50 protein-coding genes and 1 tRNA gene (1 of these 51 only partly in view) are annotated in these 56,769 nt (G+C 68.8%); 23 read left to right on the forward strand and 28 right to left on the reverse strand.

The features are described 5' to 3' along the window. Positions 1–192: 192 nt before the first annotated feature. The 4 genes from rsmA to lptD all read right to left on the reverse strand — a co-directional run bounded on the left by rsmA (position 193) and on the right by lptD (position 5,485). Positions 193–972, reverse strand: coding sequence for a 16S rRNA (adenine(1518)-N(6)/adenine(1519)-N(6))-dimethyltransferase RsmA (gene rsmA, locus AAG565_RS04715; RefSeq protein ID WP_348818403.1), 780 nt, complete (start codon positions 970–972; stop codon positions 193–195). Beyond that, positions 969–1,967, reverse strand: a complete 999-nt coding sequence (pdxA, locus tag AAG565_RS04720) for a 4-hydroxythreonine-4-phosphate dehydrogenase PdxA (RefSeq protein ID WP_348818404.1) — start codon at positions 1,965–1,967, stop codon at positions 969–971. The genes rsmA and pdxA overlap by 4 nt, the downstream gene beginning before the upstream one ends. Further along, positions 1,964–3,289, reverse strand: a complete 1,326-nt coding sequence (locus AAG565_RS04725) for a peptidylprolyl isomerase (RefSeq protein WP_348818405.1) — start codon at positions 3,287–3,289, stop codon at positions 1,964–1,966. The genes pdxA and AAG565_RS04725 overlap by 4 nt, the downstream gene beginning before the upstream one ends. A gap of 66 nt (positions 3,290–3,355) precedes the next feature. Beyond that, positions 3,356–5,485 carry an LPS assembly protein LptD gene (gene lptD, locus AAG565_RS04730; protein ID WP_348818406.1) on the reverse strand — a complete coding sequence of 710 codons (2,130 nt, stop codon included), beginning with the start codon at positions 5,483–5,485 and terminating at the stop codon, positions 3,356–3,358. Between the two features lie 28 nt (positions 5,486–5,513). On the opposite strand from lptD, the gene AAG565_RS04735 reads away from it, so the two are divergent. Then, positions 5,514–6,572, forward strand: a complete 1,059-nt coding sequence (locus AAG565_RS04735; protein ID WP_348818407.1) for a phosphotransferase — start codon at positions 5,514–5,516, stop codon at positions 6,570–6,572. Beyond that, positions 6,569–7,252, forward strand: a complete 684-nt coding sequence (gene murU / locus AAG565_RS04740) for an N-acetylmuramate alpha-1-phosphate uridylyltransferase MurU (RefSeq protein WP_348818408.1) — start codon at positions 6,569–6,571, stop codon at positions 7,250–7,252. The genes AAG565_RS04735 and murU overlap by 4 nt, the downstream gene beginning before the upstream one ends. 45 nt (positions 7,253–7,297) lie before the next feature. Here murU and ruvX read toward each other — a convergent pair whose 3' ends face one another. Genes ruvX through gshA form a run of 7 tightly spaced genes read right to left on the reverse strand, consistent with a single transcriptional unit; the run spans position 7,298 to position 12,648 of the window. After that, entirely contained in the window at positions 7,298–7,711 is a 414-nt protein-coding gene (ruvX, locus tag AAG565_RS04745) for a Holliday junction resolvase RuvX (RefSeq protein ID WP_348818409.1), read from the reverse strand. 18 nt (positions 7,712–7,729) lie between these two features. Further along, positions 7,730–8,293 (reverse strand): YqgE/AlgH family protein, encoded by a 564-nt coding sequence (locus AAG565_RS04750; protein ID WP_348818410.1) that lies wholly within the window; start codon positions 8,291–8,293, stop codon positions 7,730–7,732. 30 nt (positions 8,294–8,323) lie between these two features. After that, positions 8,324–8,893, reverse strand: a complete 570-nt coding sequence (locus AAG565_RS04755) for a Gx transporter family protein (RefSeq protein ID WP_348818411.1) — start codon at positions 8,891–8,893, stop codon at positions 8,324–8,326. Then, positions 8,893–9,255: a NusG domain II-containing protein gene (locus AAG565_RS04760; RefSeq protein ID WP_348818412.1), complete on the reverse strand. Its 363-nt coding sequence runs from the start codon at positions 9,253–9,255 to the stop codon at positions 8,893–8,895. Before AAG565_RS04760 ends, AAG565_RS04755 begins: the two co-directional genes overlap by 1 nt. Continuing rightward, positions 9,252–10,352, reverse strand: a complete 1,101-nt coding sequence (locus AAG565_RS04765; RefSeq protein ID WP_348818413.1) for an FAD:protein FMN transferase — start codon at positions 10,350–10,352, stop codon at positions 9,252–9,254. The genes AAG565_RS04760 and AAG565_RS04765 overlap by 4 nt, the downstream gene beginning before the upstream one ends. Positions 10,353–10,358: 6 nt before the next feature. Next, positions 10,359–11,324: a glutathione synthase gene (gshB, locus tag AAG565_RS04770; protein WP_348818414.1), complete on the reverse strand. Its 966-nt coding sequence runs from the start codon at positions 11,322–11,324 to the stop codon at positions 10,359–10,361. 13 nt (positions 11,325–11,337) lie between these two features. After that, positions 11,338–12,648 (reverse strand): glutamate--cysteine ligase, encoded by a 1,311-nt coding sequence (gene gshA / locus AAG565_RS04775; protein WP_348818415.1) that lies wholly within the window; start codon positions 12,646–12,648, stop codon positions 11,338–11,340. Between the two features lie 213 nt (positions 12,649–12,861). Here gshA and AAG565_RS04780 point away from each other — a divergent pair, with 213 nt between their 5' ends. The 8 genes from AAG565_RS04780 to AAG565_RS04815 all read left to right on the forward strand — a co-directional run bounded on the left by AAG565_RS04780 (position 12,862) and on the right by AAG565_RS04815 (position 23,762). Further along, entirely contained in the window at positions 12,862–13,215 is a 354-nt protein-coding gene (locus tag AAG565_RS04780; RefSeq protein ID WP_348818561.1) for a response regulator, read from the forward strand. Positions 13,216–13,260: 45 nt separating this feature from the next. Continuing rightward, positions 13,261–13,788, forward strand: a complete 528-nt coding sequence (locus AAG565_RS04785) for a chemotaxis protein CheW (protein WP_348818562.1) — start codon at positions 13,261–13,263, stop codon at positions 13,786–13,788. Beyond that, on the forward strand, positions 13,785–19,811 hold the full coding sequence (locus AAG565_RS04790) for an Hpt domain-containing protein (protein WP_348818416.1): 6,027 nt from the start codon (positions 13,785–13,787) through the stop codon (positions 19,809–19,811). Before AAG565_RS04785 ends, AAG565_RS04790 begins: the two co-directional genes overlap by 4 nt. Continuing rightward, positions 19,808–20,275 (forward strand): chemotaxis protein CheW, encoded by a 468-nt coding sequence (locus AAG565_RS04795; protein ID WP_348818417.1) that lies wholly within the window; start codon positions 19,808–19,810, stop codon positions 20,273–20,275. The genes AAG565_RS04790 and AAG565_RS04795 overlap by 4 nt, the downstream gene beginning before the upstream one ends. Before the next feature lie 14 nt (positions 20,276–20,289). Then, complete coding sequence (locus AAG565_RS04800; RefSeq protein WP_348818418.1) at positions 20,290–21,228, forward strand: cation diffusion facilitator family transporter; 939 nt, start codon at positions 20,290–20,292, stop codon at positions 21,226–21,228. A gap of 30 nt (positions 21,229–21,258) precedes the next feature. Continuing rightward, on the forward strand, positions 21,259–21,765 hold the full coding sequence (locus AAG565_RS04805) for a DUF1993 domain-containing protein (protein WP_348818419.1): 507 nt from the start codon (positions 21,259–21,261) through the stop codon (positions 21,763–21,765). 31 nt (positions 21,766–21,796) lie between these two features. Continuing rightward, positions 21,797–22,738 (forward strand): LuxR C-terminal-related transcriptional regulator, encoded by a 942-nt coding sequence (locus AAG565_RS04810; protein ID WP_348818420.1) that lies wholly within the window; start codon positions 21,797–21,799, stop codon positions 22,736–22,738. 64 nt (positions 22,739–22,802) lie between these two features. Continuing rightward, the gene (locus AAG565_RS04815; protein ID WP_348818421.1) at positions 22,803–23,762 is read left to right on the forward strand and encodes an MBL fold metallo-hydrolase; all 960 of its coding nucleotides are present in this window, start codon (positions 22,803–22,805) and stop codon (positions 23,760–23,762) included. Here AAG565_RS04815 and AAG565_RS04820 read toward each other — a convergent pair. Continuing rightward, the gene (locus AAG565_RS04820; RefSeq protein WP_348818422.1) at positions 23,759–25,603 is read right to left on the reverse strand and encodes a CocE/NonD family hydrolase; all 1,845 of its coding nucleotides are present in this window, start codon (positions 25,601–25,603) and stop codon (positions 23,759–23,761) included. The two genes, AAG565_RS04815 and AAG565_RS04820, sit on opposite strands and share 4 nt — an antisense overlap. Positions 25,604–25,703: 100 nt before the next feature. Between AAG565_RS04820 and AAG565_RS04825 the strand changes: the two genes are divergently transcribed. Then, a complete protein-coding gene (locus AAG565_RS04825; protein WP_348818423.1) occupies positions 25,704–26,744 on the forward strand; it encodes an aminopeptidase in 1,041 nt (346 codons plus the stop codon). Positions 26,745–26,775: 31 nt separating this feature from the next. Here the strand turns inward: AAG565_RS04825 and AAG565_RS04830 are convergent, their stop codons facing one another. Further along, positions 26,776–27,747, reverse strand: a complete 972-nt coding sequence (locus AAG565_RS04830; RefSeq protein WP_348818424.1) for an MBL fold metallo-hydrolase — start codon at positions 27,745–27,747, stop codon at positions 26,776–26,778. Between the two features lie 116 nt (positions 27,748–27,863). Between AAG565_RS04830 and cysS the strand changes: the two genes are divergently transcribed. Next, positions 27,864–29,240 (forward strand): cysteine--tRNA ligase, encoded by a 1,377-nt coding sequence (cysS, locus tag AAG565_RS04835; RefSeq protein WP_348818425.1) that lies wholly within the window; start codon positions 27,864–27,866, stop codon positions 29,238–29,240. On the opposite strand, the gene AAG565_RS04840 is transcribed toward cysS, so the two are convergent. The 3 genes from AAG565_RS04840 to cysB form a co-directional block, all read right to left on the reverse strand. Then, a complete protein-coding gene (locus AAG565_RS04840; RefSeq protein WP_348818426.1) occupies positions 29,231–29,722 on the reverse strand; it encodes a DUF934 domain-containing protein in 492 nt (163 codons plus the stop codon). The genes cysS and AAG565_RS04840 overlap by 10 nt on opposite strands. After that, complete coding sequence (locus tag AAG565_RS04845) at positions 29,719–31,398, reverse strand: nitrite/sulfite reductase (protein WP_348818427.1); 1,680 nt, start codon at positions 31,396–31,398, stop codon at positions 29,719–29,721. The genes AAG565_RS04840 and AAG565_RS04845 overlap by 4 nt, the downstream gene beginning before the upstream one ends. A gap of 112 nt (positions 31,399–31,510) precedes the next feature. Beyond that, a complete protein-coding gene (cysB, locus tag AAG565_RS04850) occupies positions 31,511–32,485 on the reverse strand; it encodes an HTH-type transcriptional regulator CysB (protein WP_348818428.1) in 975 nt (324 codons plus the stop codon). Positions 32,486–32,574: 89 nt separating this feature from the next. Between cysB and cysG the strand changes: the two genes are divergently transcribed. Further along, on the forward strand, positions 32,575–33,969 hold the full coding sequence (cysG, locus tag AAG565_RS04855; RefSeq protein ID WP_348818429.1) for a siroheme synthase CysG: 1,395 nt from the start codon (positions 32,575–32,577) through the stop codon (positions 33,967–33,969). Here cysG and dxs read toward each other — a convergent pair. The 3 genes from dxs to AAG565_RS04870 all read right to left on the reverse strand — a co-directional run bounded on the left by dxs (position 33,966) and on the right by AAG565_RS04870 (position 37,097). Beyond that, positions 33,966–35,843 carry a 1-deoxy-D-xylulose-5-phosphate synthase gene (dxs, locus tag AAG565_RS04860; RefSeq protein ID WP_348818430.1) on the reverse strand — a complete coding sequence of 626 codons (1,878 nt, stop codon included), beginning with the start codon at positions 35,841–35,843 and terminating at the stop codon, positions 33,966–33,968. The genes cysG and dxs overlap by 4 nt on opposite strands. A 118-nt stretch (positions 35,844–35,961) precedes the next feature. Beyond that, on the reverse strand, positions 35,962–36,855 hold the full coding sequence (locus AAG565_RS04865) for a farnesyl diphosphate synthase (protein ID WP_348818431.1): 894 nt from the start codon (positions 36,853–36,855) through the stop codon (positions 35,962–35,964). After that, entirely contained in the window at positions 36,852–37,097 is a 246-nt protein-coding gene (locus AAG565_RS04870) for an exodeoxyribonuclease VII small subunit (RefSeq protein WP_348818432.1), read from the reverse strand. Before AAG565_RS04870 ends, AAG565_RS04865 begins: the two co-directional genes overlap by 4 nt. A 131-nt stretch (positions 37,098–37,228) precedes the next feature. Here AAG565_RS04870 and parE point away from each other — a divergent pair, with 131 nt between their 5' ends. From parE to htpX, 5 genes are all read left to right on the forward strand, one after another. Next, the gene (gene parE, locus AAG565_RS04875) at positions 37,229–39,145 is read left to right on the forward strand and encodes a DNA topoisomerase IV subunit B (protein WP_348818433.1); all 1,917 of its coding nucleotides are present in this window, start codon (positions 37,229–37,231) and stop codon (positions 39,143–39,145) included. Between the two features lie 69 nt (positions 39,146–39,214). Continuing rightward, a complete protein-coding gene (locus AAG565_RS04880; RefSeq protein ID WP_348818434.1) occupies positions 39,215–39,469 on the forward strand; it encodes a type II toxin-antitoxin system prevent-host-death family antitoxin in 255 nt (84 codons plus the stop codon). Beyond that, positions 39,466–39,870 (forward strand): type II toxin-antitoxin system VapC family toxin, encoded by a 405-nt coding sequence (locus AAG565_RS04885; RefSeq protein WP_348818435.1) that lies wholly within the window; start codon positions 39,466–39,468, stop codon positions 39,868–39,870. Before AAG565_RS04880 ends, AAG565_RS04885 begins: the two co-directional genes overlap by 4 nt. Positions 39,871–39,936: 66 nt before the next feature. Then, on the forward strand, positions 39,937–42,168 hold the full coding sequence (gene parC, locus AAG565_RS04890; RefSeq protein ID WP_348818436.1) for a DNA topoisomerase IV subunit A: 2,232 nt from the start codon (positions 39,937–39,939) through the stop codon (positions 42,166–42,168). Positions 42,169–42,227: 59 nt separating this feature from the next. Then, complete coding sequence (gene htpX / locus AAG565_RS04895; protein ID WP_348818437.1) at positions 42,228–43,106, forward strand: protease HtpX; 879 nt, start codon at positions 42,228–42,230, stop codon at positions 43,104–43,106. A gap of 63 nt (positions 43,107–43,169) precedes the next feature. Here the strand turns inward: htpX and AAG565_RS04900 are convergent, their stop codons facing one another. Together AAG565_RS04900 and epmB are read right to left on the reverse strand one after the other, a co-directional pair. Beyond that, complete coding sequence (locus AAG565_RS04900) at positions 43,170–45,275, reverse strand: EAL domain-containing protein (protein ID WP_348818438.1); 2,106 nt, start codon at positions 45,273–45,275, stop codon at positions 43,170–43,172. Then, positions 45,251–46,282, reverse strand: coding sequence for an EF-P beta-lysylation protein EpmB (gene epmB / locus AAG565_RS04905; RefSeq protein ID WP_348818439.1), 1,032 nt, complete (start codon positions 46,280–46,282; stop codon positions 45,251–45,253). The genes AAG565_RS04900 and epmB overlap by 25 nt, the downstream gene beginning before the upstream one ends. A gap of 125 nt (positions 46,283–46,407) precedes the next feature. On the opposite strand from epmB, the gene efp reads away from it, so the two are divergent. After that, entirely contained in the window at positions 46,408–46,977 is a 570-nt protein-coding gene (efp, locus tag AAG565_RS04910) for an elongation factor P (RefSeq protein ID WP_348818440.1), read from the forward strand. Between the two features lie 5 nt (positions 46,978–46,982). Then, positions 46,983–47,972 carry an EF-P lysine aminoacylase EpmA gene (epmA, locus tag AAG565_RS04915; protein ID WP_348818441.1) on the forward strand — a complete coding sequence of 330 codons (990 nt, stop codon included), beginning with the start codon at positions 46,983–46,985 and terminating at the stop codon, positions 47,970–47,972. On the opposite strand, the gene AAG565_RS04920 is transcribed toward epmA, so the two are convergent. The 5 genes from AAG565_RS04920 to AAG565_RS04940 form a co-directional block, all read right to left on the reverse strand. Beyond that, positions 47,973–48,743 (reverse strand): TSUP family transporter, encoded by a 771-nt coding sequence (locus tag AAG565_RS04920; protein WP_348818442.1) that lies wholly within the window; start codon positions 48,741–48,743, stop codon positions 47,973–47,975. It lies immediately after the preceding gene. A gap of 7 nt (positions 48,744–48,750) precedes the next feature. Beyond that, on the reverse strand, positions 48,751–49,086 hold the full coding sequence (locus tag AAG565_RS04925) for a hypothetical protein (RefSeq protein ID WP_348818443.1): 336 nt from the start codon (positions 49,084–49,086) through the stop codon (positions 48,751–48,753). A gap of 9 nt (positions 49,087–49,095) precedes the next feature. After that, the gene (locus AAG565_RS04930) at positions 49,096–50,526 is read right to left on the reverse strand and encodes a PhoH family protein (RefSeq protein WP_348818444.1); all 1,431 of its coding nucleotides are present in this window, start codon (positions 50,524–50,526) and stop codon (positions 49,096–49,098) included. 277 nt (positions 50,527–50,803) lie between these two features. Beyond that, on the reverse strand, positions 50,804–51,268 hold the full coding sequence (locus AAG565_RS04935; RefSeq protein ID WP_348818445.1) for a peroxiredoxin: 465 nt from the start codon (positions 51,266–51,268) through the stop codon (positions 50,804–50,806). A 70-nt stretch (positions 51,269–51,338) separates the two neighbouring features. After that, the gene (locus AAG565_RS04940) at positions 51,339–51,878 is read right to left on the reverse strand and encodes an ACT domain-containing protein (RefSeq protein WP_348818446.1); all 540 of its coding nucleotides are present in this window, start codon (positions 51,876–51,878) and stop codon (positions 51,339–51,341) included. A gap of 95 nt (positions 51,879–51,973) precedes the next feature. On the opposite strand from AAG565_RS04940, the gene dapA reads away from it, so the two are divergent. The 3 genes from dapA to AAG565_RS04955 all read left to right on the forward strand — a co-directional run bounded on the left by dapA (position 51,974) and on the right by AAG565_RS04955 (position 53,327). Then, on the forward strand, positions 51,974–52,852 hold the full coding sequence (gene dapA / locus AAG565_RS04945; protein WP_348818447.1) for a 4-hydroxy-tetrahydrodipicolinate synthase: 879 nt from the start codon (positions 51,974–51,976) through the stop codon (positions 52,850–52,852). Next, positions 52,852–53,181 carry a hypothetical protein gene (locus AAG565_RS04950; protein WP_348818448.1) on the forward strand — a complete coding sequence of 110 codons (330 nt, stop codon included), beginning with the start codon at positions 52,852–52,854 and terminating at the stop codon, positions 53,179–53,181. The genes dapA and AAG565_RS04950 overlap by 1 nt, the downstream gene beginning before the upstream one ends. Before the next feature lie 53 nt (positions 53,182–53,234). After that, positions 53,235–53,327 (forward strand) — tRNA-Ser (locus tag AAG565_RS04955). A gap of 431 nt (positions 53,328–53,758) precedes the next feature. Here the strand turns inward: AAG565_RS04955 and AAG565_RS04960 are convergent. Both AAG565_RS04960 and AAG565_RS04965 read right to left on the reverse strand, forming a co-directional pair. After that, entirely contained in the window at positions 53,759–54,916 is a 1,158-nt protein-coding gene (locus AAG565_RS04960; protein WP_348818449.1) for an acyl-CoA dehydrogenase family protein, read from the reverse strand. A 159-nt stretch (positions 54,917–55,075) separates the two neighbouring features. Beyond that, positions 55,076–56,769, reverse strand: the 3' portion of a protein-coding gene (locus AAG565_RS04965) for a 3-hydroxyacyl-CoA dehydrogenase NAD-binding domain-containing protein (RefSeq protein WP_348818450.1). Its footprint extends 439 nt past the window's final position; the window shows 1,694 of its 2,133 coding nt (coding positions 440–2,133); the start codon falls outside the window, past its right edge; the stop codon is at positions 55,076–55,078.

A 56,769-nucleotide genomic window follows, 5' to 3' on the forward strand; every position in this document is an offset into this window, starting at 1 on the left:
CAGTTGTTCCTTTCCATCAGCAAAGCCCAGCGTCCCGCCGCCTGACAGCCCCTCACTCAGATCCGCCCTTCAGGCTCATCTCTGGATTGGAAAGGACTGTCCACCGACGGCGGTGTTCCTGGCCCGCGCGAGTGTTCCGCCGCCGCCGCGAGCGGGGCCACGGTGTGTCCGGCGCGGCTGTCTTGCCGGTGTTCAGCGCAGCTGCGCGGCGAGGCGGGCGAAGTCGCGGGCGTGCAGGGTCTCGGCGCGCGCGCGCGGATCGACGCCGGCGGCAGCGATCTGCGCGCTGTCGAGCAGGCCCTTGAGCGTGTTGGCGAGCGTCTTGCGGCGCTGGCCGAAGGCGCGCGTGACGACACGGTCGAACGCGTCCAGGTCGCGGATCTCGAAGTCCGGCGCGCGCGGCACCAGGCGCACGACGGCGGAATCGACCTTGGGCGCCGGACGGAAGGCGCCGGGGCCGACGTCGAACAGGTGGCTGACCGCGCAGCGCGCGGCCAGTGCCACCGACAGGCGCCCGTAGGCTGGATCACCGGGACCGGCACACATGCGATCGACGACCTCTTTCTGCAGCATGAAGTGCATGTCGGCGATCGCGTCGGCCTGTTCGAGCAGGTGGAACAGCAGCGGCGTGGAAATGTTGTAAGGCAGGTTGCCGGCAAGACGGATGTGCCCGCCGGCGGGTTGCAGCGCGCGGTAGTCGAGGCGCAGCGCGTCGGCCTCGATCACCTTCAGGCCGGGACGACCGCCGCAGCGCTCGCGCAGCAGCGGAATCACGTCGCGGTCGATCTCGACCACGGTGAGCCGGCCGGTGCGTTCGAGCAGCGGAACCGTCAGCGCTCCGAGGCCCGGACCGATCTCGACCAGCGTGTCGCCCGGCTGCGGGTCGATCGCGCGCAGGATGCGTTCGATGACGTAGGGATCGTGCAGGAAGTTCTGGCCGAAGCGGCGCTTGGCGGCGTGCGGCGCGGTCATGCCTGCGCCTTCGTGGTTGCCAGCTCCAGCGCGAGAGCGATTGCCGCTTGCAGGCTGCCGGCTTCGGCGCGTCCGCTGCCGGCGAGATCGAGCGCGGTGCCGTGATCGACCGAGGTGCGGATGATCGGCAGGCCCAGCGTGACGTTGACCGCCTGACCGAAGCCGGCGTACTTGAGCACCGGCAGGCCCTGATCGTGATACATCGCCAGTACTGCGTCGGTGCCCCTAAGATGGCGCGGCGTGAACAGCGTGTCGGCCGGCAAGGGGCCTTCGACGCGGTGTCCCGCGGCGCTCAGCTCGCGGATCACCGGCGCGATGATGTCGGCGTCTTCCCGGCCCAGATGGCCGGATTCGCCGGCATGCGGATTGAGCCCGCAGACCCGCACGCACGGCGTGTCGATGCCGAAGCTGCGGCGCAGATCGGTGAGCAGGACCTGCAGCACCTGCCGCAGCAGCGAGGGCGTGATCGCATCGGCGACCGCGCGCAGCGGCAGGTGGGTCGTCGCCAGCGCGACGCGCAATCCGCCGGCGACCAGCATCATCACCGGCTGCACGCCGCCGCAGCGCGCGGCCAGGTATTCCGTATGCCCGCTGAAGGCGATGCCGGCATCGTTGATCGTGCTCTTCTGCACCGGGCCGGTGACCAGCGCGTCGGCGGCGCCGTCCAGGCACAGCTGCGCGGCGCGGTCGAGCGTCTGCAGCACCGAGGTCGCGTTCGCCGGATCGGGCCGGCCCGGCTCGGCGCTGCGCGACAGCGCGACCGGCAGCACCGCCAGCTCGCCGGCGGCCTGCGCCACCGGCGCCGTCGCCAGGTCGGCGTCGCGCAGCTTGAGGCTCAGGCCGAGCGCGCGTGCACGTTCCCGCAGCAGCTGCGGGTCGCAGACGGCGATGCGCTGCGCCGCAGACGGCGCCTGCGCGACCGCGCAGACGAGGTCAGGGCCGATGCCGGCCGGTTCGCCGGGGGTGATGAGGATGCGCGGGACCCGGGGTCTCACGATTTCTGTGCGGCGTCGGCATCCGTCTTGTTGCGGTACTCGACGTAGGCCTCGTTGCGCAGCCGGCGCAGCCAGATGTCGTACTCCTCGGCCGACTTGCGGTTGCCGATCGCGGCGCGGGCGCGGGCCCGACGCGTCTCGTCGGTGGTGTCGCGCGTGCGGCGCTCGATTACGCCGGCGATGTGCCAGCCGAACTGGGTCCGGAACGGCGGCGACAGCTCGCCGGGCTGGAGCTGGTCGATGCGGATCTGGAACTCGGGCGCGAACACGCCCGGTGCCTGGAAGCCGAGATCGCCGCCGTTGTTCTTCGAGCCCGGATCGTCCGAGTATTCCTTCGCCAGCTTGGCGAAGTCCTCGCCCTTCTGCAGGCGGTCGTACAGGTCGCGCGCGAGCAGCCGCGCCTGGTCGTCGCTGCGCACCGCGTTGGTCTGCAGCAGGATGTGGCGCGCGTGGGTCTCGTTGACGGTCTTGCGCTCGGTGCCGCCACGCTGGCTGACGAGCTTGATGATGTGGAAGCCGCCCGAGGTCTCGATCAGGTCGCTGATCTGGCCCGGTGCGAGCTTCGCGGCCGTCTGTGCGAACAGCTGCGGCAGGTCGCCGGCACGGCGCCAGTCGAGGTCGCCGCCCTGCAGGGCTTGCTGGCCGTCGGAGTGCGCGATCGCCACCTGGGCGAAATCCTCGCCGCCGCGCACGCGCTTGAGCAGGTCTTCGGCGCGCCGGCGCGCCGCATCGCGCGCTTCCGAGTTCGCGCCCTCCGGCACCGCGACCAGGATGTGCGACAGCCGGTACTCGGCATCGGCCTCCGCACCCTGGGCGGCCAGGAACATGTCCACGTCCTGGTCGGTGACGCTGACGCGGCTGTCCACTTCGCGCGCGCGCAGGCGCTGGATGATGACCTCCTCGCGGATCTGCTCGCGCACCGCGAGGTAGTCCAGGCCGTCCTTGCGCACGGCGTCGGCGAACTCGGCGAGATTCATGCCGTTCTGGCGCGCGATGCTGGTCAGCACGTCGTTGAGGTCGCGGTCGTCCACACGGATGCCGGCCGCCTGCGCGCGCTGCGTCTGCACGCGCATCAGGATCAGGCGCTCCATCACCTGGGCACGCAGCACGGCTTCGTCCGGCTGCGCGATGCCGCGCTCGCGGATCTGGCGACGGGCATCGTCCATCGCGCGGTCGAGATCGCTCTGCAGGATCACGCCGTCGTTGACGACGACCAGGATGCGGTCCAGGGGCTGACCGGCGTGGACGCCCGTCAGGGTGCCGGCGACAGCCAGCAGCGCGGCCGCGAGCGGACCGAGGATGGAGGAGAAGGGCAGCTTCATGAGGGCAGGAGGGCGTGCTGAAAGGTGGATTATCGCGTATTGGCCGGGCGCCGGCCGGGTCCGGGCCTATTCGACCATGCTGGCCGGGAACAGGTTCGTCATCGCCGTGCCGATGCGGGCGAGACCCTTGAGCTCCAGCTGCAGGTAGATGCCGGAATTGAAGCGCCCCTGGGTGTCGGCGACATAGCGCCGGTACGAGGTGCGCAGCGCCCAGCAGCAGGTCTCGTACTGGACGCTGGCCAGCGTGTCCAGCGAGCTCTGGTCGCGGATCGAGTAGCGCCAGCGCCCGATCAGGCTGAAGCCGGCGGCCAGCGGCGTCGAGACGATCAGATCGGTCTGTTCGAGCAGGTCCTGGCGGTAGCGATAGGCGAGCTCCGCCATGCGTCCGTCGCGGCTGTAACGCAGGCCAGTGCCGGTCCGCGTGAACTCGGCGTTCTCCGGCGACCACTGCGTGTCGAGCCGCAGGCTCCAGTTCTCGAACAGGTAGTAGTCGAGGCTGCCGATGAAGTCGGTGGCGCCGCGGTCCGGCGCCGGCTCGCCCGGCAGGCGCACGCGTGGCGCCTGGAAGCGGAACAGCTGGCCGATGCTGGCGCGTGCCCGCACGCTGCCGGAGTCCGCGTCGAGCTGGCGGCCGGTCAGCGCGACCGCGAACTGGTTGGCGTCGGAAATGCGGTCCTTGCCGGAAAAACGGTTGTGCGCGAACAGCTGCGTGAAGTCGAAGTCGGGTTCACCGCTGTCGAACACCGGCAGCGCGTCCTGGTTTTCATAAGGCACGTAGAGATAGTGCAGCTGCGGCTCCAGCGTCTGCGGCGCGCCGGATGCGGTGATGCGCTCGAAGCGCAGCCCGGACTCGGCGCTGAACGCGGGCAGGGCGCGGTCCAGGCGCGACGGCTGTGTCGCGCCGGTGTCGCTGAGCACGTAGCCGGTGTAGCGGAAGTCCAGTTGCGAGTTGGCGAACCAGGAGACGCGGTCTTTCTCCATGCGCAGGAAGGGATGCAGATCGATGCGCTGACCCTGCACCGAACCGCTGCGCACGAAGTTGACGTACTCGGCGTCGGCCCCCAGCCGCGTGTCCCACACGTCGTTGCGCGTGATCGCGTCGAAGCGGATCTGCGGCATGCGCTGGTAGGGGTCCTCGACGGCGGCCAGATTGCTGGCGATCGTCTGATAGTCCTGGACGAGCATGCGCACGGTGTACTTCGCCGGCACCGCATAGATCAGGCGCGCGCTGCGTTCGAGATGCGTGATCGAGCTCAGGTCCACCGAGCCGCCCAGATCCTCGAAGTAGGCGCGGTCGCTGACTTCGGCGTAGCGGACGTCCAGTCCCAGGCGCGGGGACAGTACGCCGCGATGCTGGAAGCTCGTGTAGCTGCGCGGCTGCCCGGTCACCTGGTCGCTCGGCAGGTACTCGTAGCGCAGGTCGCCCTCGGCGCGCGGCAGCAAGTAGCGGCCGGCCGTGTCGAGCTGCCAGCCGCGCCGGGTCATGTAGCGCGGGGTGAGCGTCGCGTCGTAGTTGGGCGCCAGATTGAGGTAGAGCGGCACACGCACGTCGAATCCGGTCTTGTCCGATTCGCCGGCGGTGGGGAACAGCAGCCCGGTGCGGCGGCGGTCGTCGATCGGAAACTGGAACCAGGGTGCGTACAGGATCGGCACGCCGAAGAAACGCAGCCGCGCATTGCGCGCGGTGCCGAGTCCTTCGTCGTGGTCGAGTTCGATGGAGCCGGCTTCCAGGTACCAGGCGTCCGAGTCGGGCGCGCAGGTGGTGAAGCGCACGCCGTTCAGCTGCGCGCGGCCATCGCGGGCCAGGGCGACGAGGTCGGAGCGCCCGCGCGCCGAGCGCTGCGGCAGGATGAACTCGTTGCCTTCGAAGCGGCCGGTTTCGTCGTCGAGATCGAAGTGCGCGGACTGCGAGCGGATCAGCAGGTCGCGGTTGCGGAAGGTCGATTCGGCCTGCACATCGACGGTCCGGGTCTGCTCGTCGAAGCTCAGCTGCTCGGCGCTGAACAGCTTGTCGCCGAAGCGCAGCCGCACCGCCCCCTTGAGCCGCGACAGGCCTTCGGCGCTGAGATCGACGTCGTCGGCGTCGAGGATCAGGCGCGGATCGCCGGCGTCGCCCAGTTCCGGCAGCGGCTCGGTGAGCTGGACGCAGGCCGCACCGGCCGCACCCGGCCGCAACACGCACGGAACGGCGGCCAACAGCCAGAGAAGGGATCGGAAGGTGCGCATGAGCCGGGCATTGTACTGGGGTAAGCTGCGCGCCGATTCCACGATCCGCACCATGTCCACCACCGCCACCGAACTCGATCCGCGCGCCAGGGCCGCGCGCGACTGGGCATCCGCGCAGCTGCGCGGCGACATCGCCGATTTCGCGCCGGCTTCCGCGGACGCGAGTTTCCGCCGTTACTTTCGCGTCACGGGCCACACCGGTGGCAGCTGGATCGTCATGGACGCCCCGCCGGAGCGCGAGAACGTCGTACCGTTCATCGCCGTCGCCCAGCTGTTGCACGAAGCCGGCCTGCACGCGCCGCGCGTGCTCGCCGAGGACCGTGAACGCGGGTACCTGCTCCTGACCGATCTCGGCCGGCAGACCTTCCTGCAGGTTCTCGACGAAGGCAATGCCGATCGGCTCATGCAGGACGCGATCACCGCGCTGCTGCGCTGGCAGCAGGCGAGCCGCCCCGGCGTGCTGCCGCCCTATGACGCCGACTTGCTGCAGCGCGAGCTGGATCTGTTCCCGGACTGGTACGTCGCGCGGCACCTGCGACGCGCGCTGACCCCGGCGCAGCGCGAGGCGCTGTCCGCGGTCAACCGCCGGCTGATCGCGTCGGCGCTGGCGCAGCCACGGGTGTACGTGCACCGCGACTACATGCCGCGCAACCTGATGGTGTCGGCACCCAACCCGGGCATCCTCGATTTCCAGGACGCGGTCGAAGGCCCGATCAGCTACGACCTGGTTTCGCTGCTGCGCGACGCCTTCCGGTCGTGGCCCGCCGCGCGGGTCGAGACCTGGATGCGCAGCTATTGGATGCAGGCACGCCAGGCCGGCCTGCCGGTGGACGCGGACTTCGACGCGTTCCGACGCGCCTGTGACTGGATGGGGCTGCAGCGGCATCTCAAGGTGATCGGCATCTTCGCGCGCATCCACTACCGCGACGGCAAGCCGCACTACCTCGCCGACGTGCCACGCTTCATCGGCTATGTGCGCCAGATCGCCGAGCGCTATGCCGAGCTGGCCGCGCTGCTGTGGCTGTTCGACGAGCTGGATCTGCAGGCCGGCCAATGAGCGTCGCGGCCTTCATCCTCGCCGCCGGTCGCGGTGAGCGCATGCGGCCCCTGACCGATCACACGCCCAAGCCGCTGGTCGAGATCGGCGGCCGGCCGCTGATCGAGCATCACCTGCTGCGCCTGAAGGACGCGGGCGTCGCGCGGGTCGTGGTCAACCTCGGCTGGCTCGGCGCGCAGATCCGCGAGGCGCTCGGCGACGGTGCGCGCTACGGCCTGGCGATCGACTATTCGGACGAGGGCTGGCCGGCGCTGGAGACCGGCGGCGGCATCCACCGCGCGCTGCCGCGGCTCGGGCCGGCGCCGTTCGTCGTCGTCAACGCCGACGTGTACTGCGACTACCCGATGGCGCGACTCGTCGAGCGTGCGCGGTGCCTCGCCGCAGCGGACCAAGCGCATCTGGTGCTCGTGGCCAATCCCGCGCATCACCCGCAGGGCGATTTCGCCTGCGTCGCGGGCCGTGCCCGGAGCGCCGGGGAGCGCCTGACCTACAGCGGCCTGGCAGTGCTGCGACCGGAGCTGTTCGACGGCTGCGCGCCCGGCGCCTTTCCGCTGGCGCCGCTGCTGCGTCGCGCGATCGACGCCGGCCGCGTCGGCGCCGAACGCTACGCGGGACTGTGGTCGGATGTCGGCACGGCCGAGCGGCGCGCGGCATTGGAGGCGCAGTTGCGGTCGGCCTGACACCGCGGCGTCGCACGGGCGGCGAGCAACGGGCGTCCCCTGCGTTCAGACGTTCTGCTCCAGCCACTGCTGCAGGATCACCCGCGCCGCCTGCGCGTCACGATCGCCCTTGCGCACGCGCCGCGTCATCCGCCCGCTGGCGCGCGCATCGCGCAGCAGGTCGTCCGCGGCGCGCGAGCTGTAGCGTTCGTCGGCGAGATGGACCGGGAGCCGGGTACGCGCGCCGAGCTGCGTGGCGAAGGCGCGCGCGGCCGCGGTGGTGCGCTGCTCGGAGCCGTCCTCGTGCAGCGGCAGGCCGACGATCAGCGCGCTGGGCCTCCACTCGGACACCAGCTTGTCCAGCGACGGCCAGTCGTTGCCAGCGACTGCAGCGAGCGCACGCGCGCTGCGCGTGAGGTCGTCGCCGACCGCGACGCCGATGCGCTTTTCACCGTAGTCGAAAGCCAGGAACAGCGGCACGCGTCGCCGTGCCGTCGATCAGGCGTGTCCGGCGTTGCCGGCGAGCTGCGTGACATCGACGCCGAGCAGCTTCGTGGCCGCCTGCCAGCGCTGCTGGATCGGCGTGCGGAACAGGATCTGCTCGTCGAGCGGCGCGTTGAGCCAGGCGTTGTGCAGGATCTCGTTTTCGAGCTGACCCGCGCCCCAGCCGGCGTAGCCGAGTACGACGACGTAGTCGCTGGGGCCCTCGCCCTTGCCGATGGCGCGCAGGATGTCGCGCGAGGTGGTGATGTACAGACCCGCGCCCAGTGACATGCACGATTCCCAGCCGCCCGGATCGCGGTGGATCACGAAGCCGCGCTCGGGTTGCACCGGACCGCCCCAGTACACAAGGGCGTCACGATCGACCTGGTCGTGGTCCAGTTCCATCTGTTCCATCATCTCGGTCAGCTTGAGTTCGGTGGGGCGGTTGATGACCAGGCCGATCGCACCGTCGTCGCTGTGCTCGCACAGCAGCGAGACCGTGTGGCTGAAGTTCTCGTCCTCGAGGCTGGGCATCGCGACGAGGAACTGATTCTTGAGGAAGGCGCCGGTTTCGCTCATGACGCCAGTATCCGCCGCCGGACCCCGGAGTCAAGGCGCGCGCGCGGTGGGCGGCCGAACGGTATCGTCGGAAGGGACCGGGGGCAGGTGCCGCAGGATCGCCTGCGCGGCGCCGCCAGTCGCCAGACCGAACAGCAGTGCGGCGGTCAGCAGCGGCGGCAGCAGGCGCAGCAGGCCGGGATGCGGCACGAATACGCCGTAAGCCACGGCGAACTGACCGGCCATGTGCGCCAGCGCGGACAGCACCGACAGTCCCAAGGGTGACAGGCGCAGGGCCGGGACCGTTCGACTCCAGGCCGTTCCGAGCGCCAATGCGGCCAGGCTTGCGCCGGCGCCGCACAGCGACAGCCAGAATCCCGGTGCGAGGAAGCTGCCGACCAACAGGCTGCCGACCAGCACGCGCAGCAGCGCGACCCACAAGGCCAGGCGCAGCGAGTACCGCACCAGCACGATCAGCGTGACGACGTTGGCCAGGCCCGGCTTCACGCCGGGGACCGGCGAGGGAAATCCGGCCTCGATCACGTGGATGACGATCGCCAGCGCGGCGAAACCGGCGACCAGCCGGTCCTCGCGGTCTGCGGTCGGCGGCGCGGCGGCCATCAGAAGCTGACCGCATCGACGCCGCTGCCGGCATCGCCCGCGAGCGTGATGCTGACCCGGTTGGGCAGGCAGGCGGCTGCTTCGCCGCCGTGGCTGAGCCAGCCGCTGTGCACGCACACCTTGTTGCGGCAAGGACTCGCGGCGAAGCGCACCCGGCCGTTCTCGACCTTCAACTTGGACAGACCGAGTGCGCCATCGATCATCAGTTCGCGGTCGATGGCGAGCGGATAGCGGCCGACGACCTGCCCGGCGACGCGGACTTCGAAACGCGTCGCCGTGACCGGCGGCTTCCAGTGGCGCGCGTACGACACGCCGACCAGCATCGCCGCGAGTCCAATCGCCAGGACGTCGCCGCGGGTCACGGCACGGTCTGCGGCATGCTGTCGTCGGCGAAGCGGATGCGCCGGGCCAGCGCCGCGGTCACCACGATGCGGCCGTCCGCCTCGACGACGAAAGCCTGGTCGATGCCCAGCGCGCGCGCGGTCTCGCGCCAGGCCAGCGGACCGGCGACGAACAGCGCGGTGCTGGCCGCGTCGGCGAGTGCGCCGTCCGCTGCGACCACGGTGACCGCCTGCAGCCCGGTGGCCGGGTAACCGCTGTGCGGGTCGAGCAGGTGGTGGTAGCGACGGCCCTCGAACTCGAAATAGCGTTCGTAGTCGCCGCTGGTGACCACCGCCTCGTCGCCGGACGTCTCCAGCGAGGCGAGCACGCGATGCTGCGCGTCGACGCGCGGATGGCGCACGCCGATGCGCCACGGCCGGTCGCCGCGCCGCCCGGCGACGCGCAGATTGCCGCCGAGGTTGACGATCGCATGCGCGAAGCCGGCGCTGCGCAGCCGTTCGATCGCCAGATCGGTGGCATCGCCCTTGGCGATCGCGCCGAAGTCGAGCCAGACCGCGCGGGCCGGGCCGTAGCTGTGCGCGGCCGCGTCCAGCGGCGGCGCGGCCTGCAGTGCGTGGACGGCTGCGGCGACGGCGTCGGCGGTCGGTGGTTCGCTGCGGAACCGCGTCTCGTCGTGGAAACCCCACAGTTCGACCAGGCGGCCGATGCGCACGTCGAAGCGCCCGCCGCTGGCTGCGGACAGCGCCGCGGCGCGGCTGAACAGCGGCTGCAGCGCCGGTGGAATCGTCACGGTCTCGCCGCGGGCGAGCGCCTGGTTGAGCTGGCCCAGCGCACCGGTGCCCCAGGCGCTCCAGCGCGCCTCGTAGGCACGCAGGAAATCCTCCAGATCGCGCAGCGCCGCTTCGCCGGCATCGCGCGGCTGGCCCGGATCGAGATACAGCGACGCGGAGATGATCGTGCCCATCGCCAGGAACTCGCGCTCGACCAGCCGCGGATCGGTTCCGGGCGGCTGCCGCAGCGCCAGCCAGGCAAACAGCGCCGCGAGCCCGAGGCCCACCAGCAGCCGGCGCAGGAACATCGTCGAGAACGGCAGTCTCGAAATCGGCGAAACGTCCATGTAGCGCTAGGCAGAGCGCGCTCGCGCGGCGAGACGCCTCTCGATGGCCGCGATGACCTCGCCGCCGATGTCCAGGCCGCAGGCGGCGTCGAGCTCGCGTGCGCAGGTCGGCGAAGTGACATTGATCTCGGTGAGGGAGTCGCCGATCACGTCGAGGCCCACGAACAGCAGGCCCATCTCGCGCAGTTTCGGCCCGACCTGCGCGGCGATCCAGCGGTCGCGCGCGGACAGCGGGCGCGGTTCGCCGCGGCCGCCGGCGGCGAGATTGCCGCGCGTTTCGCCGGGCTGCGGGATGCGCGCCAGTGCGTAGGGCACCGGTTCGCCATCGACCACCAGGATGCGCTTGTCGCCGTGGACGATCTCGGGGATGTAGCGCTGCGCCATGATGTGACGGCGACCGTTGTCGGTCAGCGTCTCGATGATGGCGCCCAGGTTCAGGCCGTCGCGGCCGATGCGGAAGATGCCGGCACCGCCCATGCCGTCGAGCGGCTTGCAGATGATGTCGCCATGCTCGGCGTGGAAGGCGCGCAGCGTCGCGGCGTCGCGCGCGATCACGGTCGGTGCGCAGCACTGCGCGAACCAGCTGATGAACACCTTTTCGTTGGCATCGCGCAGCGAACGCGGGCGGTTGACGACCAGCGCGCCGTCCTGCTCGGCGCGTTCGAGGACGTAAGTCGCGGCGACGAACTCCAGATCGAACGGCGGGTCCTTGCGCATCAGGATCGCGTCGAAGGTGCCGAGGCGTCGCTCGGTTGCTTCGCCCAAGTCGAACCAGTGCTTGGTGTCGTCGAACACCTCGACCGGGCGGGCCCGGCACATCGCCGCGCCGTCGCGGATCCACAGGTCCGCCATCTCCAGGTAATGCAGCCTCCAGCCCCGCTTCTGCGCCGCCAGCATCAGCGCGAGCGTGGTGTCCTTGTAGGGTTTGATGGTGGAGATGGGATCCATCACCACCGCCAGAGTACGGTTCATCGCTCGACGACGCTCAGGCGGCCGCCGGCTTGGCCAGCTGCACGGTCGCCTCGATCTCGCGCGCCGCGGCCAGCGCGGCCAGTCGCGCGACGACGCCATAGGCGTAGAAGCGGTTCGGACGCTCGTCCGGACCGCAGGCTGGATCGGGATGGCTGCAGCACTCGTCAAACGCGAGCGGCTCGAAGCGCATGCCGGGCGCGTTCAGGTTTTCCTGGTTGCCACGCTGCGAGTTGAGGCGGTAGAAACCGCCGACGACGAACTGGTCGATCATGTACACCACCGGCTCGGCGGTGGCGCCTTCGGCGCCCATCTTCTCGAAGGTGTAGACACCCTCCTGGATGATCGCGCCGGTGACCTCGCGTCCTTCCTTGGCGCTGGACATGTGCGTGCGTGCCTTGCGGTTCATGTTGCGGATGTCCTCGACGCTGCGCGCGGTCATCACGCCCATGCCGTAGGTGCCGGCCTCGGACTTGACGATGACGAAAGGCTCGTCCTGGATGCCGTACTCCTTGTACTTGGCGGCGATGTCCTCGAGCAGCAGGGCGACGTTGGCCTCCAGGCACTCCTGGCCCTCGCGCTTCTGGAAGTTGATCTGGCCGCAGTTGCGGAACAGCGGGTCGATCAGCCACGGGTCCAGGTCGATCAGCGCACCGAGCTCCTTGGCGACCTCGCGGTAGAAGCCGAAATGATTGGATTTCTGCCGCGCATGCCAGCCCAGATCGAGCGGCGGGATCACGTCCTGGTCGAGGTTGCGCAGGATCTCCGGCACACCGGCGGACAGGTCGTTGTTGAGCAGCACCGCGCAGGGATGGAAGTCGCCGACGTGCAGGCGGTCGCCGCTGCGCTGCAGCGGCTCGAGGCGCAGCGTGCGCCCGGAGACTTCCAGTGTCAGGTCGGTCGGCTCGTGCAGGTCGGGGATCAGCGAGCCGACACGCACGTGGAACCCGGCCTTGGTGATCAGATCGACCAGCGTGCCGACGTTCTCCAGGTAGAACTTGTTGCGCGTGTGGTTCTCAGGGATCAGCAGCACGCGCCGTGCGGTCGGGCAGACGCGCTGGATCGCGGTCTGCAGCGCCTGCACGCACAGCGGCTCGAATGCCGTGTTGAGGTTGTTGAAGCCGCCGGGAAACAGGTTGGTATCGACCGGCGCCAGCTTGAAGCCGGCATTGCGCAGATCGACCGAGCTGTAGAACGGCGGTGGCGTCTTCAGCCACTGCTCGCGGAACCAGGCTTCGATGTCGGCGGAGCGCTGCAGCAGCTTCGACTCCAGCGCCAGCAGCGGACCGGTCTGTGCAGTCGTCAGGTGGGGAACGGGGCTCAGCATGTCGGGGCTCGCGGTGGTTCGCGCACGGAGAGGCGGCAGCGTTCGCCTACGCCGGGCGCCTGGACGCGCATGGTAGCGCATGGGCGTGCATCGGCGTGCGCGGGGAGGCGCGCCACGCTGTTAAGCAGACCGGCGACTGTGCTAAAACAACTCGATCGACGCAGCTGCACCTTCCAGGGGAATTGAGTGGCGAAAGAGTCGGCCGTGAAGGTCATGGTCATCGATGACAGCCAAACCATCCGGCGCACCGCCGAGACGCTGCTCGCGCGCGAGGGCTATCAGGTCATCACCGCGCAGGACGGGTTCGAGGCCCTGGCCAAGATCGCCGATCACGCTCCGGACCTGATCTTCATCGACATCATGATGCCGCGCCTGGATGGCTATCAGGCCTGTGCGCTGATCAAGGGCAACCCGCGCTTCGCGCGCACGCCGGTGATCATGCTGTCGTCCAAGGACGGATTGTTCGACCGCGCACGCGGCCGCATCGTGGGTTCGGACGAGTATCTGACCAAGCCATTCACCAAGGACGAACTGCTGGGGGCGGTTCGGGCCCACATCAAGAAGTAGCGCGCGAGCGCAACGGGGGGAGGTATGGCGGGCGACTTGAGGGCAATGCGGGGCGATCCGTTCGGGTTGTTGCTCGAACTCGAAAGCCTGCTGCGCGCGGCGCGCATGGATGCCGCTGCCGGCGAGGCGCAGACCTGGACCGGCCTCGGATTCCGGATCGGTCCGACCTGGCTGGTCGCACCGCGCGACGACGTCCGCGAAGTGCTGCCGCCACCCTCGACGACCCGCGTGCCCAACGCCAGGCCCTGGTTGCGCGGCATGGCCAACGTGCGCGGCGAACTGCTGGCGATCGTCGATCTGGCCGGCGTGCTCGGCCTGGCCGCGTCCGAGCATCATCGTCTGCAGCGCATTCTCGTCGTCAATTCCAAGGAAGTGCCGGTCGGCCTGCTGGTGGACGAGGTCGCCGGCTACCGGCAGTTCACGCCCGGCGAGCAGCGCATCGAACTGGCCGCGCAGTCGCAGCCGTACACGCCGTACCTGCTCGGTGCCTTCGTCCACGAGGGACAGCCGTGGCTCGCGTTCTCCCTGCACAAGCTCGTGCAGGGTGAGGCTTTCCGGTCCGCTGCGCTATGAACGCGCGCCAGCGGCCGCAACTGATCGCCGGCATCCACTGGGTGCGCGGCGAGATCGAACAGAGCATCGCGCGCGCGCGCGGCCTGATCGACCATTACGCCGAGAGCGGCGGTGACCCGCTGCAACTGCAGCAGGCGTACAACGAACTCGATCAGGTGCGCGGCACCGCCGCGATGATCCAGTGCTACGGCATGGCCGCGGTGGCCGGCGAGATGGCGGCCGGCCTGCAGGATCTGGCGCAGCACCGGATCAGCGATCCCGAACCCCTGTACTCGGCGCTGCTCGGCGGCACGATCCAGCTGTCCGACTACCTGCAGGCACTCGCGGACGGCACGCCCGACAGCGCGCTGGTCATGCAGCCCGCCATCAACGAGCTGCGTCTGGCTCGTGGCCAGCCGGTGTTCACCGAAAGCGATCTGTTCGTCGCGCAGATGCAGGCTCTGGGACTGGAGCTGGCGCCGCCGAGCGGTGGTGCGGCGCAGCCCGGTGCGGCGCAGCGCGAGGCGGCGCGCCTGCTGCCGGTGTTCCAGGCCGCGCTGCTGACCTGGGTGCGCAGCGGGGCCGATGCGCAGACCGGCGCGGCGCGCGCCGGCAAGGTATCCGAACTGATCGCCCAGGCGGCGGTCCGCACGCCGGTGCACCAGCTCTGGCGGGTCGCCGCTGCCTGCATCGAGGCGCATCTGGCGCGCGGCATCGGCAACGTGCTCGAACTCAAGCGCCTGTTCGGCCGCCTCGTGCCGCAGCTCAAGGTGCTCGCCGCGGATGGCGAGGACGCTGCGGCCGCGGAAGTCGGCGAGCTGTCGCTGCAGTTGCTGTTCCTGCTCGGACGCGCGACGGCCGGCGGGCCACGGGTGCAGGCGGTGCGTCAGGCTTTCGACCTCGACGCCCATCTGCCGGACGCCGCGGCGCTCGACCAGCTGCGCCGGCGCATCCATGGACCGAGCACTTCGCTGCTGTCCAAGGTGGCCGAGGAGATCCGCGCGGACTTCGCGCGCGTCAAGGATCAGATCGACCTGATCGTGCGCGCCGGCGGCGCCGGTGACGTCAGCGCGACGGTCGAGGGACTCAACCGCATCGGTCCGACGCTGGGCGCGCTGGGGCTGGTGCGCCTGCAGCAGGTCGTCGCCGGCCAGGTGCGCCTGCTCGGCAAGGCCGGCTCCGGCGCCGATCCGTCGGTGTGGATGGAGCTGGCCACGTCCATCCTGCGTGTCGAGAACGACCTCGAAGAGGCCTTGTTCCGGCAGATGCAGCGGCGCGAGGAGGGCGGCGACGAGGTGACCGTCGGCGTGCCGGCGTCGCGCGACCTGGCCGAGGGCCAGGAGGCGCTGTACCGCGAGTCGCTGGTCAATCTCGCCCGCATCAAGTCGGCCGCCGATGCCTGGTTCAAGGGCGGCACCGGCGCGGAAGTGCCGGAGATGGTGCGGCTGTTCGGGGAGATCGCGGCGGGCTTCGACGTGCTGGAGCAGCCGCGGGCCGCGGAGCTCTGCCGCCGTGCGCGCCACTTCGTCGGCGCCGCGGAGTTCGAACGCCTGCGTGGGGACATCGGCCGTTCCGAGCGCTTTGCCGACGCGGTGGCGGCGATCGAGTACTACGTCGAAGCCAAGCGTGCCCAGCTGCCGACCGCCGACGCGATACTCGACGACCTCGAGCGCGCGCTCGACACGCTCGATGCGGCGGTCGCCGAGGCCGTCGCGCCGGGCGTCGAGGTCATCGAGCCGGCACCGCTCGCCGAGGCCCTGCCGACCGAAGCGCCCCGCGCCGAGCCGGCGGGGGGCGTCACGCCCGCCGCGGCGGCGGGCGAGGCCTTCGACGCCGGCGAGGATCCGGAGATCCGCGAGATCTTCCTCGAAGAAGCCGCCGAGGTCCTGCAGACGCTACAGGGATCGTTCGCCGCGTGGAGCCGCGATCCACAGGACCGCGAGGCGCTGACCACCCTGCGCCGCGCCTTCCATACGCTCAAGGGCAGCGGCCGCACCGTCGGCGCGGCCGACATCGGTGGGTTCGGCTGGGCGCTGGAGAACATGCTCAACCGCTGCCTCGATGGATCGATCGCCATCAGTCCGGGCGTGGTCGAGACCGTCGGCCGTGCGCTGGCGGTGCTGCCGGGACTGATCGAGGCGTTCCGGGCGCGCCGCGGCGCGCCGGACGACGTGGCCTCGGTCACCGCCGCCGCCGCGGAGTACGCCGCCGGGCGCACGCCGGGCGCTGTAGCCGAGCCAGACATGCTGTCGATCTTCCGCGAGGACGCGATCGAGCGGCTCTCCCATGTCGATGCCTGGGTCGATGCCAGGGCCGGGGAGGGCGAGATCCCCGTCGAACGCGACATCGTGCGCGCCTTCCACACCGTCAAGGGCGCGGCGCGCGCCATCGAGGCCCAGGCGATCGGCGATGTCGCCGGAGCCATCGAGGCTTACCTGGACGCCGCCGCCGATGCGCGCGTCCTGCTGGGGCCGGAGGCGCGCGGTGCGCTGCGCGAAGCCGCGGCCGTGCTGCGCGGCTGGGTCGGCGAGCTCGGTACACCGGCGGCGGCGACGCAGGACCCGGCGCCGTGGCTCGAGCGCATCCACAAGCTGCGCAGCGAGGTGCCGGAGGAGGCTTTGCGCTCCAGCGCCGACCGGCAGCTCGCGGAGATCTTCGCCGGCGAGGCATTCGACCTGGTATCGAAGATCGAGGAGCAGGTGCGCGGCTGGACACAGGCGCCGGACAACATCCGCGCCGCGCAGGAACTCAGGACCTTGAGCCACACGCTGCTCGGTGCTGCGCAGATGTCGGCGTGCACGGCGATCGCCGACGTGGCGCGTGCGCTGCACCGTGCCTTCAGCGGCGCGGCGGCGGCCACGATCGTGCCCGACCCCGAGGCGATCGCGACGCTGCTCGCCGTCTGCGAGGGTCTGTTCCAGTACCTCGATCGCTACCGCGAGGGGCGCCTGGGCAGCGACGATGCCGGTTGGGCGGCGCGCGTGGACGCACTGGGGTGGGCTGGCGAGCTGCCGGCGCCGGCCGAACCCGCAGCGGTGGCCCCGGCCGCCGGGGTCGCCGCGGCGCCCGCTGCCGTCGATGAGGCGGGCGCCGCGGGGGAAGAAGCCGAGGAAGTCCTCGAGATGCCGCCGGTGGAGCCGGTGCCGGAAAGCGCTGAGCCCGACCCCGAACTGCTCGCGATCTTCCAGGCCGAGGCCGAGGAGCTGCTCGAAGGGCTAGATCAGAGCGTCTCCGCGCTGGAGCGCGATCCGCGCAACCTGACACCGCTGGGCGAGATCAAGCGGCTGCTGCACACCTTCAAGGGCAGCGCGCGCGTCTCCGGCCTGGGTACCCTCGGCGACGTGGCGCATCGGCTGGAGTCGCTGTTCGAACGACTCGAACTGGGCGAGGTCAGGGCGGGCACGAACTTCTTCGCGCGGGTCCAGAACGCGCTGGATGGTCTGAATCTGGCGCTCGACGACATCCGTCGCGGTGTCGTCCCGGAACCGGTGCAACTGCTCGACGAACTGGCGCAGCCCCTGGTGTCCGATGCGGCGCCTGCGCCTGCGCCAGCGCCGATGCCGGCCGCAGCGCCGGTTCCGCCGACCGCCCCGGCGGCACGGGCCGCCGCGGCGGTTCCCGCGCAGGTCTTGCCGGACGACTTCGACGTCGAGCTCGCGCAGACCTTCACCGCCGAGGCGGAGGAGCTCATGGAGATCCTCGAGGAGGCGCTGCCGCGCTGGCAGGCGCTGCCCGGGGACTACTCGCCGGCCCGCGACATGCTGCGGGCCCTGCACACCTACAAGGGCGGCGCGCGCATGGCCGGCCTGATGGGGCTGGGCGAGGCGGCGCACGAACTCGAGTCCTTGATCGAGGGTCTGGAGTACGCCGGCGAGCTGGACGCCGGCGCGCTCAAGGTCGTGGCCGGCGCGGTGTCCGAGCTGCGCCGCATGACCGACCGCCTGCAGCGCGGCGAGTACGCCGCGCTGATCGCCCTCGGCGGTGCCGCCGAGGAGACCGCTGAAGCCACTGCCGAGGTCGAGTCGGCGCCGGCGCCTACGCCGGCCGCCGCCGAAGCGCCGCTGGAACTCGCCGCCGTGCCTGCCGAGCCTGCGGTGCAGCCCGCCGAAGAGCTGCCCGCCGGCATGTGGCATCCGCTGCTGTTCTGGCGTCCGGGCGAGCAGGCCGACGCGCTGTCGGCACAGCGCCGCGAAACCGCGCGCGTGCCGGTCGAGACGCTGGATCGCCTGCTCAACGAGGCCGGCGAGATCTCCATCTACCGCTCGCGCATGGACGAGCACAACGCCGCGATCCAGTCGCAGCTGGAAGACATGACGCAGGCGATCCACCGCGTGCGCGACCAGCTGCGCCAGCTCGAAATCGAGACCGAGGCGCAGATCGCGGCGCGCGGCTTCGGACGTGCCGAGGGGCCGGACCGCTATGCGGGCGAGTTCGACCCGCTGGAGATGGACCGCTTCACGCGCATGCAGGAGCTGTCGCGCGCGCTCAACGAGTCGGTCGGCGACCTCGGCGCCGTGCATGCGTCCATCGACCAGTTGGCCAGCGAGACGACCACGATCCTGCTGCAGCAGGGACGCGTGACCACCGAAGTGCAGCAGGGCCTGATGCGCACACTGATGGTGCCGTTCTCGCGCCAGGTCGCGCGCCTGCAGCGCGTGGTCCAGCAGACTGCGCTGGAAAACGGCAAGCGCGTGGAGATCGCCTTCGAGGGTGTCGAGGCCGAGCTGGACCGCAACGTGCTGGAGCGCATGACTGCGCCGCTGGAGCACCTGCTGCGCAATGCGGTGATCCACGGCATCGAGTCGCCGGCGGACCGCGAGCGCGCCGGCAAGGCGGCCACGGGCCGGCTGCGCCTGCATCTGTGGCGCGAGGGCAGCCAGCTGTTCATCGAGCTGGCGGACGATGGTCGCGGACTCGACCTGCAGGCGATCCGCGAGACCGCGATCCGCCGCGGCCTGATGCCGCACGACGCCGTGGTCAGCGACGACGAGGCGGCGCAGTTCATCTTCATGCCGGGCTTTTCGACCGCCAAGCAGCTGACCCAGGACGCCGGCCGCGGGGTCGGCATGGACGTGGTCGCCGCCGAGGTCAAGCAGCTCGGCGGCAGTCTCGAACTGGCGTCGGAAACCGGCAAGGGCGCACGCTTCAAGGTCCGCCTGCCGCTGACACTGGCGATGGCGCAGTCGCTGCTGGTCGGCGTCGGCCACGAGCTGTATGCCGCACCGCTGTCCAGCATCGAGGGCATCGCGCGCATTCCCCGCGAGGAGCTCGACGGCCTGCTGTCCGAGACCGGCCCGGAGTTCGCCTACGGCGGCCAGCACTACCGCGTGCGCCATCTGGCCGATCTGGTCGGCCTGCCACGCGAGATTCCGGAGGATCTGCGCACCGTGCACGCGGTCCTGGTGCGCATGCCGGAGGGCATCGGCGGCGACGAACGCCGCGTTGCCGTGGTCGTCGATCACCTCGTCGGCAGCCGTCAGGTCGTCTCCAAGGCGGTCGGTCCGCAGATCAGCGCGATCCCCGGCATCAGCGGTGCGACCATCCTCGCGGACGGCCGCGTCGTGCTGATCCTCGACATCAGCGAGCTGGTGCAGGACCGCACGCGCCGGGTGCTGCGCACGCAGGCGGCCGTCGAGCATGGCGAGCGGCTGCCGGAGGCAGAGGCGCGGCGCCAGCTGATCATGGTCGTGGACGACTCGATCACCATCCGCCGCGTCACCGAACGCCTGCTGGCCCGGCATGGCTTCGAGGTCATCACCGCCAAGGATGGTCTCGACGCGATGGCGCAGCTGCAGACGGAGCGTCCGGACGCAATCCTGCTCGACATCGAGATGCCGCGCGCGGACGGCTTCGAGGTCGCGGCGTTCGTGCGCAACAGCGCGCCGATCGCACGCACGCCGATCCTGATGATCACCTCGCGGTCCGGCGAGAAGCACCGCGAGCGTGCCCAGGCGATCGGCGTCGATCGCTACCTGATCAAGCCTTACCAGGAAGATCAGCTGCTCGATGAACTGCACGGTGTCCTCAAGGAGCGCAGCGCGTGAACCGCGACCAGATCTACGCGGTGCTGATGGCACTCAACGACGACTCGATGCTGCTGCCCAACGCCGCCGTCGCCGAAGTCCTGTCGCGCGACGCCTTGCGCGTCGGCGGCGGCGGGCCGCCGTGGCTGCTCGGCCACTGCGAATGGAACAATCGGCGCGTGCCGGTGATCCGCTTCGAGCTGCTCAACGGTGGCGGTGGCAGCGGCGGTGACCCGCGGCGCGAGCGCGTCGTCGTTCTCAATTCCGTCGGCCGCCATCTGCCGTCCGGCAACCTGGCGATCCTGACCCAGGGCTATCCGCACCTGGTGACGCTCAACCGCGCGGCCCTGCACCCGGTCGAGCTGGACAGCGTGGACCGCGACGACCTCGTGCTGTCGCGCGTGCGCATCGCCAGCCAGGTCGCGCTGATCCCGGACCTGGTGACGGTCGAGGCCGAGATCGCACGGGCGCAGGTCGCCGCCTGATTCCCGCCACCCCCATGCCCGACACCCAGCAGTCCAGCGGCCGCGGTGCCGCGTCCTACGCGCGGCTATCGATCGTCGCGGCGATCGTGACGATGGGACTCAAGACCCTGGCCTGGTGGGTGACGGGCTCGGTCGGCCTGCTGTCCGATGCGATGGAGAGTCTGGTCAACCTCAGCGCCGCGCTGGTGGCGTGGTGGATGCTGCGCCTGGCGATCCTGCCGCCGGACGAGCATCACGCCTACGGGCACGGCAAGGCCGAATACTTCGCCAGCGCCTTCGAGGGCATGATGATCGCGGTCGCGGCGGTGTCGATCATCTGGGCGGCATGGCCGCGCCTGCTCGACCCGCGGCCGCTGCAGCAGACCGGGATCGGGCTTGCGGTCTGCGCGCTCGCTGCGGCGATCAACTGGGGCGTGGCGCGGGTCCTGCTCAAGGGCTCGCAGCGCCATCGTTCGCTGGCGCTGAAGGCCGATGCACATCACCTGATGACCGACGTCTGGACCTCCGCCGGCGTGATCGTCGGCGTCGCGCTCGTCGGTGTCAGCGGCTGGCTGATCCTCGATCCGCTGCTGGCGCTCGCCGTGGCGGTGAACATCCTCTGGACCGGCTGGCACCTGCTCAGCGAGTCCACGGCGGGCCTGATGGACGCCGCCTGGCCGGAAGACGAGCGCCGGCAGCTCGACGCGATTCTCGGCGAGTACCGCTCGACCGGCATCGATTTCCACGCCGTGCGCACGCGCCGCGCCGGCCAGCGCCACTTCGTGTCCTTCCACGTGCTCGTTCCGGGCGGCTGGAGCGTGCAGCAGGCCCACGATTTCGTCGAGGGCATCGAAGCCCGCATCGCGTCCGAGCTCGCGCCGGTCAGCGTGCTCACGCACATCGAGCCGATCGAGGACCCGCTGTCGCACGACGACGGCGTCCTCGACCGGGATCCGCCGGCGGACGGCGTATAGTCTGGAACCATCGTTTGCAAGGAGGCTGCCATGGCGCTGTCGATGTACGCCGTCTCGATCCCGGTGGTGGACCGCGCGCTCGCCAATCTCGCGCACGTGCTGGCCAAGGCCGAGGCGCATGCCGAGGCGCGGCGCCTCGATCCGGCGGTGCTGCTCGGTGACCGCCTCTATCCGGACATGCTGCCGCTGATCCGTCAGGTGCAGATCGCGGCCGACATCGCCAAGGGTTGTGCCGCCCGCCTCGCCGGCCGCGAGCCACCGGTTTACGAGGATGCCGAGGCCACCTTCGCCGAACTGCAGTCGCGCATCGCCCGCACGCGTGAGTTCATCGGCAGCGTGCCCGCCGCCGAGATCGACGCATCCGAGTCGCGGTCCGTGACGATCAAGCTGCGCGGCGAGCCGGTCACGTTCCCGGCCTTGACCTATCTGCAGTACTTCGTGCTGCCCAACGTGTTTTTCCACTGCGCGACCGCTTACGCGATCCTGCGCCACAATGGCGTCGAGCTGGGCAAGGCCGACTTCCTCGGCAAGCCATGATCCGCGAGTCCGCGCGAGGACGAGACCGACGATGGGGGACAGTGACTGGGGTGAGACGGAGCGCCTGATCCAGGCGTTCTATGCGGCCGCCTTCGACCGGCCCTGGACGGAGTTCCGGGTCGAGGCCCTGCGGCGCCTGTGCGAGTGGTCGGGCGCCGCGGCGGCCGCCTGGCTGACGCGCGCGGCGGCCGGCCTGCGCGGCGAGTTCGCGACCTGGCCGGCGCAGGCGGCGATCCCGCACGAGGCGGTCGCGCGCCTGAGCTTCGCCTCCGGTGCGCGCGAGCGCGAGTTGCGGCCGCTGCCGGCCGACTGGCGCGGCGTTTCGCCGGCGGCGGGCTGGGCGCTCGCGTTCGACGTGGCGCACCGCGATACCGGCATGCGCAGCGTGGTCTGTCTGGCGTTCCCGCCGCAGCGCCAGCCGGACCGCCCGCTGCTGCGCAGGATCGTCGGGCACCTGGTGCAGGCGGGTACGCTGGCGCTGGCCCAGTTCATCCGTCACGACGACTGGCTGCAGGCGATGGGCCGGGTGTCGCGTGGCGCCGCGGCGTTGGTCGATGCCGCCGGCGGCATCTATCTGGCGAGCGCGCGGTTCCATGAGCTGGTCGCAGGCCAGCACGGCGAGACCGACCGTTCGCGCCTGCCGTTTGCCCTTCCGCGCGCGGCCCTGGAGGAGGAACACGGTTCCTTCGTGGTCGGCGCGCTGCATTTCCGGCTGGCGCGCGAAGGCGGGCTGTACCTGCTGCACGCGCGCCGCCCGCATCCGATCGACGTGCTGTCGCCGCGCGAGCAGCAGATCGCACGCGCGCTGGCGGCGGGCAAGACCTTCAAGAGCGTCGCGCGCGAATGCGACATCGCCATCAGCACGGTCGCCAACCACGCCTCGCGCATCTACAAGAAACTGGGCATCTACCGGCGCGAGGAACTGGTCGGCCTTCTGCGCAAGGCAGCGGCGCCGCGCGCTTCCGCGGCCTGAGACCGGCGGTTCTCGATCGCGGCGCAATCCGCGACAATGGCGTCCCCCAGGACGTCGCACGCACATGAACACCGCGGTTGCCCGACTGCCCCCCGTCATCGACTACGACCACGGCATCAGCTGCATCGACACGCTGCAGGAGCGGCCGGGGCTGGCCTGCTGCTATCTCGTGCGGCGCGCCGACGAGGTGGCGATCATCGAGACCGGCACCGCGCCGGGCGTTCCCGGACTGCTGGCGCTGCTCGACGCGCGCGGCATCGCCCGTGAACGGGTGCGTTACGTGATTCCGACGCACGTGCATCTGGATCATGCCGGCGGCGCCGGTCTGCTGATGCGCGCGCTGCCCGATGCAATGCTGGTCGCGCATCCCCGCGGCGCGCGGCACCTGATCGATCCGTCGAAGCTGATCGCCGGTGCGCAGGCGGTCTATGGCGTCGATGCCGTGGCACGGATGTACGGCGAGATCGCGCCGGTCGTGGAGGCGCGCGTGATCGTCGCCGCCGACGGTCAGCGCGTGCAGCTGGGCGACGGCGAGCTGCAGTTCGTCGATGCGCCGGGGCACGCGCGCCACCATTTCTGCGTGTGGGACGAGGCCAGCCGCGGATTCTTCACCGGCGACACCTTCGGCCTGTCCTACCGGGATTTCGACGGGCCGGGCGGGGCCTTCCTGTTGCCGACGACGACGCCGGTGCAGTTCGAGCCCGACGCCTGGGATGCGACGCTGGACCGGCTGCTGAGCTTCGATCCGCAGCACATGTACCTGACCCACTTCGGCCGTGTCGGCGAGGTGAGGCGCCTGGCCGGTGAGCTGCGCACGGCCATCGGCCGTTACGTGGACCTGGCGCGCCGCTACGCCGACGCGCCCGACCGTCACGCCAAGCTGGTCAATGCGCTCACGGCGGACGCGCTGGCGCAGCTGCAGCGTCTGCAGTGCCCGCTCGGCGAGGCGCGCAGCCGCGCGCTGCTCGCCTTCGACATGGAACTCAACGCGCAGGGCCTCGAAGTCTGGCTGGACAAGGCTTAGACGCCGTCCTGCGCGATCTCCGCAGGAGACAGCAGCGGCAGCTGCACCGTGCCCGACAGGTTCACCGCCGGCACGAACAGGTCACGCGACCAGGTCACCGGGTACTGGGCGTGGAAGCCGTAGATCAGCAGCGCGAGTTCATCGCCTTCGGCGAGCCGCTCGGCGATGCCGTTCATCTCGATCGTATGGCTGCCGAAGCCGCGAACCGGCGTGATCTGGTCGTCGATCACGTCCCAGCGCTCGGTGCCGGCCTTGCGGTGGCCGATCGCCAGATACAGGATCGGGTCGCAGCCCAGCTGCAGCTGCGCCAGCGCGCAGTTGGCCATCTCCAGGCCGCTCAGCCCGCCGATCTCGATGTCGAGCAGCGGCACGCCGGCGAGCACGGCGCCACCGGCCGGTACGGTCAGCAGGGTCTGGTTCGCCAGCAGCTGTTCGCGGAAGCCGTTGCCGAGCGTCGCACCGGCGACGCCGAGCGTGGAGGTGAACTGCGGCGTGCTGGCGTCGATCGTGAACGAGGTGCCGCCGCGCTTGACGCCGTTGACCGCCACGGCATCACCTTCGCCCAGGCTCAGGCAGACGCGCGGGCCTGTCTTGAGCACGGCATCGACGGCGCCGGCCTGATCGCGCAGCTTCTCCTCCAGCCACGCGAAGGTGACTTCGGTCAGGTCGATGCTGCCGCAGGTCTGCGAGCCGCCGGCGTCCTGGAAATTGGGCACGGTGACCGCCGCGAAGAAGGGATCGAGCCCCTGCTCGGCGCCGGGCGCCGAGCTCAGGCTGACCGGCAGGATGTGGCCGGACTGGTGGGTGAGCAGGCGCACGTCACCGCCCAGCGCCTTGAGGCATTCGTAGTTGCCCAGGCCGTCGTTGAAGTTGAACAGCGTGTCGCGGAAGCCCTGGGTCAGCAGCACGTCGGCGGCCGGCGGCCGCGTCGGCGGCACCGTCAGCGCGTCCGGCGTCGCGAACACGAAGGGCTGCGGGCCGGCCGGCTGGCCGTCGCAGAAGTAGGCGACGCTGTGATACTTGAATGCGTTGAAGCCCGCTTCCGGGAACACGTTGGTCAGCGCGCCCTGCACCAGCGTCTCGTAGATCAGCGGGTCCTGGCGCGGGCCGGGACGGTCGAGGTAGTTCAGGATCGGACCCGGATCGGCGCCGGTCAGGATGCCCGGCAGGGCCGTCGGGCTCTCGCCGCCGGCCGACAGCGCCAGCGCATAGCCGGACTTGATGACGTTGTGCGAGTTCAGCGCGTAGGTCAGGTCGTGCGGCGTGATGTCGGGCGAGAGCACGCGCAGGCGGTGCTTGGGATCGGCCGCATACAGCAGGATCTGGTACATGCCGCCGTAGGACCCGCCGTAGGAACCGACGTACATCTCGCCATTGCCGCGCCGGCGCAGGCCTTCGAGGTTCTCCGCCCAGTCGAGGATCGCGATCAGGTCCTGGCCCTCGAATTCCGGATCCATCACGCGCACGGTGCCACCGGACTCGCCGAAGCCGCGCTCGTCGATCGAGATCACGTAGTAGCCGGCGTCGAGCAGGCGCTGCGCGAAGGCGCTCGGTTCAAGCATGCGCGAGCCGCCGTAGCCGTGCCCCTGCAGCACCAGCGGATAGGTCTTGCCGACCTCGAGCTGGGTCGGCTCGAAGACCTGGAACACGATCGTGTCGCCGGTGGCGGCGACGTCGATTTCCTGGCGGTAGCTGGTGCCGGCACGGCTGGCGGCGACCGGCACGCGCGGCGGGGTCTCGCCGCTGGTCGGCGAGTGACCGCCGGAGCTGCCGGAGTTCGATCCGCCACAGGCGGACATCAGCAGGATCAACGCAACCGGCCACAGCTTGGAACGCAACATGGAACCTCATCCTCCGGGGGCGGCACTATGGATGTGCCTTCGGCAATGAATCGGGGACGCTTACGTTAAGGATTTGTGACGTGCCATGCGAGTAGTAAGGATGACCCTGCTGGCGGGCCTGGTGCTGGCGACGCTGAGCGGCTGCACGCGGCTGCGCTATTACGCCCACCTCGCCGGGGGCCAGTGGCAGCTGCTGCACGAACGCCGGCCCATCGCCGAGCTACTCGCCAGTTCCGACACCGCGCCGGAACTGAAATACCGCCTGCAGCAGGTCGTGCAGGCGCGCAATTGGGCGGTGGACGCGCTCGGCCTGCCCGACAACGGCAGCTACCGCAACTACGCCGACCTCGGCCGGCCCTACGTCATGTGGAACGTGTTCGCGACGCCGGAGTTCTCGCTCCACGGCGTCGAGCACTGCTTCCCGTTCGCCGGTTGCGTCGCCTACCAGGGTTATTACGACCGCGCGCAGGCCGAGGCGCGCGCCGCCGAGCTGCGCGCCCAGGGCTACGACGTCCACGTCGGCGGCGTGCCGGCGTATTCGACGCTGGGCTGGTTCGACGATCCGGTGCTCAACACGATGCTGCACTGGGACGATGCGCAGCTGGTCGGCACGGTGTTCCACGAGCTGGCGCACCAGAAGCTCTACGTGAAGGACGACACCCGCTTCAACGAGTCCTACGCGAGCTTCGTCCAGCAGGAAGGGCTGCGCGCCTACGCCGCGTCGCACCCGGACCTGCCGCCTGGCGACACGGCAGGACCGCAGCGCCGCACGCAGTTCGTGAAGCTGGTGCTGGACCTGCGCGAGCGCCTCGATGCGCTGTATGCGCAGCCGCTCGATCTCGAGACCATGCGCGCGCACAAGGCCGAAGCGTTTGCACAGCTCAAGGCGGACTACGAGCAGCTGCGCGACACGCTGTGGCATGGCGACCGGCGCTACGACGCCTGGTTTGCCGACTCGACGCCCAACAATGCGCGGCTGCTGCCGTTCGGACTCTACGACGAGTACGCACCGGCCTTCGCCGCGCTGTTCGAGCGCGCTGGGCGCGACTGGTCACGCTTCCATGCGCAGGCGCAGCAGCTGGCCAGGCTGCCCGCGCCGCAGCGCAAGGCGCAGCTCGACCGGCTGCTCAATCCGTCGTAGGGACTGTCGGGGCGCTGCGGCGGCGGCGCGCTCAGGCGAACAGGTCCCGCGTCTCGCCGTGCTGAAGCACCCAGAAGCGGTCGTGAGCGATTCCGGCGTCGTCGAGTGCACGCCGCAGGCGCTGCGGCGGCTCGTCGAGCGGCTCCTCGGTGAGCCGGAACGTGCCCCAGTGCATCGCCACCGACTGCACGGCGCCGATGTCGCGGTGGATCTTCACCGCGTCCTCGGGGTTGACGTGCATGAACTGCATGAACCAGCGCGGCTCGTAGGCGCCGATCGGCAGCAGCGCGAGATCGATCGGCGCGAAGCGCGCGCCGATGTCGGCGAAATCTGCCGAGTAGCCGGTGTCGCCGGCGAAATAGACGCGGCGGTTCCGGGCCTCGACGACGAAGCCGCACCACAGCGTCGCATTGCGGTCGCTGGCATTACGGCCGGAGAAATGCTGCGCCGGCACCGCGTCCACGCGCAGTCCGGCGACCTCGGCGCTCTGCCACCAGTCCAGTTCGATCACGCGCGCGATGCGGCGCTGCGCGAACCAGCGCTTGAGCCCCAGCGGCACGACGAAGGTGAGCTGCGGATGCTCCTGCGCGAGCCGGCGCACGGTCGGCTCGTCGAGATGGTCGTAGTGATTGTGCGAGATCAGCGCGACGTCCAGCGCCGGCAGGTCGGCGTGGTGCAGCGCCGGCGGATTGAGCCGCAGCGGGCCGGCGAAGCCGACCGGCGAGGCGCGCTCACCCAGGTGCGGATCGGTGACGAGGTTGCGGCCGGCGAACTGCAGCAGGAAGCTCGAATGGCCGATCCAGGTCAGCGTGTCCTGCGTGCGGTTGTGGCGCAGCCGCTCCACCGGCGGGCGCAGCACCGTGAACGGCGGCCTGCGGTACGGCTTGAGCAGGAAGCCCGGCAGCCAGCGCAGCAGGTCGAAGCCGCCGTGCTGGTCGGTCGTGTGATTGTTGCGGAAGCCGCGCGCGGTGTGGTGGCGCGGGCGGGAGGAGGAGTCGGCCATCGTTGCGGTCGCCGGACGTCGGCCGACAACGTTAGCAGGCTGGCGGAGCGGCGCAAGGGCGCGACTTCGGCAACGCCTGCGGGTATCCTTCGCCGGCTTTCCCGACCCGACTCGTTATGCAGCTCCACAACACCCTGACCGGCCGCAAGGAAGAATTCGTTCCGCTTGATCCGCGGCGGGTGACGATGTACGTCTGCGGGCCGACGGTGTACAGCTACGCGCACATCGGCAATGCGCGTCCGGCCGTGGTGTTCGACGTGCTGGCGCGCGTGCTGCGGCGCCGCTTTCCCGGCGTCGCCTACGCCCGCAACATCACCGACATCGACGACAAAATCAACGCGGCGGCGGCCAGGGAGGGCGTGGACATCGGCGTGATCACGCAGCGCTTCGCGGCGATCTACCGCGAGGACATGGCAGCGCTGGGCGTGCTGCCACCGGACTTCGAGCCGCGCGTGACCGCGCATCTGCCGCAGATCATCGACATGATCCAGCGCCTGATCGCGGCCGGTCATGCCTACGAGGCGCAGGGCCACGTGCTGTTCCACACGCTCAGCTTCAAGGAATACGGCCAGCTGTCCGGGCGTGACGAGCAGGCACTGATGGCCGGTGCCCGCGTCGAGGTCGCGCCGTACAAGAAGCACGCCGGCGACTTCGTACTGTGGAAGCCGTCGACGCCGGAGCAGCCGGGCTGGGAATCTCCGTGGGGCCGCGGCCGACCGGGCTGGCACATCGAATGCTCGGCGATGGCCGAGGCGCTGCTCGGCGAGACCATCGACATCCACGGCGGCGGGCACGACCTGATCTTCCCGCACCACGAGAACGAGATCGCGCAGTCGACCTGCGCGCACGGCGGCAAGATCTTCGCGCGCTACTGGCTGCACAACGGCTTCCTGAATGTCGATCACCAGAAGATGTCGAAGTCGATCGGCAACGTGCTGTTGGTGCACGAGCTGCTCAAGTCGGTGCCCGGCGAGGCGATCCGCCTGGTGCTGCTCACCGGCCACTACCGCCAGCCAATCGACTGGACCGACGAGGTCGTCGCCGAGGCGCGCAAGAAACTGGATCGGCTCTACGGTGCGCTGCGCGACCTGGGCGAGGTCGAGGCCGCGCCGGACGTGCGGGCGCCGCAGGCCTTCATCGACGCACTCGAGGATGACCTCAACACGCCGATGGCGCTGGCCGAGCTGTTCGAGCTGGCGCGCGCCGCGAACAAGGCCGAATCACCAGCCGACAAGGCGCGGATCAAGGCGCAGATGCTCGATGCAGGCAGCGTGCTGGGCCTGCTGCAGCAGCCGCCGGCGGCGTGGTTCGCGTGGGCGCCGCAGGTCGATGGTCGCCCGACGGCGGAGGAGATCGACGCGCTGCTGGTTCAGCGCGCCGACGCACGCAGGAACAAGCAGTGGGCCGAGTCCGATCGCATCCGCGACGTACTCAAGGCGCGCGGTGTGCTGATCGAGGATTCCAAGGACGGGCAGCGCTGGCGTTACGCCTGACGCGCGGACGCGGGCAGCGGGCGCTGCGACGGGTGCTGGTACCAGGCGGTTCCCGCGGTGCGCTGCAGACGCGCGAGGAATGCCTCGGCGTTCTGGTCGGCGCGCAGGACATAGGCGTTGAAGCCGCAGCGCGCCAGTTGCGCCGCCTGGTCCACCACCACGGCCGCGCCGCGCGCACGCAGCTCGCCGGCGTAGCCGCAGCGGTCGCGCAGCACGCGCGCCTGGCTGTAGGCGCGACCGTCGCCGAACGCGGGGAAGTTCAGTTCGATCAGCGGCCGACCGGCGAGCGCCGGCCAGACCGCGTCGATATCGACGGTGTTCGGAACGCTGACGCCGACGGTCGCGGTGACAGCGGTCCTGTCCAGTTCCAGCCAGCGGGCCAGCGGTACGATGATCTTGCCCGAGGCCGGCAGCGGCTGGTCGTCGGCCAGAGCGACGAAGTCGTCGGTCGCGGCAGCGTTGTCGCGGATCAGCGTGCTCATGCTGCCACTCCTTCTTCGGCGTACAGCCGCGCCTTGAACGGCGCCATGCCGACGCGGCGGTAGCACTGCAGGAAGGTTTCGTCCTCGTCGCGGCGCTCGTCGAGATAGGTTTCGACGATGCGCACGACGGCGTCGGCGATCGCGTCGCGGTTGAACGACGGGCCGGTGCGCTCGCCCAGGCTCGCATCGTTCTCGGCGCTGCCGCCGAGCGTGACCTGGTACCACTCCTCGCCCTTCTTGTCGACGCCGAGGATGCCGATGTGGCCGACGCTGTGATGGCCGCAGCCGTTCATGCAGCCCGACATCTTCAGCTTGATCTCGCCGATGTCGTGCAGATGGTCGAGCGCATCGAAGCGGTCGTTGATGTCTGCGGCGACGCCGATCGAGCCGGCATTGGCCAGCGAGCAGAAATCCAGGCCCGGGCAGCAGATCAGGTCGGTCAGCAGGCCGATGTTGGGCGTCGCCAGGCCGGCCGCCTTGAGCGCCTGCCACAGCGGATACACGTCCTTCTGCGCGACGTCGGCGAGCACCAGGTTCTGGTCGTGCGTCGCGCGCACTTCGCCGAAGCTGTAGCGCTCCGCCAGTTCGGCGACGAGGTCCAGCTGTGCGGCGCTGATGTCGCCGGGGGCGACGCCGGGGGCCTTGAGCGACACGAACACGGCCTTGTAGCCCGGCACGCGGTGATCGCGCACGTTGCGGCGCACGAACGATGCGAACCCGCTGTCCGCGGCCAGCGCCGCGGCGTAGCTGCGGGTATCGCGTTCACTGTCGGCGCTGGCGGCGTAGGGGTGTGGCGTGAAATGCGCCTTCATGCGCTCCAGCGCGGCGCGGTCGAGCGTGAACGCGGCCTTGTCGATCTTCGCCCACTCGGCTTCGACCGCTTCCGTGAACTTCGCCGGCCCCAGTTCCTTGACCAGGATCTTGATGCGCGCGCGGTGGATGTTGTCGCGCCGGCCCAGCCGGTTATAGACGCGCAGCACCGCTTCCAGATAGGACAGCAAGTCGGCTTCTGGCAGGAAGTCGCGCACCTGGTGCGCCAGCATCGGCATGCGGCCGAGGCCGCCGCCGACGAAGATGCGATAGCCAAGCGCCCCGGCCTCGTTGCGCACGATGTGCACGCCGATGTCGTGCACGAGCGTCGCGGCACGATCGGTCGTCGAGGACGAGAACGCGATCTTGAACTTGCGCGGCAGCCAGTTGAATTCGGGGTGGAAGGTCGCCCACTGACGGGTGATCTCGCAGTAGGGACGCGGATCGACCAGTTCGTCCCTGGCGACGCCGGCGAGATGGTCGGCGGTGATGTTGCGGATGCAGTTGCCCGAGGTCTGGATCGCGTGCATCTCGACCGAAGCCAGGTCGGCGAGGATGTCCGGCACCTGTTCGAGCTTCGGCCAGTTGAACTGGATGTTCTGGCGCGTCGTGAAGTGGCCGTAACCCTTGTCGTAGCTGCGGGCGATGTGCGCGAGCATGTGCAGCTGCCGCGACGACAGCAGGCCGTAGGGGATCGAGATGCGCAGCATCGGCGCGAAGCGCTGGATGTACAGGCCGTTGCGCAGGCGCAGCGCGCGGAACTCGTCCTCCGACAGTGCTCCGGCGAGAAAGCGCTGCGTCTGGTCGCGGAACTCGGCGACACGCTGATCGACCAGCGCCTGGTCGTATTCGTCGTAGCGGTACATCGTCGGAATGCGGGTCGGGCTGAATGCTTCGGAAGTTCGGTGGCGCGCAGCCTAGCAACGCCCTGTCATGCGCCGAAGGGGGTTGCAGAACTATGATCAGAACGAAGCGTTATTAGGGGATGTCCGGAATCCGCTGCTGCGTGAGCCTGCGGCGCTCTTCCGGGTCGGCGACCGCACTGATCTCCTCGACCAGCTCGCGCTTCAGATGTGGCGCAAAAGCCTGCAGGAAGTCGTACATGTAGCCGCGCAGGAACAGGCCGCGGCGGAAGCCGATGTGGGTGACGCTCGGCTCGAACAGGTGGTCGGCCGGCAGGCGCACGAGGTCGCGGTCGGTGCGTTCGTCCCAGGCCATGTTGGCGATGATGCCGATACCCAGGCCCAGCCGCACATAGGTCTTGATGACGTCGGCATCGACCGCGGTCAGCACGACGTCCGGCTTGAGGCCGTGCGCGGCGAAGGCCTGGTCGAGCTTGGAGCGGCCGGTGAAGCCGAAGGTGTAGGTGACGATCGGATACTGGGCGATGTCGCGCAGCTGCAGCTGCTTGAGCTTGGTCAGCGGATGATCGGGCTTGACCAGCACGCAGCGGTTCCAGCGGTAGCAGGGCAGCATCACCAGGCTGTCGAAGTGGTGCATCGCCTCGGTCGCGATGGCGAAATCGGCCTGGCCGTCAGCGGCCATCTTGGCGATCTGCGGCGGCGAGCCCTGGTGCAGGTGCAGGGTCACGCGCGGGTACTTCTTGCGGAACGCGGTGATCACCGGCGGCAGCGCGTAGCGCGCCTGCGTGTGCGTGGTGGCGATGGCGAGGTCGCCGCGGTCGGTGTCGTGGAACTCGGCGGCGACGCGCTCGATGTTCTCGACTTCGCCGAGCAGCCGGCGCGCGTGTTCGAGGATGCGTTCACCCGCCGGCGTGATCTCCGACAGGTGCTTGCCGCTGCGCACGAAGATATCGACGCCGAGCTCCTCTTCGAGCAGGCGGATCTGCTTGCTGACGCCGGGCTGCGAGGTGTACAGCGCCTCGGCGGCGGCGGTGACGTTGAGGCCGCGCTGGGCCACTTCATGGATGTAACGCAGCTGACGGAGTTTCATGGCGAGCCCGAGAGTCCGCTGGCACGGTATATGCGTTTACCGATCGCAAGTATAGGCTGTTATGCCATTTCTCGAAGTTGCGCCCTGCGATGAGCTCGACGTCCTGGCCCTATTACCCGGTGTTCATGCGGCTGCGCGGCCAGCGCGTGCTATTGGTCGGCGGCGGCGAGGTGGCGGCGCGCAAGCTGCGCCTGCTGCTGCGCGCGGATGCGCGCGTGCACGTGGTCGCCGCGCAACTCAACGAGGAGGTCGCGGAGCTGTGTGCGAGCGGTGCGGCGGTGCATGCCGGCGTCGTGTTCGAGCCGCGCCAGCTGACGGGGTGTCGCCTCGCAGTCGCCGCGACCGACGACGTGGCGCTGAACCGGCAGGTCGCCGAAACGGCCGACGCGCAGGGTGTCCCGGTCAACGTGGTGGACGACTCGACCCTGAGCACGTTCGTCACGCCGTCGATCGTCGATCGCGCGCCGCTGCTGATCGCGATCTCGACCGGCGGCGCCGCGCCGGTGCTGGCGCGCCGGCTGCGCGAGCGGCTCGAAGCCATGCTGCCGTCGGCCTACGGCCGGCTGGCCGCGTTCATGCACAGCCGCCGCGAGGCGGTGCGCAGCGCCGCCGCGCACACCGCGCGCCGCGCGATCTGGGAGCGCTTCCTCGACAGCCCGGCGGCCGAGCAGGTGCTGTCCGGCGACGAGGCGCGTGCAGCCGATGAGCTGGCGGCAATGGCGCGGCAGCGCCCGGCTGTTGGCGAGGTGTACCTGGTCGGTGCCGGTCCCGGCGATCCGGACCTGCTGACGTTCAAGGCGCTGCGCCTGATGCAGCAGTGCGATGTCGTGCTTTATGACCGGCTGGTTGCGCCCGAAATCCTCGAACTGGTGCGGCGCGACGCGCGGCGTCTGTTCGTCGGCAAGGCGCGCAGCCAGCACGCGGTGCCGCAGGACGAGATCAACGCCGAACTGGTGCGGCTCGCCACGGACGGCCAGCGCGTGCTGCGGCTCAAGGGCGGCGACCCCTTCATCTTCGGCCGCGGCGGCGAGGAGATCGACCGCCTGATGGCGCACGGTATCCCGTTCCAGGTCGTGCCGGGCATCACCGCGGCGAGCGGCTGTGCGGCCTATGCCGGCATTCCGCTGACGCACCGCGACTGCGCGCAGTCCGTCGTCTTCGTCACCGGCCATGCCCGCGCCGACGGCACGCTCGACCTGCACTGGGACCAGCTGGCGCGGCGCGGCCAGACGCTGGTCGTGTACATGGGACTCAACTCGCTGCCGCAGGTCTGCGCGAAGCTGATCGAGCACGGCCTGTCCGCCGACTGGCCGGCGGCGATGATCGACGACGGCACCTCGCCGCGCCAGCGGGTGATCACCGGAACGCTCGCCGATCTGCCGCAGCGCGTGGCCGATGCCCGGCTCAAGGGGCCGAGCCTGCTGATCGTCGGCGAAGTCGTGCGCCTGCGCGAGCGGCTGCGCTGGCGCGGGGAGCCTGCTTAACCGGCCTGCGCGGAACTCGAACGGTCGAGGTCGCGCGAGCGCAGGCGCTTGCCGATCGCGCGCTGGATGCCGGCGGTGTCCAGGCCGCACAGGGCCATCAGTTCCTCGCGCGTGCCGTGCTCGACGAAGTGGTCGGGCAGGCCCAGGTTGAGTACCGGCACCGTGTGGTGCTGGGCGACCAGCACCTCGTTGACGCCGGAGCCGGCGCCGCCGAGGCGGGCGTTGTCCTCGAGCGTCACCAGCAGGTCGTTCTCGTTGGCGAGTTCGAGGATCAGCTCGGTGTCGAGCGGCTTGACGAAGCGCATGTCGGCGACCACCGCGTCGAAGATTTCCGCGGCCTCGATCGCCGGCTGCACCATCGCGCCGAAGGCAAGGATCGCCACGCGCGGGCGGCGGCGGCCATGCGCCTCACGCACGATGCGGCCCTTGCCGAGCGCCAGCGGCTTGGGCTCGCGCTCACAGGCGACGCCGGTGCCGGTGCCGCGCGGATAGCGCACCGCGCTGGGCTGGTTCAGCGTCAGGCCGGTGCTGAGCATGCGCCGGCATTCGTTCTCGTCGGACGGCGCCATCACCACCAGGTTCGGGATGCAGCGCAGGTAGGACAGATCGAAGGCGCCGTGATGGGTCGCGCCGTCGGCGCCGACCAGGCCGCCGCGGTCGATCGCGAAGACCACCGGCAGGTTCTGGATCGCGACGTCGTGGATCAGCTGGTCGTAGCCGCGCTGCAGGAAGGTCGAGTAGATCGCGCACACCGGCTTGAGGCCCTCGCAGGCCAGGCCGGCGGACAGGGTGACCGCGTGCTGCTCGGCGATGCCGACGTCGAAGTAGCGGTCCGGGAAGCGCTGCGCGAACTCGACCAGGCCGGAGCCCTCGCGCATTGCCGGCGTGATCGCGACCACGCCCGGGTCGGCGGCCGCCGCCTCGCACAGCCAGTCGCCGAAGATCTGCGTGTAGCTCGGTTTGACAGCGCCCTTCTTGCCCGGGAACGCGCCGGTCACCGGGTCGAACTGGGTGACGCCGTGGTACTTGATCGGATCGGCTTCCGCCGGGTCGAAGCCCTTGCCCTTGACGGTGATGACGTGCAGCAGCTGCGGACCCTTCGCGTCCTTGAGACGGTCGAGTGCCGCGGTCAGCGCGCCGAGGTCGTGGCCGTCGATCGGGCCGTGGTAGGCAAAGCCGAGCGTCTCGAACATCGCGCCCGGATTGTCCAGGTGCGCCTCGTTGTGCTCCTCGTCGACCGGCCGTGACCGGTGCGGCGCGGCGAGGCCGAGCTTGCGCACCAGGCGGGCCGAGTGGTTGCGCAGCGCGCCGACGTTCTCGGAGATCGACATGTCGTTGTCGTTGTAGATCACGAGCAGGTCGAGCTTGAGATGGCCGGCGTGGTTGAGCGCCTCGAAGGCCATGCCGGCGGTCATGCCGCCGTCGCCGATCACCGCGACGACGCGGCGCCGTTCGCTCTTGAGCCTCGCCGCGGCGGCCATGCCGGCGGCGGCGGAGATCGAGGTCGATGAATGGCCGACGCCGAAGGTGTCGTACTCGCTCTCGGCGCGGTGGCAGAACGGCGCGAGGCCATCGAGGCGGCGGATCGTCTCCAGGCGCGCGCGGCGGCCGGTCAGCATCTTGTGCGGATAGGCCTGGTGGCCGACGTCCCAGACCAGGCGGTCATGCGGCGTGTCCAGGCAGCGGTGCAGCGCGATCGACAGTTCCACGGTGCCGAGGTTGGCGGCGAAGTGCCCGCCGATGCGACCCAGGGTCTCGATCAGGTACCGGCGTATCTCCACCGCAAGGTGCGGCAGATCCTCCGGCGCGAGGCGGCGCAGGTCGGCGGGCGTCTGCACGCCACCGAGGAGGGCATAGCCGGGGATTTCGGTCATCGGGGCTGGATCGGCGCGATGCACCTGGATGGTGCGGGCGGCATTGTAAGAGAAGTCGGCCGCGCATTATCCGCCAGTGCTGCGGTGCGCAAAAGTGCTGTGCGGACAGCGGCCGGTGTCAGCGGTCGCGGGTGCGGATGTGGTCGGCGAAGTCCAACAGGGGCGCGGCCCGCGCGCCGAAAACCTGCAGCGCCGCGCGCGCCTGGGCAAACAGCTCGTCGGCGCGCGCACGCGCAGTCGGCAGGCCGAGGATGGCCGGGTAGGTGGACTTGCCGCTGGCCGTGTCCTTGCCGGCGGTCTTGCCCAGCGTCGCCGAGTTGCCCTCGACGTCGAGCACGTCGTCCTGGATCTGGAAGGCGAGGCCGATGCACTTGCCGTAGCGGTCCAGGGCTTCGCGCTCGGCGTCGCCCAAGCGGTCCGCCGCGGCGCAGGCGAGGCGCAGGCAGGCGCGGATCAGCGCGCCGGTCTTGTGGATGTGCAGGGCTTCGAGCTCGGCGAGCGTCAGGTGGCGGTGCTCGGAGTCGAGATCGACCGCCTGGCCGCCGACCATGCCGCGCGAGCCGGCGGCCTCGGCCAGGATCGCGATCATGCGCACGCGCTGCTCGGCGCTCAATCCCGGACTGGCGTCGCCGGCGAGCAGCTGGAAGGCGAGCGCCTGCAGGGCGTCGCCGACCAGGATCGCGGTGGCCTCGTCGTAGGCCTTGTGCGTGGTCGGCCGGCCGCGGCGCAGATCGTCGTCGTCCATCGCCGGCAGATCGTCGTGGACCAGCGAATAGACGTGGATCAGCTCGACCGCGCAGGCCGCGCTGTCGAGCCGGGGCGAGTCGAGGCCGAGCACGTCGCCGGCCAGATACACCAGCAGCGGACGCAGGCGCTTGCCGCCCTCGCAGGCGTAACGCATCGCCTCGTGCAGCCGCGCAGGGTAGTGGTCGTGCGGCGGCAGCGCGCGCTGCAGCGCCGCCTCCAGCCGCTCGCGGTGACCGGCGATGCGCCGGACGACGTCCGTCGTCACGTCGCGTCGCCCTGGCCGGGCTGCGCGTCGAGCAGGTTGCGCACCTTCTGCTCGGCGCTGTCCAGTGCGCTGCGGCACTGGCGCGCGAGTTCGACGCCGCGCTCGAACAACTGGAGCGATTCCTCCAGCCGCAAGTCGCCGCGTTCGAGGCTCTGCACGATGGACTCGAGTTCCTTCATCGAATCCTCGAAGCGGCCGACGGGGTCGGTGTGTGCTTCGACGGGTTCCTGTTTCCTGGCCATGCGCGGCAGTTTATCCCGACGCCGACACGGCGTCTGCGCAGGTCGCGGGTGCCGGAGGCACCGTGATGCCGGTCAGTTGCCCGCGCCCGGCGCATCCGCTAGTGTCCGCCCGCTTTTCCACGACCGACGCCATGGCGAATTCCACCCAATACAGCGCAGAAGCGATCGAGGTCCTGCAGGGTCTCGACCCGGTCCGCAAGCGGCCGGGCATGTACACCGAAACGAGCCGGCCCAACCACCTCGCGCAGGAAGTCATCGACAACGCGGTCGATGAGGCGCTGGCCGGCCATTGCAGGAACATCACGGTCACGGTGCACGAGGACGGATCGCTGGAAGTCGCCGACGACGGCCGCGGCATGCCGGTGGACGTGCACCCGGTGCACAAGGTCACCGGCGTCGAGCTGATCCTGACCAAGCTGCATTCCGGCGCGAAGTTCTCCAACAAGCAGTATCAGTTCTCCGGGGGCCTGCACGGCGTCGGCGTGTCCGTCGTCAACGCGCTGTCGAGCCGGCTTGTCGTCAACGTCTGCCGCGGCGGCATGGAGTACGCGATCGAGTTCCGCGACGGCGAGCGCAGCAAACCGCTGAAGGAAGTCGGGCCGGTCGCGCGGAACCGCACCGGCACGACGGTGCGCTTCTGGCCCGATCCGCAGTACTTCGACTCGCCGAAGTTCGCGATGCCGCGGCTCAAGCAGGTGCTGCGCGCCAAGGCCGTGCTGTGCCCGAACCTGAAAGTCACGCTCGACGACCGCATCGGCGGCGAGAAGCTGACCTGGCAGTACGAGAACGGTCTGCCCGATTACCTCAAGGATGCCCTGCAGGGCGCGGAGACCCTGCCGGCCGAGCCCTTCATCGGCCAGTTCAAGGCCGCGCGCGAGGAAGCCGAGTGGGCGCTGGTGTGGATCAACGAGGAGGGCCGCAGCGCCGAGCCGATCGCGGAGTCCTACGTCAACCTGATTCCGACCGCGCAGGGCGGCACGCACGTCAACGGCCTGCGCACCGGCCTGACCGAGGCGGTGCGCGAGTTCTGCGAGTTCCGCAACCTGCTGCCGCGCGGACTCAAGCTCACCCCCGAGGACGTCTGGCAGGGCTGTGCCTACGTGCTGTCGGTGAAGATGCAGGATCCGCAGTTCGCTGGCCAGACCAAGGAGCGGCTGTCGTCGCGCGAGACGGCGACCTTCGTCTCCGGCGTCGTGCACGACTCCTTCAGCCTCTGGCTGAACCAGCACCCCGAGCAGGGCGAGCAGATCGCGCAACTGGTCATCGCCCACGCCAATGCGCGCTTGAAGCTGTCCAAGCAGGTGGTGCGCAAGAAGGTCACCAGCGGTCCGGCGCTGCCGGGCAAGCTGGCCGACTGCGTGCAGAGCGACGTCACGCGCACCGAGCTGTTCCTGGTCGAGGGCGACTCCGCCGGCGGCTCCGCCAAGCAGGCGCGTGACCGCGACTTCCAGGCGATCATGCCGCTGCGCGGCAAGATCCTGAACACCTGGGAGGTCGATGCCAACGAGGCCCTGGCGTCGGACGAGATTCACAACATCAGCGTCGCGATCGGCGTCGATCCGGGCAGCACCGACCTGTCCGGCCTGCGCTACGGCAAGATCTGTGTGCTCGCCGACGCCGACTCCGACGGCCTGCACATCGCCACGCTGTTGTGCGCGCTGTTCCTGAAGCACTACCGGCCGCTGGTCGAGGCCGGGCATATCTACATCGCGATGCCGCCGCTATTCCGCATCGACGCCGGCAAGCAGGTGTTCTACGCCCTCGACGAGGCCGAGAAACAGGGCGTGCTCGACCGCCTCGCCGCCGAGGGCAACAAGGCCAAGGTCACGGTCACCCGCTTCAAGGGCCTGGGCGAGATGAACCCGCTGCAGCTGCGCGAGACGACGATGGCGCCGGACACGCGCCGCCTCGTGCAGTTGACGCTCGATGGCGAGAATCCCGGCGAGCCGAGTCCGGCCGCCGCAGTGATGGACATGCTGCTGGCGAAGAAGCGCGCCTCCGACCGCAAGGACTGGCTGGAACGCGAAGGCAATCGCGCCGAGGTGTAGCCATCTCGCTTTACTGCGGAACCCGCGCTGCCTAAACTGGTCTGAAAATAGACCAGTCTGGAGATCGCCATGGAAGTTGGCGCATACGAGGCCAAGACCCACCTGCCCAAGCTGCTGGCCCGCGTGGCCCGTGGCGAGCGCATCACCATCACCAAGCACGGCAAGGCGGTGGCTGAGTTGCGGCCGGTGCAGGCGGGCGGCTCACACGAACAAGTCGAGCGCGCCTGGCGGCGCCTCGAAGAGCTGCGCGCCAATCGGCCCAAGGGCCGCAAGCCGATCACCGTGGCCGAGATCATCGCCGCTCGCGACGAGGGGCGGCGGTGAGTCTGTTTGTGCTCGACGCCAGCGCGGCTATCGCCTGGGCTTCCCCGGATGAACAACCTCCGGCAGCCGTGGCGCGCGCGGTGGCCAAAGGTGGCAGCGTGGCGCCGGCAATCTGGCTTTTCGAGGTTCAGAACACGCTGGCCATGCTCAAGCGGCGTGGGCGTCTGATTGGCGAGGACTGGGCTGCTGCTGCGGATGCGCTGCGGGCGGTTCCCATCGAAATCGAGCCGGCAGACCGCGAGCGCGCGGAGAACGAGATTCCGGGATTGGCTGAACAATGCGGCCTCACCGTGTATGACGCTGCATATCTGGAGCTCGCGCGACGACGACGGATTCCGCTCGCCACGCTGGACGAGGGCCTGCGCAAGGCCGCGCGCAAGGCCAGAGTCAAACTGATTTGATCCGGCGCCATGCGCCGGAGCAGCCCTGCCGGTACGGGCATTGCGCACACGCACATTTGAGCAATCATGCAAGTCATCGAAACCGAAAAGCTGTCCCTGCGCGTCTTCGCCGAGAAGGCCTACCTCGACTACTCGATGTACGTGGTGCTGGACCGCGCACTGCCGAACATCGCCGACGGATTGAAGCCGGTCCAGCGCCGCATCATCTACGCGATGTCCGAACTCGGTCTGTCCGCCGGCCAGAAGCACAAGAAATCGGCGCGCACGGTCGGTGACGTCATCGGCAAGTTCCATCCGCACGGGGACTCCGCCTGCTATGAGGCCATGGTCACCATGGCGCAGCCGTTCAACTACCGGCACCCGCTGGTGGACGGCCAGGGCAACTGGGGTTCGCCGGACGATCCGAAATCGTTCGCCGCGATGCGTTACACCGAGTCGCGGCTGACGCCGTACGCGGCGACGCTGCTCGGCGAGCTGGAGCAGGGCACGGTGGACTGGGTGCCGAACTTCGACGGCACGCTGCAGGAGCCGAGGCTGCTGCCGGCGCGCCTGCCGAACATCCTGGTCAACGGCACCACCGGCATCGCCGTGGGTATGGCCACCGACATCCCGCCGCACAACATCCGCGAACTGGTGCAGGCCTGCCTGCACCTGCTCAAGCATCCGAACGCGCACATCGAGAAGCTGTGCGAGTTCGTGCCGGCACCGGACTTTCCGACCGCCTGCGAGATCGTCTCCGAGCCGCACGACCTGCTCAAGATCTACCAGACCGGCAACGGCCAGGTGCGCGCCCGCGCGCGCTGGGAACGCGACGATGATGGCAACGTCGTCGTCACGCACCTGCCGTATCAGGTCTCGCCGGCCAAGGTGCTGGAACAGATCGCCGAGCAGATGCGTGCGAAGAAGCTGCCGCTGGTCGAGGACCTGCGCGACGAGTCGGACCACGAGAACCCGACGCGCCTGGTCATCGTGCCGCGCTCCAATCGTGTCGATACCGACGCGCTGATGGCGCACCTGTTCGCGACGACGGATCTGGAAAAGAGCTACCGCGTCAATCTCAACATGATCGGCCTCGACGGCCGGCCCAAGGTCAAGAATCTCAAGGAGATCCTCACCGAGTGGCTGGAGTACCGCTTCGCCACGGTGACGCGGCGGCTCAATCACCGGCTCGGCAAGGTCAATGAGCGCCTGCATCTGCTCGAAGGCCTGCTGATCGCCTACCTCAACATCGATGAAGTCATCCGCATCATCCGCTACGAGGACGATCCGAAAGCGAGCCTGATGCGCACCTTCGCGCTGACCGAGATCCAGGCGGACTACATCCTCGACCTCAAGCTGCGCCACCTGCAGAAGATCGAGGAGATGAAGATCAAGGGCGAGCAGGAGGAGCTCGCGGCCGAACGCGCGCGGCTCGAAGAGCTGCTCGGCGACGACGACAAGCTGCGCAAGCTGATCGGCGACGAGCTCAAGGAGGACGCCAAGAAGTACGGCGACGAGCGCCGCTGCCCGATCAACGCGCGGCCGCCCGCCACCGCGCTGGAGGCCACCGAGATCATCCCCGCAGAACCGGTCACCGTCGTACTGTCGAAGGCCGGCTGGATCCGCGCCGGCAAGGGCCACGATCTCGATCCGCTCGGCCTGAGCTACAAGGCCGGCGACGAGTACCTGTGCCACGTGCAGGGCAAGACCAACCAGCTGCTGGTGCTGATCGACCACAAGGGCCGCTGCTACACGCTCAATCCGCGCGAGCTGCCGTCGGCGCGTTCGCAGGGCGAGCCGGTGACGACGCGGCTAGACCTGCAGGATGGCGGCCGCATCGTCGGCATGATGATGGGCGAGACGGCCGACCGCTACGTGCTCGGCAGCGACGAGGGCTATGGCTTCGTCGCGAAGCTCGGCGAGCTGGAATCGAACAAGCGTGCCGGCAAGGCGGTGGTCAATCTGGCCGAAACCGCCACCGTGCTGCCGCCGCGGCGCGTCGCCGATCCGTCCGCGGAGCGCCTGGCCTTGGCCACGGCCGAAGGACGCCTGCTGGTGTTCCCGCTGTCCGAACTGCCGGAGCTGGCCAAGGGCAAGGGCAACAAGCTGATCGCGCTGAAGGGCGAAGACCGCATCCTCGCCGCGGCCGTGCTCCCGGAAGCCACCCCGCTGGAGCTGGTCTGCGGCAAGCGCCGGCTGACCCTGAAGCCTGCCGACCTGGAGGGCTACGCGGGCAGCCGTGCGAGCCGCGGCAGCCATCTGCCGCGCGGTTTCCAGCGCGTCGATGCGATGGCGCCGGAAGCGAAACCTTCTCCTTGAAAATCCGGTCTATGCCCCGAGATTGAGGCTTTGCCCAGAACCCAGAGGCTGAGAATTCCATGAAGCGCATCTTCCTGTTCCTGGCCACCAACCTGGCGGTGGTCCTCGTGCTGAGCGTGGTCGCGTCGCTGCTCGGCGTGAACCGCTGGCTGACGGCGAACGGACTCAACCTGGAGGCGCTGCTCGGGTTCGCTCTGGTATTCGGTTTCGGCGGCAGTTTCATCTCGCTGGCGATGTCCAAGTGGATCGCCAAGCGTTCCACCGGCGCGCAGGTCATCACCCAGCCGCGCAATTCGGCCGAGATGTGGCTGTTGCAGACGGTCGAGCGCCAGGCGCGCGCGGCCGGCATCGGCATGCCCGAAGTCGCCATCTACGAGGCGCCGGAGCCGAATGCCTTCGCCACCGGCATGAACAAGAACAACGCGCTGGTCGCGGTGTCCACGGGCCTGCTGCGCAGCATGAATCAGGACGAGGTCGAGGCGGTGCTCGGCCACGAGATCAGCCACGTCGCCAACGGCGACATGGTCACGCTGTCGCTGATCCAGGGCGTGGTCAACACCTTCGTGATCTTCATGGCGCGCGCGGTCGGTTATTTCATCGACCAGGCGGTGTTCAAGCGCGGTTCGGACAGCCGCGGCCCTGGCGTGGGCTACATGCTGACGGTGATGGTGCTGGAGATCCTGTTCGGCATCCTCGCGTCGATGATCGTCGCCTGGTTCTCGCGCCAGCGCGAGTTCCGCGCCGACGCGGGCGGTGCGCACCTGGCTGGCAAGCGCAAGATGATCGCCGCGCTGCAGCGCCTGCAGGCCGCGCATGCGCCTTCGTCGCTGCCGCAGAACATGGCGGCGATGGGCATCGCCAGCGGCCAGCTGGCCAGGCTGTTCGCCACGCACCCGCCGCTGGACGTACGGATCGCTGCGCTGCAGAGGACTCAGTAAGCCAGGCTTGTTCTGAAAATCGGGGCCATGGATGGCCCCGGCTTGCGCAGGACGCGCACGCGCCTATCTCACGTCGGCGGAGAGCAGCACGACCTCGGGCTCCTGCACGTGGTAGCCCTGGATGAAGTTGACGCCCATCTGCCACAGGCGCGCCATCACGTTGGCATCCTCGACGTGCGAGACGATGATGCGGATGCGCTTGCCCTTGGCGATCTCCATCAGCGTGACCATCTTCTTGTGCAGTTCCTTGTCGTTGAAGTTCGCGGTGAACGACTGATGGAACTTGATGAACTGCATCGGGATGTGTTCGAGCATCTGCGCTGAGTTCGAGCCGATGCCGAAGTGCTCGACCGCGATCTGGGCGCCCAGTTCGGTCAGTGATTTGGTCAGCATGCGCGCCTTGCGGATGTGGTTTTGCACGACCAGTTCGCGCAGTTCGAACACCAGTTCGCCGGGCTTGAGCGGGCGGCCCTTCACCTGTTCCGCGAACCAGGCCACGAAGCTCTCGGCGTCCTTGAGCGTGTCCTCGGACAGCTTGATGAACAGGCTCGATGCGTCCTGTGCGCCTTCGCGCTTCGACTGCACCTTGAGCGCGCGCGCGGTGACCCAGCGGTCGATCGCACCGACCAGATTGTGCTTCTCGGCCGCGCGAATGAACTCGGAGGCGTGCAGCTCCGCGCCGTTCTCATCGACGATGCGCACCAGCACGTCGAAATGCTGGCGCGTGTCGCCCTCCAGGCTGGCGATGGACTGATAGGCCAGCTTGAGGCGGTTGTCCATGAGCGCTTTCTTGACCAGCGCCGCCTTGCGCGCGTCCTCGACTTCGTCGAGCGAGCTCTTGGCCGAAGGTCCGACGTTGGCGAACTGGTTGCCGCCCTTGGCGGACAGCTTGCGTGCATCGCGAACCAGCTCCGCGGTCAACACGGCGGCCTGCTCGCTACCGGTGAACGGGTAGGCGGCGACGGTCAGCGACAGCTGTGCCTCGTGGCCGGCGGTGTTGAAGATCTGCTTGCCGATGTCGCGGATGATGGCCTCGCCGAACTCGACGATCTCGGGCATCGTCGGTCGCACGAGAATGCAGGCGATTTCGTTCGTCGAGAAGCGGAACAGCTGATCGTGCGGACCGATGCGCGCCTGCAGCCACTCCAGGCACTGGTCCACGGCCTGCACCGCATCGTGCAGGCCGAGCCGTTCCTCGGTTCCGGCGAAGTCGTCCACCGCCACCAGCACCGCGGCACGCTTGTCCTTGTGCTGCCCCGCCGCCGCGATCGCGGCGGCGAGTGCGTCGAAATATGCCAGTCGGCCGTGCGCGGGCGCGGCGACCGTCGTCGTGGTCACGGCCGTGTCGGCCGCGGGGCTCTCCGCGCGGATCAACATCTCGATCTGATGCTCGCCATCGACGATGCTCTCGCTCACGCGCGCGTTGATCGCGACGCGGCGTCCGTCCCTGGCGATCAGGCAGCACTCCAGCGGCTTGTTGTCGTTCTTGCCGCGGCGCAGCAGCTTGAGATGTTCCTTGACCTTGGGCTGGAAGTCCTCGGCGATCAGGTCCATCAGCGGCAGCGCGCTCAGGTCTGCCGGATTGTCATAGCCGAGCAGCTGCGCGAAAGCGGGGTTGACCTCGGCGAGGATGCCTTCCTGGATGTGCGCAACGGCATCCTTGGTGCCGGCCACGAGCTGCTGGTGACGGGATTCGAAGGCGGCGAGGCGCTGGCGCGTGCTGCGCAGCTCGCGCAGGTGGCGATGCTTGCCCAACTCGCGCAGGACGACCAGTTCGAGATGGCGCAGGTGCCGGAGGTCCTCGTCGGAGACCAGATCACTGGCGCCAGCCGCCAGCGCGGCGACCGTGTCCTCGGGCGTGGCATGCGAGGTCAGCACGACCACCGGCAGGTCGGGCATCAGGCGGCGTCCGAGCTCGAGCACGTCCTTGAGCGCCACGCCGGCGACGGTTTCCGCGCAGATCAGCAGGTCGGGGGTGCCGGCACGCAGCGCGTTTTCGACATCCTCCATGTCGGTGACCCATGCGCAGCGGATCGGGTGTCCGGCGTTGCGCAGGTAGCTCTCGATGCCCTTGGCGGTGCTTTCGGAGGGCGCGATCAGCAGGATGACCTGGCTCGTGGCACCGGTCCTGGCCGTGTCGAACTTCAGATGTTCCGCGGTGGCTGCCATGCAATCGTCGTTTTCGAAAGTGCCCCGGACTCCTCGCGGACCAGCTTCGGGACGAGGTAACCCGGCAAGCGCGCCGCGAGCCCCTGCATCAGTGCGCAGGCCCTGTCCTCATCGACCTCGAAATGGGCCGTGCCCTGCACCCGGTCCAGCAGGTGCAGATAGTACGGGAGGATGCCACATTCCGACAGCCGTTCGGACAACTGTTGCAGAGTGGCGACGTCGTCGTTGATGCCGCGCAGCAACACGGACTGGTTCAGCAGTGTGAGCCCCAGCGCGCGCAGCGGCCTCAGCGCGGCGGCGACGCCGTGGTCCAGCTCGTGGGCGTGATTGACGTGCAGCACGATGACCTTCGCCAGGCGCCCCCGTCCCAGCCAGTCCAGCAGACGTTCGTCCACGCGCTCGGGCAGCACGACCGGCTGGCGCGTGTGCAGGCGCAGGCGGCGCAGGTGCGGGATGCGGTCGAGTGCATCGGCGAACTCGGCGAGCTTGTCGTCGGCCAGCGACAAAGGATCGCCGCCAGAGAGGATCACTTCCGTGATCGAGGCGTCCGAGGCGATGGTGTGCAGCGCCTCGCGCCAGTGGTCGCGCGCGCCCAGATGCTCGTTGTACGGGAAGTGCCGACGGAAGCAGTAGCGGCAGTGCACGGCGCAGGCGCCGGTGGCGATCACGAGCACGCGGCCCCGGTACTTGTGTATCAGGCCGCCGCCGCGCGCCTTGCGCAGGTCGCCGACCGCGTCGATGCCGAACCCCGGCGCCGCGTCCGCCTCCTGCGGCCGCGGCCAGACCTGCAGGAACAGCGGATCGCGCGGGTCGCCCTTGCGCATGCGCTGCGCGTAGCCGCGCGGCACGCGCAGCGGGAAGTCGCGCACGCGCTCGAGCGCGAGCATGGGCAGTGACGCATCGAGATCGAGGAAACGCAGCAGTTCGTCCGGGCGCGTGAATGCTTCGCGCAGGGCGTGCTGCCACTGCGGGGCTTGTTGGCGGAGGGGCTGGGGGAGCGCTATCATGACCGACATCCTGTCACAGATCGGGGCCATTCATGGCCCCGTTTTTCAATACCAGCACTAGTGAGCGTCCGGCCCGGGCCGTCAGCCGCCCGGGCCGCGACTTCCGCAACACGCAACGGGCATTTATGGCAACTGTCAGCACCAACGAAATGAAGGCCGGTACCAAGCTCCTGATCGACGGAGATCCGTACTCGGTGATCGACAACGAATATCGCAAGCCGGGCAAGGGCCAGGCGACCAACACGCTGAAGATCCGCAACCTCAAGACGGGGCGCGTGCTGGAGCGCACGCTCAAGTCCGGCGACACGCTGGAAGTCGCCGACGTCGAGGACAAGGACATGCAGTACCTGTACAACGACGGCGAGTTCTGGACTTTCATGGACCCGAAGTCCTACGAACAGGTGCAGGCGGGCAAGGAGGCCATGGCCGATGCCGCGCAGTGGCTCAAGGGCGAGGAAACCGTCCGCGTGACCTTCTGGAACGAAGTGCCGCTGGTGGTGTACGCGCCGAACACGGTGGAGCTGACCATCGTCGAGACCGACCCGGGGCTCAAGGGCGATACCGCCACCGGTGGCAGCAAGCCGGCCAAGCTGGAGACCGGCGCGGTCGTCAAGGTGCCGCTGTTCATCCAGCAGGGCGAGAAGATCAAGGTGGACACGCGGACCGGCGAATATCTGGCGCGTGCCGGGAAGTAGATGACGTGAGGCGTGAGGCGCCGGACTGGCGTCCGTCCGCCAGTCTCGAAGTGCTGAAGCAACGGGCGGCGCTGTACGGCGCCGTCCGTTCCTTTTTTGCGGCGCGCGGCGTGCTCGAAGTCGAGACGCCGATCCTGTCACGTCACGCGACGGTCGATCGGCACATCGACAGCTTTGCGGTTTCAGCGCCTCACGCCTCACGTCTCGCGCCTGACGTCTTTCTGCACACCTCGCCCGAGTTCGCGATGAAGCGGCTGCTCGCTGCCGGCAGCGGACCGATCTGGCAGATCGCGCGCGTGTTCCGCGCGGACGAGCAGGGGCGCCATCATAATCCGGAATTCTCGATGCTGGAGTGGTACCGCCCTGGCTTCGATCACCACGACCTGATGGACGAAGTCGCCGAGCTGCTCGCCGCCTGCGGCGTCCCCGGCGGCTGCGGGCGGTTGAGCTATTGCGAGGCGTTCCAGCGGCACGCGGGCTTCGATCCGTTCACGGCCGACGCCGCCGACCTGCGCAGCCGTTTGCGTGCCCACGGCATCGACGAGCCGCTCGGCCTGACGCACGACGAGATCGGCGACCGGGACTTCTGGCTCGACCTGTGGATGTCGCGCGTCGTCGGCCCGCGTCTGGGCACGGACACGCCCGAGTTCATCTACGACTTCCCGGCCTCGCAGGCGGCGCTGGCGCGCGTGCGCAAAGACGATCCGCCGGTGGCCGAGCGTTTCGAGCTGTTCTGGACGGGCATCGAGCTGGCCAACGGCTTTCACGAGTTGACCGATGCGGCCGAGCAGGAACGGCGTTTCCGCGCCGACCAGGCGTGGCGGCGTGCGCGCGGCCGCGTCGCGCCGCCCTATGACGTCAATCTGATCGCGGCGCTCGCACACGGGATGCCGCCCTGCGCCGGCGTCGCTCTGGGGCTGGACCGGCTGCTGATGCTCAGGCTCGGACTGGCCTGCGTCGCAGACACGCTGTCGTTCGCCGCCGACCGGGCGTGATCATTGCCGCCCGATGTCCCAGGCGAAGCGCAGGATCAGCAGGCCGACGATGCCGATGAAGAGCCGTCGCACGAAGGCGCTGCCCTTGCGAATCGCCATGCGCGAACCGGTCAGGCCGCCGGCGAGGTTGAACACGGCCATCGGCACGGCGATCTCGTAGCGCACGTGGCCGTCCGAGGCGAAATAGCCCAGCGCCGCCAGATTGGTGACGACATTGACGAACTTCGCCGATGCCGACGCGGCGAGAAAACTGAAACCGAACAGGCCGACGAAGGCGAACACCAGGAAGCTGCCGGTGCCGGGCCCGAAGAAACCGTCGTAGAAGCCGATCGCCGCGCCGGTGCCCAGGCCGATCCAGTGCTGCTGGCCGGGACTCAGACGCGGCGCATGCAGGGCCCCGAGATCCTTCTTCCACAGCGTGTAGGCGAGCACGACGACAAGCAGCGCGAGGATCAGCGGGCGGAACGCATCGGGTGGCATCCGTGCCGCGATGCGCGCGCCGAGAAAGCCGAACAGCAGCGCGCTGGCAGCGGTCGGCAGCGTCGCGCGCCATTCCATCGGTACGCGGCGCAGATACTGCAGCGTCGCCGAAGCCGTGCCCCAGACGCTGGCGAACTTGTTGGTGCCCAGCAGCGTGGCCGGCGCCAGCTCCGGCAGCAGCACGAACAGCGCCGGGATCTGGATCAGGCCGCCGCCGCCGACTACCGCATCGACGAAGCCGGCGAGAAAGGCGAAGCCGCACAGCGCCAATAGCTCGAAGCCGGACTCCAAGACCGCTCTACAGGATCTTGCTGACGCTGGCCGGGATCTCGAAGCGGCGGCCGTCGAGGACGCGGTTGAGCAGCAACGTGATCCACTGGCGCGTCGTCGTCAGCTTGCGGATGACGATGAACACCTTGCCGTTTTCCTGCAGGATCTCGTAGCGCTCGACCGTGACCGTGATCGGCTCGCGTTCGCCGCGCATCAGCACGTGCGCGACGATGCGGCCTTGCGCGGTATCGACGGTGCAGTCGCGCACATCACCGTACTCGCCGAATTTTTCGTTGAAGAAGGTCTTGAGTCCGACGCCGAGGGCGCCGTCCTTCACTGCCTTGCCGAGCCGACCGATGATCATGCGCGCACTCTACAGAATATCCGAGGCGTGGGCGGCCAGGCGCGACCGTTCGCCGCGCGCCAGCGTCACGTGCCCGCCGTGCGGCCAGCCCTGGAAGCGGTCCACGACGTAGGTCAGGCCCGAGGTCGTCTCCGTGAGGTAGGGCGTGTCGATCTGGCTCAGGTTGCCCATGCAGATCATCTTCGAGCCGGGGCCGGCGCGCGTGATCAGCGTCTTCATCTGCTTGGCGGTCAGGTTCTGCGCCTCGTCGATGATGATGAAGCGGTTGAGGAAGGTGCGGCCGCGCATGAAGTTGAGCGAGCGGATCTTGATGCGCTTGGCGAGCAGGTCGTTGGTCGCCGCCCGCTCCCAGTCGCCGGCATTGCTGGTCTGCGTCAGCACTTCGAGATTGTCCATCAGCGCGCCCATCCACGGCGTCATCTTTTCCTCCTCGGTGCCGGGCAGGAAGCCGATGTCCTCGCCGACCGGCACCGTCACGCGCGTCATGATGATCTCGCGGTAGCGTTGCTCGTCCATCGTCTGCGCCAGCCCGGACGCCAGCGTCAGCAGCGTCTTGCCTGTTCCGGCGGTGCCGAGCAGCGTGACGAAGTCGATCTCCGGGTCGAGCAGCAGGTTGAGCGCGAAGTTCTGCTCGCGGTTCTTGGCGTGGATGCCCCAGACGCTGCTCTTGCCGTGGCGGTAGTCGCGGATCACGCGCAGTTCGGCGGTGTTGTTCTCGATCTTGCTGACGACCAGCTCCAGGCCGCGCTCGGTGTCGTCGGGGATGTAGAGGAACTGGTTGACGTGCCAGTCCTTCACCAGCGGCCCCTTGATGCGGTAGGCGGCGCGGCCGCGGCCGTCCTGCCAGCTCTCCATCTTGTCGCCGTGTGTGGACCAGAAGTTCGCCGGCAGCTCCTTGTACCCGCTGTACAGCAGGTCGAGGTCGTCGAGGACCTGATCGTTGTGGTAGTCCTCGGTGTGCACGCCGATCACGGCGGCCTTGATGCGCAGGTTGATGTCCTTGCTGACCAGCGTGACCTGGCGCGTCGGATGCTTGGTCTGCAACTCCAGCGCGTTGACCAGGATGCTGTTGTCCGGCTTGTTGCCGGGAATCAGGCCGGGCAGGGAGGTGTCGGGCGGGCGCGTCTGGAAGAACAGATGGCCGCTCGACGGCTTTCCGCCGCGGCCGCGGCCCGTGCCGTGGCCGTTGCCGCCGCGCACGCGCGGCAGGGGCAGGCCGTTCTCGATCTGCGCGTGGTTGCGCCCGTGCATCAGCTCGTCGAGAAAGCGGCTGACCTGGCGCGCGTTGCGTGCGACTTCGCTGGTGCCCTTCTTCGAGGCATCGAGTTCCTCGAGCACCACCATCGGGATGAAGAGATCGTGTTCTTCGAAGCGGTAGAGGCTGGTCGGATCGTGTAGCAGAACGTTCGTGTCGAGCACGAAGATCTTGCGCTTGCTCATGAGCGGATCGAGTCCCCGGGTGCACCGCGTGTCGCGGCGCGCCGTTGGAGTGGGCAGGAACGACGGCCGCCACCCGCTGCGGGGATGTCCATCAAGCGTGGCGTGCTGTCGCGGAAGGTAGGAATGGTCGTCTGCGCTGCGGATGATGCCGGTCCGCTTCGGCGAACCGTGCCAAGGCAATCTAGACCATCATCCTGCCGCCGAGGAAGACTCCCGCGGAATCCGGAATCGCGCTATGGTTTCGATCCGCGCACCAATCGCGGCGGCCTCGGCGCCATCACAGCGCACGGACGGCGTCGAGCACGGCCTGGGCGTGACCCTTGACCTTCACGCCGCGCCAGACCTGCCGCAGCCTGCCCTTCGCGTCGAACAGGAACGTGCTGCGGTCCACGCCCAGATACTTTTTCCCGTACAGGCTTTTCTCGCGGATCACGTCGAACACCGAGCAGGCCTTCTCGTCGGTGTCGGACAGCAGCGGGAACGGGAACTCGAACTTCGCGGCGAAATTCTCGTGCGAGCGCAGGCTGTCGCGCGACACGCCGAGCACCACGGCGCCGGCCCTGACGAACTCCGCGTGCAGGTCGCGGAAGTCCTGTCCTTCCTGCGTGCAGCCGGGCGTGTTGTCCTTGGGATAGAAGTAGATCACCAGCGCCTTGCCCTTGAACGAGGTCAGGCGGAGGTTCCGGCCGCCGGTGGCCGGGAGGTCGAGATCCGGGAGCGGGTCGCCGATCTGGAGCGTCATTGCGGGAGTCCTGTGTCAGCCGAGCGTGCGCTGCCTTACGCGGATGCCGGGCCGATGGATGCGGCAGCGGTCAGGTCTTGATCGGATCGAGCATGCCGTCGGCGTTGAGGTCGTCGCACAGGTCCATGAAGGACTCGCGCAGAGCCTGCGGATGCTGGTTGACCGGCACGTGCAACACCATCTGCACGCTGGCCATTTCGGCGCCGGTGTAGGTCGATTGGTACTTCTGCGTCGAGATCTCGACGACGATGACGTCCTGATGCTGGAAAAACTCCAGGATGTTGACCAGCAGGTTGGAGTCCTGCGGCGCGACGACCTCGGCGGCGTAGGGGCGATACTCGGGATTGACCGGGCGCGGATCGCAGCGCTCGAATCGCACCTGCAGTTCGAGCTTCTCGGCGATGCCGGGCAGCGCAGTTTCGAGCCGGCCAAGCGTACTCCAGTTGCCCGACACGAGCAGGTTCGCCGTCAGGCGGTCACCGATCTGCGCGATGCGGCAATCCTCGACCTCGCCGCCACGCTCGCGGATCGCCTTGAACAGTTCGAGCGGAACGTTGCCCTTGGGCTTGCCGATGGCGGAAACGGTGAGCAGGGAATCGGTCTGTGCCATGGTGCCAGCTGAAAAGATCAGACCTAAGTTTAATCGATTCGGGCCGACCGCTATACTTCACGCCCATTTTTTGCGGCGCTCCGCGCGCGATCCCCATGATCAAGGGCAGCATCGTTGCCATCGTCACGCCGATGTTTCCGGACGGGGCGGTGGACTGGAACAGTCTCGCCGGACTGGTCGAATGGCATATCGCCGAAGGCACCGACGCGATCGTCGCGGTCGGCACCACCGGTGAGTCGGCGACGCTTGATTTCGACGAGCACATCGAGGTGATTCGCCGCGTCGTCGGTTATGCGAAGAAGCGAGTGCCGGTCATCGCCGGCACCGGCTCGAATTCCACGGCCGAGGCGATCGCGCAGACGCGCGCCGCCAAGGACGTCGGTGCCGATGCGGCGCTGCTGGTGACGCCGTACTACAACAAGCCGCCGCAGGAAGGTCTTTACCGCCATTACAAGGCGGTTGCCGAGGCGGTCGATCTGCCGCAGATCCTCTACAACGTGCCCGGCCGCACCGGCTGCGACATGCTGCCGGCCACCGTCGCCCGCCTGGCCCGGATTCCGAACATCGTCGGGCTCAAGGAAGCCAAGGGCGAGCTGTCGCGCATCCGGGAACTGCTGGCGCTCGAGCTCGGCGCGCACTTCGCGATCTATTCCGGCGACGACGCCACCGCCTGCGAGTCGATCCTCGCCGGTTGCCAGGGCGATATCTCGGTGACCGCCAACGTCGCGCCGCGCAAGATGCACCGCCTGTGCGCCGCCGCGCTGGCCGGCGACCGTGCCGGCGCGCTCGCCCTGGATGCGGAACTCCGCGCCCTGCACAAGGATCTGTTCGTGGAACCCAATCCCATTCCCGTCAAGTGGGCTCTCGCCGAAATGAAGAAGATCCAGAACGGCCTGCGGTTGCCGCTCGTTCCCCTCGATCCGTCCCACCACGAGGTCGTGCGCGCCGCTCTGCGCGCCGCCGGAGCGCTGTGATGAGACCACCCCTGACTGCCCTGGCCGCCGCGGTCCTGCTCACGGCCTGTGGGGGTGTCAGTCGCCACTGCGTCGGCGAGTTCGAGTACCAGCGCGCGCAGACCCTGCCGGTTCCGGCGCAGGTGGACGGGCTCGCCGTGCGCGATTCGCCGTCGGCGCTGCAGATCCCGCCGCCGCCCGCGCATCCGGTGCCCTTCGCACGCGAGGTCGAAGACCCGAAGAAGCCCGGCAAGATGCGCACTGAATGCCTCGACGTGCCGCCGCCGCTGAACCTCAAGGCCGAACCGCCGGCCCCGGACGCCGCCAAGCCCGCGCCCGACCAGTCCTGAAGCGCAACCGGTATAATGCGCCCGCCGTGCGCCGGCCGGGATCGAGCCTCAACGGAGAGATGTCCGAGTGGTTGAAGGAGCACGCCTGGAAAGCGTGTATACGGTGACAAGCCGTATCGCGGGTTCGAATCCCGCTCTCTCCGCCAGTTGCTTAATTAAGGTTCTTCACCCGATTCCGGGGAACGCTGCGCGGATTTTGAGGAAGAAGTAGTGGTCGTCGTGTAGCGCGCCGCATGGTTTGAGGGTGGCTCAGCAGATGGCTTGAGGGTGTCTCAAAGGCCCTTACCGACGGCTCACACGTCCACCACGGACTCGCGCGCGGCGGCGCGCGAGATCGGCGGCAAGGCGCTCAAGCGATTGAGCGCCTTGTCCAGACCGGTCACGAGAACGCGCGTGCCCACTGGCCTTTAGCCGGCAAAACTACGCCGCCGGGTTGCTGTCGAGCTGATCGACCGTGTAGTCGCCGATGATCGCGCCGGAAAGCGAAGTCACTGACGCGAAACTATCGTGCTCGATGGGCAAAGAGAACGGCGCAGATCGCGAGATCTGCGCCGTTCTCTTTGCAGCGGTCCGTCGGTTACAGGAACCGCCCGATCAACTCCTTCATGATCTCGTTGGTGCCGCCGTAGATGCGCTGCACGCGCGAGTCGCGCCACAGGCGGGAGATCGGGTACTCGTCCATGTAGCCGTAGCCGCCGTGGAGCTGCAGGCACAGGTCGGCAATCTCGAACTGCTTGTCGGTGGTCCAGTACTTGGCCATCGCCGCGGTCACGGCGTCGAGCTTCTTGTGGAGCAGCAGCTCGGTGCACTTCTCGACCAGCACGCGGCCGAGCATGGCTTCGGTGCGGGCTTCGGCGAGCTGGAAGCGGGTGTTCTGGAAGTCGATCACGCGCTTGCCGAAGGCCTTGCGGTCCTTGACGTACTGCGTGGTGATGTCGAGCGCCAGTTCCATCGCAGCAACCGCCGCCCAGGCGACGATCAGGCGTTCCTGCGGCAGCTGTTCCATCAGCTGCACGAAGCCCAGGCCTTCGCCCTTGCCGAGCAGGTTGGTCTTGGGGATGCGCACGTTCTCGAAGAACAGCTCCGAAGTGTCCTGGCCATGCATGCCGACCTTTTCGAGGTTGCGGCCGCGACGGAAGCCCTGGACCTTGTCGGTCTCGACGACGACCAGCGAAATGCCCTTGGCCTTGTCGTTAGGGTTGGTCTTGGCGACCACGATGATCAGGCCGGCCTGCTGGCCGTTGGTGATGAACACCTTCTGGCCGTTGACGATGTAGTCGTCGCCGTCGGCGATCGCCGATGTGCGCACGCTCTGCAGGTCGGAGCCGGTGCCGGGCTCGGTCATGGCGATGGCGCCGACCAGTTCGCCGGTCGCGAGCCTGGGCAGCCAGGCCTGCTTCTGCGCTTCGGTGCCGTAGTGCAGGATGTAGTGCGCGACGATGCCGTTGTGCAGAGACAGGCCCCAGGCGCTGCAGCCGGCCTTGCCCTGTTCCTCAATCAGCACCTTCTCGAAGGCGATGGTGCCGCCGCCGCCGCCGTACTCGACCGGAATGCTCGGGCACAGCAGGCCCAGTTCACCGGCCTTGTTCCACAGCTCGCGATCGACGCAGCCCTGTTCGTCCCAGCGCAGGACGTTGGGCGCGACCTCGGTCTGCATGAAGCGCCGGGCGGTTTCCTGGAACATGCGCAGCTCGTCGGTGACGTAGCTGCCTTGGGCGAGAGCGGTGTTGAACATTGACGGCAATCCTGCGCAGTGGGGTAATGGATATGGATCCGTCATGCCCGCGAAGCTTGTCCCCGAGTGCTTCAGTCGGGGAACGGGAATCCAGGAAACCCGAGAGTCGCTCTGGATGCCCGCTTTCGCGGGCATGACGGTATGGAGTGTTGGCGACGCTTATTCGAACTTGCGGCCTTCCTTGGCCATCGCCACGAGGATGCGTGCCGGCTTGAAGCGCGCGCCGTACTTCTTTTCGAGTTCTCTGCTGCGCCTGACGAAGTTGGCGACGCCGTAGGCATTGATGAACTGCAGCGCGCCGCCCTGGAACGGCGCGAAGCCCCAGCCGAAGATCGAGCCGATGTTGGTGTCGGCGACGGTTTCGACGACGCCTTCTTCGTGGCATTTCGCCGCCTCGTTCGCCTGCGCGAACATCAGGCGGTCGATCAGCTCCTGCTGCGGCAGCTGCTCGGCGAGCGGGAAAACCTTCGTCAGTCCGTCCCACAGGTGCTTCTGGCCCCCTTGAGGGTAATCGTAGAAGCCCTTGCCGGCCTTCTTGCCGGGGCGGTTGAGTGAGTTGCACATCTTCTCGATCACCGCGACGCCCGGATGCTCCGGCGCGGTCTTGCCTTCGGCGGCGAAGTCTTTGCGCGTCTGTTCGAGCACGTGCATCGACAGCGACAGCGACACCTCGTCCTGCACCGCAAGCGGGCCGACCGGCATGCCGGCCTGCAGGCCCGCGGCCTCGATCGCGCGAGGATGCTGGCCTTCGGCGAGCAGCGTCATCCCCTCCATCGGATAGGTCGCGAAGCAGCGCGAGGTGTAGAAGCCGCGCGCGTCGTTGACGACGATCGGCGTCTTCTTGATCTGCTGCACGAAGTCGAAACCCTTGGCCAGCGTCTCCGGCGAGGTCTTCTTGCCCTTGATGATCTCGACCAGCGGCATCTTGTCCACGGGCGAGAAGAAGTGCAGGCCGATGAAGTTCTTCGGACGTTCGCTGGCCTGCGCGAGGCCGGTGATCGGCAGCGTCGAGGTGTTCGACGCGAACACTGCCGTCTTGGCGAGCTGCGCCTCGGCCTTCCTGGTGACGTCGGCCTTGATCGCGCGGTCCTCGAACACGGCTTCGATGACCAGATCGCAGCCCTTGAGATCCTCGTAGTTCGTCGTCGCCTTGATGCGGGCGAGGAATGCCTCCTTGCCCTGCGGCGTCTCGCGGCCCTTCTTGATCGCCTTGTCGAGCAGGCCCGCGGAATAGGCTTTGCCCTTGTCGGCGTTGTCCTGCGTAGTGTCGAGCAGCACGACCTCGATGCCGACCTTGGCCGAGACGTAGGCGATCCCCGCGCCCATCATGCCGGCGCCGAGGATGCCGAGTTTCCTGACGGTGGACTTCTCGAAGCCTTGCGGACGCGAGCCACCCTTGTTGATGCCGTTGAGCTGGAACCACAGCGTGCCGATCATGTTCTTCGACACCTGCGAGACCACGCAGTTGGCGAAGTAGCGCGACTCGACGGTGCAGCCCGTGTCGAAGTCGGTGATACCGCCTTCGAACACGCAGGACATGATGTTGGTCAGTGCCGGGTAGTTGCCGTAGGACTTGGCGCTGGCCATCGACGGCGCGATCGCCCACAGTTGCGCGTTGGCCGGCGACTTGGAGTCGCCGCCCGGCCACTTGAACTTCTTGTCGTCCCAGGGCTGCACCGGCTTGGGATTGGCGAGGCACCAGGCCTTGGCCTTGGCGAGCATGTCGTCGCGGTCGGTCGCCAGTTCGTGGAGGATGCCCTGCTGCTTGGCCTGGTCAGCGCGCAGCTCCTTGCCTTCGAGCATCAGCGGCAGCGAAGCCTGGATGCCGATCAGGCGCGGCAGGCGCTGCGTGC

Source organism: Fontimonas sp. SYSU GA230001 (assembly GCF_040066175.1).
In the GTDB taxonomy this organism is placed as follows: Bacteria; Pseudomonadota; Gammaproteobacteria; order Nevskiales; family Nevskiaceae; genus Solimonas.

Bases quoted from the DNA above. Each gene is read 5' to 3' on its own strand.
- efp (WP_348818440.1), top strand. From the start codon at position 46,408: ATGGCAACTGTCAGCACCAACGAAATGAAGGCCGGTACCAAGCTCCTG.
- AAG565_RS04960 (WP_348818449.1), bottom strand. From the start codon at position 54,916: ATGTTCAACACCGCTCTCGCCCAAGGCAGCTACGTCACCGACGAGCTG.
- cysG (WP_348818429.1), top strand. From the start codon at position 32,575: ATGAGCTCGACGTCCTGGCCCTATTACCCGGTGTTCATGCGGCTGCGC.
- AAG565_RS04780 (WP_348818561.1), top strand. From the start codon at position 12,862: ATGGTCATCGATGACAGCCAAACCATCCGGCGCACCGCCGAGACGCTG.
- cysB (WP_348818428.1), bottom strand. From the start codon at position 32,485: ATGAAACTCCGTCAGCTGCGTTACATCCATGAAGTGGCCCAGCGCGGC.
- AAG565_RS04900 (WP_348818438.1), bottom strand. From the start codon at position 45,275: ATGGCAGCCACCGCGGAACATCTGAAGTTCGACACGGCCAGGACCGGT.
- AAG565_RS04940 (WP_348818446.1), bottom strand. From the start codon at position 51,878: ATGGCACAGACCGATTCCCTGCTCACCGTTTCCGCCATCGGCAAGCCC.
- AAG565_RS04805 (WP_348818419.1), top strand. From the start codon at position 21,259: ATGGCGCTGTCGATGTACGCCGTCTCGATCCCGGTGGTGGACCGCGCG.
- AAG565_RS04880 (WP_348818434.1), top strand. From the start codon at position 39,215: ATGGAAGTTGGCGCATACGAGGCCAAGACCCACCTGCCCAAGCTGCTG.
- AAG565_RS04825 (WP_348818423.1), top strand. From the start codon at position 25,704: ATGACCCTGCTGGCGGGCCTGGTGCTGGCGACGCTGAGCGGCTGCACG.
- AAG565_RS04930 (WP_348818444.1), bottom strand. From the start codon at position 50,526: ATGAGCAAGCGCAAGATCTTCGTGCTCGACACGAACGTTCTGCTACAC.
- murU (WP_348818408.1), top strand. From the start codon at position 6,569: ATGAGCGTCGCGGCCTTCATCCTCGCCGCCGGTCGCGGTGAGCGCATG.
- AAG565_RS04840 (WP_348818426.1), bottom strand. From the start codon at position 29,722: ATGAGCACGCTGATCCGCGACAACGCTGCCGCGACCGACGACTTCGTC.
- AAG565_RS04785 (WP_348818562.1), top strand. From the start codon at position 13,261: ATGCGGGGCGATCCGTTCGGGTTGTTGCTCGAACTCGAAAGCCTGCTG.
- cysS (WP_348818425.1), top strand. From the start codon at position 27,864: ATGCAGCTCCACAACACCCTGACCGGCCGCAAGGAAGAATTCGTTCCG.
- AAG565_RS04750 (WP_348818410.1), bottom strand. From the start codon at position 8,293: ATGAGCGAAACCGGCGCCTTCCTCAAGAATCAGTTCCTCGTCGCGATG.
- AAG565_RS04935 (WP_348818445.1), bottom strand. From the start codon at position 51,268: ATGACGCTCCAGATCGGCGACCCGCTCCCGGATCTCGACCTCCCGGCC.
- dxs (WP_348818430.1), bottom strand. From the start codon at position 35,843: ATGACCGAAATCCCCGGCTATGCCCTCCTCGGTGGCGTGCAGACGCCC.
- AAG565_RS04870 (WP_348818432.1), bottom strand. From the start codon at position 37,097: ATGGCCAGGAAACAGGAACCCGTCGAAGCACACACCGACCCCGTCGGC.
- AAG565_RS04735 (WP_348818407.1), top strand. From the start codon at position 5,514: ATGAGCCGGGCATTGTACTGGGGTAAGCTGCGCGCCGATTCCACGATC.
- epmB (WP_348818439.1), bottom strand. From the start codon at position 46,282: ATGATAGCGCTCCCCCAGCCCCTCCGCCAACAAGCCCCGCAGTGGCAG.
- dapA (WP_348818447.1), top strand. From the start codon at position 51,974: ATGATCAAGGGCAGCATCGTTGCCATCGTCACGCCGATGTTTCCGGAC.
- AAG565_RS04845 (WP_348818427.1), bottom strand. From the start codon at position 31,398: ATGTACCGCTACGACGAATACGACCAGGCGCTGGTCGATCAGCGTGTC.
- gshA (WP_348818415.1), bottom strand. From the start codon at position 12,648: ATGCTGAGCCCCGTTCCCCACCTGACGACTGCACAGACCGGTCCGCTG.
- AAG565_RS04800 (WP_348818418.1), top strand. From the start codon at position 20,290: ATGCCCGACACCCAGCAGTCCAGCGGCCGCGGTGCCGCGTCCTACGCG.
- parE (WP_348818433.1), top strand. From the start codon at position 37,229: ATGGCGAATTCCACCCAATACAGCGCAGAAGCGATCGAGGTCCTGCAG.
- AAG565_RS04725 (WP_348818405.1), bottom strand. From the start codon at position 3,289: ATGAAGCTGCCCTTCTCCTCCATCCTCGGTCCGCTCGCGGCCGCGCTG.
- AAG565_RS04820 (WP_348818422.1), bottom strand. From the start codon at position 25,603: ATGTTGCGTTCCAAGCTGTGGCCGGTTGCGTTGATCCTGCTGATGTCC.
- parC (WP_348818436.1), top strand. From the start codon at position 39,937: ATGCAAGTCATCGAAACCGAAAAGCTGTCCCTGCGCGTCTTCGCCGAG.
- AAG565_RS04815 (WP_348818421.1), top strand. From the start codon at position 22,803: ATGAACACCGCGGTTGCCCGACTGCCCCCCGTCATCGACTACGACCAC.
- htpX (WP_348818437.1), top strand. From the start codon at position 42,228: ATGAAGCGCATCTTCCTGTTCCTGGCCACCAACCTGGCGGTGGTCCTC.
- gshB (WP_348818414.1), bottom strand. From the start codon at position 11,324: ATGAACCGTACTCTGGCGGTGGTGATGGATCCCATCTCCACCATCAAA.
- AAG565_RS04755 (WP_348818411.1), bottom strand. From the start codon at position 8,893: ATGGCCGCCGCGCCGCCGACCGCAGACCGCGAGGACCGGCTGGTCGCC.
- AAG565_RS04950 (WP_348818448.1), top strand. From the start codon at position 52,852: ATGAGACCACCCCTGACTGCCCTGGCCGCCGCGGTCCTGCTCACGGCC.
- AAG565_RS04790 (WP_348818416.1), top strand. From the start codon at position 13,785: ATGAACGCGCGCCAGCGGCCGCAACTGATCGCCGGCATCCACTGGGTG.
- AAG565_RS04925 (WP_348818443.1), bottom strand. From the start codon at position 49,086: ATGATCATCGGTCGGCTCGGCAAGGCAGTGAAGGACGGCGCCCTCGGC.
- AAG565_RS04765 (WP_348818413.1), bottom strand. From the start codon at position 10,352: ATGGACGTTTCGCCGATTTCGAGACTGCCGTTCTCGACGATGTTCCTG.
- AAG565_RS04810 (WP_348818420.1), top strand. From the start codon at position 21,797: ATGGGGGACAGTGACTGGGGTGAGACGGAGCGCCTGATCCAGGCGTTC.
- rsmA (WP_348818403.1), bottom strand. From the start codon at position 972: ATGACCGCGCCGCACGCCGCCAAGCGCCGCTTCGGCCAGAACTTCCTG.
- AAG565_RS04830 (WP_348818424.1), bottom strand. From the start codon at position 27,747: ATGGCCGACTCCTCCTCCCGCCCGCGCCACCACACCGCGCGCGGCTTC.